Source organism: Flavobacterium sp. Sr18, from assembly GCF_011064265.1.
GTDB lineage: Bacteria > Bacteroidota > Bacteroidia > Flavobacteriales > Flavobacteriaceae > Flavobacterium > Flavobacterium petrolei.
The window spans coordinates 1-57,671 of sequence record NZ_CP049329.1 but is presented as its reverse complement, the minus strand read 5'-3'; the positions used below and the strand labels follow the sequence as shown (position 1 = coordinate 57,671).

60 protein-coding genes and 1 pseudogene are annotated in these 57,671 nt (G+C 34.0%); 15 read left to right on the top strand and 46 right to left on the bottom strand.

Annotated features, from left to right (window positions below; translation table 11 throughout):
* The first annotated feature begins 94 nt into the window (after positions 1-94).
* From G7A72_RS00310 to dnaN, 5 genes are all read left to right on the top strand, one after another.
* Positions 95-922 (top strand): S-adenosyl-l-methionine hydroxide adenosyltransferase family protein, encoded by an 828-nt coding sequence (locus G7A72_RS00310; protein ID WP_165150985.1) that lies wholly within the window; start codon positions 95-97, stop codon positions 920-922.
* A 50-nt stretch (positions 923-972) separates the two neighbouring features.
* Positions 973-1,269: a putative quinol monooxygenase gene (locus G7A72_RS00305; protein ID WP_165150984.1), complete on the top strand. Its 297-nt coding sequence runs from the start codon at positions 973-975 to the stop codon at positions 1,267-1,269.
* An 84-nt stretch (positions 1,270-1,353) separates the two neighbouring features.
* Positions 1,354-2,079: a gliding motility-associated ABC transporter permease subunit GldF gene (gene gldF / locus G7A72_RS00300; protein WP_165150983.1), complete on the top strand. Its 726-nt coding sequence runs from the start codon at positions 1,354-1,356 to the stop codon at positions 2,077-2,079.
* Positions 2,079-3,764, top strand: a complete 1,686-nt coding sequence (gldG, locus tag G7A72_RS00295; RefSeq protein ID WP_165150982.1) for a gliding motility-associated ABC transporter substrate-binding protein GldG — start codon at positions 2,079-2,081, stop codon at positions 3,762-3,764. Before gldF ends, gldG begins: the two co-directional genes overlap by 1 nt.
* A gap of 103 nt (positions 3,765-3,867) precedes the next feature.
* Positions 3,868-4,986, top strand: a complete 1,119-nt coding sequence (dnaN, locus tag G7A72_RS00290) for a DNA polymerase III subunit beta (RefSeq protein ID WP_114754212.1) — start codon at positions 3,868-3,870, stop codon at positions 4,984-4,986.
* A gap of 274 nt (positions 4,987-5,260) precedes the next feature.
* Here dnaN and G7A72_RS00285 read toward each other — a convergent pair whose 3' ends face one another.
* From G7A72_RS00285 to G7A72_RS00275, 3 genes are all read right to left on the bottom strand, one after another.
* A complete protein-coding gene (locus G7A72_RS00285) occupies positions 5,261-7,033 on the bottom strand; it encodes a DNA mismatch repair protein (protein WP_165150981.1) in 1,773 nt (590 codons plus the stop codon).
* 117 nt (positions 7,034-7,150) lie between these two features.
* On the bottom strand, positions 7,151-7,984 hold the full coding sequence (locus tag G7A72_RS00280; RefSeq protein WP_165150980.1) for a universal stress protein: 834 nt from the start codon (positions 7,982-7,984) through the stop codon (positions 7,151-7,153).
* Between the two features lie 74 nt (positions 7,985-8,058).
* Entirely contained in the window at positions 8,059-8,889 is an 831-nt protein-coding gene (locus G7A72_RS00275) for a universal stress protein (RefSeq protein ID WP_165150979.1), read from the bottom strand.
* A 177-nt stretch (positions 8,890-9,066) separates the two neighbouring features.
* Between G7A72_RS00275 and mnmE the strand changes: the two genes are divergently transcribed.
* The 3 genes from mnmE to G7A72_RS00260 all read left to right on the top strand — a co-directional run bounded on the left by mnmE (position 9,067) and on the right by G7A72_RS00260 (position 12,396).
* On the top strand, positions 9,067-10,455 hold the full coding sequence (gene mnmE, locus G7A72_RS00270) for a tRNA uridine-5-carboxymethylaminomethyl(34) synthesis GTPase MnmE (protein WP_165150978.1): 1,389 nt from the start codon (positions 9,067-9,069) through the stop codon (positions 10,453-10,455).
* Between the two features lie 230 nt (positions 10,456-10,685).
* On the top strand, positions 10,686-11,258 hold the full coding sequence (locus tag G7A72_RS00265) for a helix-turn-helix domain-containing protein (RefSeq protein WP_165150977.1): 573 nt from the start codon (positions 10,686-10,688) through the stop codon (positions 11,256-11,258).
* Positions 11,245-12,396, top strand: coding sequence for a site-specific integrase (locus G7A72_RS00260; protein ID WP_165150976.1), 1,152 nt, complete (start codon positions 11,245-11,247; stop codon positions 12,394-12,396). Before G7A72_RS00265 ends, G7A72_RS00260 begins: the two co-directional genes overlap by 14 nt.
* 11 nt (positions 12,397-12,407) lie before the next feature.
* On the opposite strand, the gene G7A72_RS00255 is transcribed toward G7A72_RS00260, so the two are convergent.
* From G7A72_RS00255 to G7A72_RS00165, 19 genes are all read right to left on the bottom strand, one after another.
* Positions 12,408-12,746 carry a helix-turn-helix domain-containing protein gene (locus tag G7A72_RS00255; RefSeq protein WP_165150975.1) on the bottom strand — a complete coding sequence of 113 codons (339 nt, stop codon included), beginning with the start codon at positions 12,744-12,746 and terminating at the stop codon, positions 12,408-12,410.
* Between the two features lie 334 nt (positions 12,747-13,080).
* Entirely contained in the window at positions 13,081-13,881 is an 801-nt protein-coding gene (locus tag G7A72_RS00250) for a hypothetical protein (RefSeq protein ID WP_165150974.1), read from the bottom strand.
* Between the two features lie 30 nt (positions 13,882-13,911).
* A complete protein-coding gene (gene traN, locus G7A72_RS00245) occupies positions 13,912-14,757 on the bottom strand; it encodes a conjugative transposon protein TraN (protein ID WP_165150973.1) in 846 nt (281 codons plus the stop codon).
* 19 nt (positions 14,758-14,776) lie between these two features.
* Positions 14,777-16,054, bottom strand: a complete 1,278-nt coding sequence (gene traM, locus G7A72_RS00240; protein WP_371807575.1) for a conjugative transposon protein TraM — start codon at positions 16,052-16,054, stop codon at positions 14,777-14,779.
* 31 nt (positions 16,055-16,085) lie between these two features.
* On the bottom strand, positions 16,086-16,586 hold the full coding sequence (locus G7A72_RS00235; protein ID WP_165150971.1) for a hypothetical protein: 501 nt from the start codon (positions 16,584-16,586) through the stop codon (positions 16,086-16,088).
* 13 nt (positions 16,587-16,599) lie between these two features.
* The gene (traK, locus tag G7A72_RS00230) at positions 16,600-17,220 is read right to left on the bottom strand and encodes a conjugative transposon protein TraK (RefSeq protein WP_165150970.1); all 621 of its coding nucleotides are present in this window, start codon (positions 17,218-17,220) and stop codon (positions 16,600-16,602) included.
* A 17-nt stretch (positions 17,221-17,237) separates the two neighbouring features.
* Positions 17,238-18,434, bottom strand: coding sequence for a conjugative transposon protein TraJ (traJ, locus tag G7A72_RS00225; RefSeq protein WP_165150969.1), 1,197 nt, complete (start codon positions 18,432-18,434; stop codon positions 17,238-17,240).
* A gap of 12 nt (positions 18,435-18,446) precedes the next feature.
* Positions 18,447-19,082, bottom strand: a complete 636-nt coding sequence (locus G7A72_RS00220) for a TerB family tellurite resistance protein (protein WP_165150968.1) — start codon at positions 19,080-19,082, stop codon at positions 18,447-18,449.
* Positions 19,079-19,708 (bottom strand): hypothetical protein, encoded by a 630-nt coding sequence (locus tag G7A72_RS00215; protein WP_165150967.1) that lies wholly within the window; start codon positions 19,706-19,708, stop codon positions 19,079-19,081. The genes G7A72_RS00220 and G7A72_RS00215 overlap by 4 nt, the downstream gene beginning before the upstream one ends.
* Before the next feature lie 12 nt (positions 19,709-19,720).
* Positions 19,721-20,413, bottom strand: a complete 693-nt coding sequence (locus tag G7A72_RS00210; RefSeq protein ID WP_165150966.1) for a conjugal transfer protein TraI — start codon at positions 20,411-20,413, stop codon at positions 19,721-19,723.
* Between the two features lie 55 nt (positions 20,414-20,468).
* Entirely contained in the window at positions 20,469-22,937 is a 2,469-nt protein-coding gene (locus G7A72_RS00205) for a TraG family conjugative transposon ATPase (RefSeq protein ID WP_165150965.1), read from the bottom strand.
* A 38-nt stretch (positions 22,938-22,975) separates the two neighbouring features.
* Positions 22,976-23,293 carry a DUF4133 domain-containing protein gene (locus tag G7A72_RS00200; protein WP_165150964.1) on the bottom strand — a complete coding sequence of 106 codons (318 nt, stop codon included), beginning with the start codon at positions 23,291-23,293 and terminating at the stop codon, positions 22,976-22,978.
* Between the two features lie 46 nt (positions 23,294-23,339).
* Positions 23,340-23,678 (bottom strand): DUF4134 domain-containing protein, encoded by a 339-nt coding sequence (locus tag G7A72_RS00195; protein ID WP_165150963.1) that lies wholly within the window; start codon positions 23,676-23,678, stop codon positions 23,340-23,342.
* A 138-nt stretch (positions 23,679-23,816) separates the two neighbouring features.
* Positions 23,817-24,284 carry a hypothetical protein gene (locus tag G7A72_RS00190; RefSeq protein ID WP_165150962.1) on the bottom strand — a complete coding sequence of 156 codons (468 nt, stop codon included), beginning with the start codon at positions 24,282-24,284 and terminating at the stop codon, positions 23,817-23,819.
* A gap of 256 nt (positions 24,285-24,540) precedes the next feature.
* A complete protein-coding gene (locus tag G7A72_RS00185; protein WP_165150961.1) occupies positions 24,541-24,732 on the bottom strand; it encodes a hypothetical protein in 192 nt (63 codons plus the stop codon).
* A 15-nt stretch (positions 24,733-24,747) separates the two neighbouring features.
* A complete protein-coding gene (locus G7A72_RS00180) occupies positions 24,748-25,089 on the bottom strand; it encodes a hypothetical protein (protein WP_165150960.1) in 342 nt (113 codons plus the stop codon).
* Between the two features lie 32 nt (positions 25,090-25,121).
* On the bottom strand, positions 25,122-26,327 hold the full coding sequence (locus tag G7A72_RS00175) for a hypothetical protein (protein ID WP_165150959.1): 1,206 nt from the start codon (positions 26,325-26,327) through the stop codon (positions 25,122-25,124).
* 89 nt (positions 26,328-26,416) lie between these two features.
* Positions 26,417-27,286 carry an AraC family transcriptional regulator gene (locus G7A72_RS00170; RefSeq protein WP_165150958.1) on the bottom strand — a complete coding sequence of 290 codons (870 nt, stop codon included), beginning with the start codon at positions 27,284-27,286 and terminating at the stop codon, positions 26,417-26,419.
* Between the two features lie 330 nt (positions 27,287-27,616).
* A complete protein-coding gene (locus tag G7A72_RS00165) occupies positions 27,617-28,390 on the bottom strand; it encodes a hypothetical protein (protein WP_165150957.1) in 774 nt (257 codons plus the stop codon).
* A gap of 349 nt (positions 28,391-28,739) precedes the next feature.
* Here G7A72_RS00165 and G7A72_RS00160 point away from each other — a divergent pair, with 349 nt between their 5' ends.
* Positions 28,740-30,413: a helix-turn-helix domain-containing protein gene (locus tag G7A72_RS00160; RefSeq protein ID WP_165150956.1), complete on the top strand. Its 1,674-nt coding sequence runs from the start codon at positions 28,740-28,742 to the stop codon at positions 30,411-30,413.
* Between the two features lie 63 nt (positions 30,414-30,476).
* Here the strand turns inward: G7A72_RS00160 and G7A72_RS00155 are convergent, their stop codons facing one another.
* The 4 genes from G7A72_RS00155 to G7A72_RS16715 form a co-directional block, all read right to left on the bottom strand.
* On the bottom strand, positions 30,477-34,301 hold the full coding sequence (locus tag G7A72_RS00155; RefSeq protein ID WP_165150955.1) for a T9SS type B sorting domain-containing protein: 3,825 nt from the start codon (positions 34,299-34,301) through the stop codon (positions 30,477-30,479).
* A 30-nt stretch (positions 34,302-34,331) separates the two neighbouring features.
* Positions 34,332-35,108 carry a hypothetical protein gene (locus G7A72_RS00150; RefSeq protein ID WP_165150954.1) on the bottom strand — a complete coding sequence of 259 codons (777 nt, stop codon included), beginning with the start codon at positions 35,106-35,108 and terminating at the stop codon, positions 34,332-34,334.
* Positions 35,109-35,342: 234 nt separating this feature from the next.
* Positions 35,343-35,678, bottom strand: a complete 336-nt coding sequence (gene imm40 / locus G7A72_RS00145; protein WP_165150953.1) for an Imm40 family immunity protein — start codon at positions 35,676-35,678, stop codon at positions 35,343-35,345.
* Between the two features lie 3 nt (positions 35,679-35,681).
* The gene (locus G7A72_RS16715; RefSeq protein WP_305793608.1) at positions 35,682-36,821 is read right to left on the bottom strand and encodes an RHS repeat-associated core domain-containing protein; all 1,140 of its coding nucleotides are present in this window, start codon (positions 36,819-36,821) and stop codon (positions 35,682-35,684) included.
* Positions 36,822-37,353: 532 nt separating this feature from the next.
* Here G7A72_RS16715 and G7A72_RS00130 point away from each other — a divergent pair.
* Positions 37,354-37,530, top strand: a complete 177-nt coding sequence (locus G7A72_RS00130; RefSeq protein WP_091173991.1) for a histone H1 — start codon at positions 37,354-37,356, stop codon at positions 37,528-37,530.
* A gap of 887 nt (positions 37,531-38,417) precedes the next feature.
* On the opposite strand, the gene G7A72_RS00125 is transcribed toward G7A72_RS00130, so the two are convergent.
* From G7A72_RS00125 to G7A72_RS00110, 4 genes are all read right to left on the bottom strand, one after another.
* Entirely contained in the window at positions 38,418-38,909 is a 492-nt protein-coding gene (locus G7A72_RS00125; RefSeq protein WP_241258549.1) for a hypothetical protein, read from the bottom strand.
* Between the two features lie 146 nt (positions 38,910-39,055).
* Complete coding sequence (locus tag G7A72_RS00120; RefSeq protein WP_165150952.1) at positions 39,056-39,304, bottom strand: hypothetical protein; 249 nt, start codon at positions 39,302-39,304, stop codon at positions 39,056-39,058.
* A gap of 346 nt (positions 39,305-39,650) precedes the next feature.
* The gene (locus G7A72_RS00115; RefSeq protein ID WP_165150951.1) at positions 39,651-40,163 is read right to left on the bottom strand and encodes a hypothetical protein; all 513 of its coding nucleotides are present in this window, start codon (positions 40,161-40,163) and stop codon (positions 39,651-39,653) included.
* A 552-nt stretch (positions 40,164-40,715) separates the two neighbouring features.
* Positions 40,716-41,576 (bottom strand): sulfurtransferase, encoded by an 861-nt coding sequence (locus tag G7A72_RS00110; RefSeq protein WP_165150950.1) that lies wholly within the window; start codon positions 41,574-41,576, stop codon positions 40,716-40,718.
* Between the two features lie 269 nt (positions 41,577-41,845).
* Here G7A72_RS00110 and G7A72_RS00105 point away from each other — a divergent pair.
* Positions 41,846-42,325: pseudogene (locus G7A72_RS00105) on the top strand (transposase); the annotation flags it as partial.
* 241 nt (positions 42,326-42,566) lie between these two features.
* On the opposite strand, the gene G7A72_RS00100 reads toward G7A72_RS00105, so the two are convergent.
* The gene (locus G7A72_RS00100) at positions 42,567-43,463 is read right to left on the bottom strand and encodes a hypothetical protein (protein ID WP_165150949.1); all 897 of its coding nucleotides are present in this window, start codon (positions 43,461-43,463) and stop codon (positions 42,567-42,569) included.
* A 206-nt stretch (positions 43,464-43,669) separates the two neighbouring features.
* Here G7A72_RS00100 and G7A72_RS00095 point away from each other — a divergent pair, with 206 nt between their 5' ends.
* Complete coding sequence (locus tag G7A72_RS00095) at positions 43,670-43,966, top strand: transposase (protein WP_241258548.1); 297 nt, start codon at positions 43,670-43,672, stop codon at positions 43,964-43,966.
* Between the two features lie 394 nt (positions 43,967-44,360).
* On the opposite strand, the gene G7A72_RS00090 is transcribed toward G7A72_RS00095, so the two are convergent.
* From G7A72_RS00090 to G7A72_RS00080, 3 genes are all read right to left on the bottom strand, one after another.
* Complete coding sequence (locus G7A72_RS00090) at positions 44,361-44,939, bottom strand: NAD(P)H-dependent oxidoreductase (RefSeq protein WP_165150948.1); 579 nt, start codon at positions 44,937-44,939, stop codon at positions 44,361-44,363.
* A gap of 7 nt (positions 44,940-44,946) precedes the next feature.
* Positions 44,947-45,966 carry a saccharopine dehydrogenase gene (locus G7A72_RS00085; RefSeq protein WP_165150947.1) on the bottom strand — a complete coding sequence of 340 codons (1,020 nt, stop codon included), beginning with the start codon at positions 45,964-45,966 and terminating at the stop codon, positions 44,947-44,949.
* Between the two features lie 65 nt (positions 45,967-46,031).
* On the bottom strand, positions 46,032-46,610 hold the full coding sequence (locus G7A72_RS00080; protein ID WP_165150946.1) for a Crp/Fnr family transcriptional regulator: 579 nt from the start codon (positions 46,608-46,610) through the stop codon (positions 46,032-46,034).
* 135 nt (positions 46,611-46,745) lie between these two features.
* Between G7A72_RS00080 and G7A72_RS00075 the strand changes: the two genes are divergently transcribed.
* On the top strand, positions 46,746-46,913 hold the full coding sequence (locus tag G7A72_RS00075; protein ID WP_165150945.1) for a hypothetical protein: 168 nt from the start codon (positions 46,746-46,748) through the stop codon (positions 46,911-46,913).
* A 247-nt stretch (positions 46,914-47,160) separates the two neighbouring features.
* Positions 47,161-47,427 carry a transposase gene (locus G7A72_RS16540; protein ID WP_371807574.1) on the top strand — a complete coding sequence of 89 codons (267 nt, stop codon included), beginning with the start codon at positions 47,161-47,163 and terminating at the stop codon, positions 47,425-47,427.
* A 216-nt stretch (positions 47,428-47,643) separates the two neighbouring features.
* On the opposite strand, the gene G7A72_RS00065 is transcribed toward G7A72_RS16540, so the two are convergent.
* The 4 genes from G7A72_RS00065 to G7A72_RS00050 all read right to left on the bottom strand — a co-directional run bounded on the left by G7A72_RS00065 (position 47,644) and on the right by G7A72_RS00050 (position 51,105).
* Positions 47,644-47,919: a DUF3781 domain-containing protein gene (locus G7A72_RS00065; protein WP_165150944.1), complete on the bottom strand. Its 276-nt coding sequence runs from the start codon at positions 47,917-47,919 to the stop codon at positions 47,644-47,646.
* A 16-nt stretch (positions 47,920-47,935) separates the two neighbouring features.
* A complete protein-coding gene (locus tag G7A72_RS00060; protein WP_165150943.1) occupies positions 47,936-48,415 on the bottom strand; it encodes a GyrI-like domain-containing protein in 480 nt (159 codons plus the stop codon).
* Positions 48,416-49,454: 1,039 nt separating this feature from the next.
* The gene (locus G7A72_RS00055; protein WP_256371160.1) at positions 49,455-49,760 is read right to left on the bottom strand and encodes an SdpI family protein; all 306 of its coding nucleotides are present in this window, start codon (positions 49,758-49,760) and stop codon (positions 49,455-49,457) included.
* 187 nt (positions 49,761-49,947) lie between these two features.
* The gene (locus G7A72_RS00050; protein WP_165150941.1) at positions 49,948-51,105 is read right to left on the bottom strand and encodes a hypothetical protein; all 1,158 of its coding nucleotides are present in this window, start codon (positions 51,103-51,105) and stop codon (positions 49,948-49,950) included.
* A 358-nt stretch (positions 51,106-51,463) separates the two neighbouring features.
* Between G7A72_RS00050 and G7A72_RS16720 the strand changes: the two genes are divergently transcribed.
* Positions 51,464-51,574, top strand: coding sequence for a transposase (locus G7A72_RS16720; RefSeq protein WP_371807573.1), 111 nt, complete (start codon positions 51,464-51,466; stop codon positions 51,572-51,574).
* A gap of 379 nt (positions 51,575-51,953) precedes the next feature.
* On the opposite strand, the gene G7A72_RS00040 is transcribed toward G7A72_RS16720, so the two are convergent.
* The 8 genes from G7A72_RS00040 to G7A72_RS00005 all read right to left on the bottom strand — a co-directional run bounded on the left by G7A72_RS00040 (position 51,954) and on the right by G7A72_RS00005 (position 57,483).
* On the bottom strand, positions 51,954-52,508 hold the full coding sequence (locus tag G7A72_RS00040; protein WP_165150940.1) for a toxin-antitoxin system YwqK family antitoxin: 555 nt from the start codon (positions 52,506-52,508) through the stop codon (positions 51,954-51,956).
* Between the two features lie 212 nt (positions 52,509-52,720).
* Positions 52,721-53,191 carry a DUF1905 domain-containing protein gene (locus G7A72_RS00035; RefSeq protein WP_165150939.1) on the bottom strand — a complete coding sequence of 157 codons (471 nt, stop codon included), beginning with the start codon at positions 53,189-53,191 and terminating at the stop codon, positions 52,721-52,723.
* A 158-nt stretch (positions 53,192-53,349) separates the two neighbouring features.
* Positions 53,350-53,811 carry a hypothetical protein gene (locus G7A72_RS00030; RefSeq protein WP_165150938.1) on the bottom strand — a complete coding sequence of 154 codons (462 nt, stop codon included), beginning with the start codon at positions 53,809-53,811 and terminating at the stop codon, positions 53,350-53,352.
* A gap of 37 nt (positions 53,812-53,848) precedes the next feature.
* Positions 53,849-54,124: a hypothetical protein gene (locus G7A72_RS00025; RefSeq protein ID WP_165150937.1), complete on the bottom strand. Its 276-nt coding sequence runs from the start codon at positions 54,122-54,124 to the stop codon at positions 53,849-53,851.
* A gap of 341 nt (positions 54,125-54,465) precedes the next feature.
* Positions 54,466-54,903 carry a DUF1569 domain-containing protein gene (locus G7A72_RS00020; RefSeq protein WP_165150936.1) on the bottom strand — a complete coding sequence of 146 codons (438 nt, stop codon included), beginning with the start codon at positions 54,901-54,903 and terminating at the stop codon, positions 54,466-54,468.
* Between the two features lie 1,059 nt (positions 54,904-55,962).
* The gene (locus G7A72_RS00015) at positions 55,963-56,481 is read right to left on the bottom strand and encodes a DinB family protein (protein ID WP_165150935.1); all 519 of its coding nucleotides are present in this window, start codon (positions 56,479-56,481) and stop codon (positions 55,963-55,965) included.
* 9 nt (positions 56,482-56,490) lie between these two features.
* A complete protein-coding gene (locus tag G7A72_RS00010; RefSeq protein WP_165150934.1) occupies positions 56,491-56,796 on the bottom strand; it encodes an NIPSNAP family protein in 306 nt (101 codons plus the stop codon).
* Positions 56,797-56,970: 174 nt separating this feature from the next.
* Positions 56,971-57,483, bottom strand: coding sequence for a hypothetical protein (locus tag G7A72_RS00005; RefSeq protein WP_165150933.1), 513 nt, complete (start codon positions 57,481-57,483; stop codon positions 56,971-56,973).
* Positions 57,484-57,671 lie beyond the last annotated feature (188 nt).

The window sequence follows — 57,671 nt, the reverse complement described above, 5'->3', positions numbered from 1 at the left end:
TTTTTGCTTTTTTGAATTTACTATTATTAGCTTTGCGTCTCTCAAATTTAATGAAAATTAGGTTTACAAAACACCAATAGTTATAAACAAATTTATGTCAATAATTACCCTTACTTCCGATTATGGCTTGAAAGACCACTTTGTAGGTGCGTTGAAAGGGAAAATTTTATCTGAGTATTCCGAAGCAAAAATCATTGACATTTCACATGAAATTGACCCATTCAACACGGTAGAAGCAAGTTACATTATTAGCGCTTCGTATTCAAGCTTCCCAAAAGGAACTGTTCACCTTATTGGGGTGGATATGGAACACAATAAGGAAAACCAACATATTGTGATGCAATGGAACGATCATTATTTTATTGCCGCCGATAATGGTATTTTAAGCATGCTTTCGCAAAAAATTGTCCCGCAAAAAATCGTGGCGATTAATATTCACGATCGTTTACCCAGTGATGCAGCGGATCTGGATGTGTTTGTAAAAGTAGCCTGCCATCTTGCCAAAGGTGGTTTAATGAACGTTATTGGTAAAGAAATAAACACGATTAAACAAGTCACCGACTTACAAGCTGTTCTTTCCGCTGATGGAAATTCGCTGAAAGGACACGTGATTTATATTGACCATTTTGGAAATGTAATTATTAATATTTCTAAAAAGTATTTTATCGAAGTTGCCAAAGGAAGACCGTATGAAATTGTTTTGAAAACCAAAAATATCAAAACAATTTTGCCCAACTATTCTGCCATTGCAAATTCTGATAAATATCCTATCAAATCATATGAGGGCGAAAAATTAGCGATTTTCAACGAAGCCGGTTTTCTTGAAATTGCTATTTTTAGAAGCAATCCTTCTAAAGTGGGTTCTGCAAATAGTTTACTGGGATTAAATTATAGGGATGTTATTATTATAAAATTCGTTTAAAGTTGAGTAGCTTTAAACGAATTAAACTTTAAACATTAAACAAAAAAACAATGTTTGTACGAATAGTAAAATTGAGTTTTCACGAGGAACATATTCCTTCATTTTTAGAAAACTTTGAGTTAATGAAAGATAAAATACGAAATGCGCCCGGAAATCGTTTTTTAGAATTGTATCAGGATAAAAATAACAAAAGTATTTTCTTCACTTACAGCTATTGGGAAACTGAAGCTGATTTAGAAAATTACAGGAATTCCGAGCTTTTTTACGACGTTTGGACATTCACCAAGAAATTATTCAACGACAAACCAGAAGCGTGGAGTGTGGATAAATTAGTAAGTTTAGAATAAAAAATAGTTTAAAGTTTAAGGTTTAAAGTTGTTGGATTGGGAACTTTAAACCTTAAACATTTGAAACTTTAAACAAAAAAATAAATGAAATCAATAGTATTACGAGAAATAAAATCCTTTTTCGGTTCGCCTATAGGTTACTTAGTAATTGCAATTTTTCTAATTATAAATGGACTGTTTCTTTGGGTTTTCGAAGGAGAATACAATATTTTGAATACTGGTTTTGCTGATTTGACTCCATTTTTTACCTTAGCACCCTGGATTTTGATATTCTTGATTCCCGCGGTAACAATGCGCAGTTTTTCGGATGAAAAAAAACAAGGAACATTAGAATTATTACTGACAAAACCACTGAGTATTTGGCAAATTGTAAACGGGAAATTCCTTGGTGCTTTGCTTTTGATTGTAATGGCAATTATTCCAACATTCATATATGTAGCTGTTATTTCCAATTTAGGAATGCCGGAAGGTAATCTCGATATGGGAAGCACGATTGGTTCCTATTTTGGATTATTATTCCTGATTGCAGCATATTCAGCCATCGGAATATTTACTTCAACGCTATCTGATAACCAGATTGTAGCTTTTATTGTTGCAGTATTTTTATGTTTCTTCTTCTATTTTGGGTTTGAAGGTTTAGCTTCTGTGATTCCAAATATTTCTTCTGTAATTGCATCATTAGGAATGCAAGATCATTTCAAAAGCATGAGCCGAGGCGTATTAGACACAAGAGATATCCTATATTTTACAAGCATAACCGTTGTCTTTCTTTCCTTTACTGTTTACAATCTAAAATCTTTCAAATCGTAATGACTACTTCTAAGAAAAATAACCTAAAATCAGTATTGATTATACTTGCTATTGTAGTGCTTGCGAATGTGATAGGAAGTTCCTTTTTTCATCGTTTTGATTTAACCAAAGATAAAAGATACACGCTTTCCCCTACTTCTTTGAATATCATCAAGCAAGTTCAAAACCCGTTGTCCATAAAAGTTTATATGCAAGGCGATTTACCTGCCGAATTCAAACGTTTACAGCAAGAAACGAAACAATTACTGGAAGAATTTCAGGCGTACAACAAAAATATCATTTTTGAATTCGTAGATCCTTTGGAAAACGAAGACGCCAGCATGGACAATATTAAAGAGTTGTATCGAAAAGGGCTTACGCCAATAAACATAACCGTTGACAACAAAGGAAAGCAATCACAAGCGATGGTTTTTCCTTGGGCGATTGCCGTTTATGACAACAAGGAAGTAAATATTCCATTGTTGAAAAATATTATGGGTGCGTCAACTACCCAAAAAGTAATTGGTTCCGTTCAGCATTTAGAATATTCAATTGCCGAAGCGTTGAATAAGATTACCAAAGCCAAACAAAAGAAAATCGCTGTCATTAAAGGAAACGGTGAATTGCAAGATATTTTGATGGCTAAATTTCTTTTGCAAGTGCGCGAAAGTTATTTTATTGGTCCATTTACTTTAGACTCTGTTGCCAAAAACCCTATTGGAAGTTTAGAAGCTTTAGAAAAATATGACTTGGCTGTTATCGCCAAACCTACCGAAACATTTACTGACGCTGAGAAACAAGTCTTAGATCAATTTATCATCAATGGCGGAAAAACATTGTGGTTGATTGACCAAGTTACGGCGGAAATGGATAGTTTATACGATTCATCTGGAGCCACTTTGGCCTATCCAAAAGATCTGAATTTGAATGATATGTTCTTTAAATACGGCATCCGAATCAATCCTGATTTAGTAAAAGACGAACAAGGAAGTCCTATAAAACTGGCCACAGGTGAACAAGGAAGTGCGACTCAATTTCAGGAATTCAATTGGAAGTTTGCACCTCAAGTGTATCCAAACAGTTTGCATCCGATTGTGAAAAATTTAGGTGGAATCAAATTTGATTTTGCGAATCCAATCGATACCTTGAAAAACGGAATTAAGAAAACCATTCTGTTGGAATCCTCACAATATTCGAAAAAAATAGGAACTCCGTCAGAGATAAATTTAAACATTGTTGCCGAAGAAACTTCACCTGCTGATTACTTGAACAAAGGGAAAATTCCACTTTCGGTTTTATTAGAAGGTTCATTTCATTCTATGTTTGAAAATAGAGTGCTACCATTCGAACAAAAAACATTTCAAGCCACAGGAAAAGAGAATAAAATGATTGTGATTTCAGATGGAGATTTGATAAAAAACCAATTGGATAAAAACTTTCAACCGGTAGAATTGGGTTATGACCAAAGGTCTGGTAATTTGTATGATAATAAAGATTTCCTGATAAACTGTGTCAATTATCTATTAGACGATACCGGACTTATTAACATTCGAAGTAAAGATCTTGATTTACCTTTACTTGATAAAGAAAAAGTTTATGAAAACTATACCCGAACACAAATCCTAACTATCGGGCTTCCAATTCTTATTTTAGGACTTTTTGGTGTTGTATTTACTTTCCTTCGAAAAAGAAAATACAGCAAATAGATGTTAATAAAAAAGTTTCCAAACTAGAATAGTTTACGATATATTTGTAAAATGTATCGTATTTCGGATTTAAAGAAATACCTTAAAAAATAAAACAAAACAGATGAAATTTATAGTATCGAGTTCGTACTTATTGAAGCAATTACAAGTTTTAGGTAACGTTATCAACAGCAGTAATACTTTGCCTATTTTAGATAACTTTTTATTTGATTTAGACCATAATGTACTAACGGTTTCTGCTTCTGATTTAGAGACAACAATGTCTGCTACATTAGGAATTGATTCAGAAAGTAAAGGAAGCGTTGCTGTCCCTGCAAAATTACTTTTGGAAATCCTTAAAACATTCCCAGAACAGCCTTTAACTTTTACTGTTGAAGAAAATAGTACGATAGAAATCAGTTCTAATTCTGGAAAATATGCTTTGGCTTATGCTCCTGGAGATGAATTTCCAAAATCGGTTAACTTAGACGATCCATCTGTAACACTTGTTCCTGCGGATGTTTTGGCAACAGCCATAAGCAAAACAATATTTGCCGCCGGAAATGATGATTTACGTCCGGTAATGTCTGGTGTATTTTTCCAGTTTTCGCCACAAGGATTGACTTTCGTAGCAACTGATGCGCACAAATTAGTGAAATATGCACGTACGGATGTAACGGCTTCTCAAGTGGCTGATTTTATTATGCCAAAGAAACCTTTGAACATTTTAAAAAATATTCTTGGTAGTTCAGACGCAGAAGTTAAAATTGAATACAACGATTCGAATGCTACTTTTTCTTTCGATAATTATGTTTTAATGTGTCGTTTGATTGACGGAAAATATCCAAATTACGAAGCAGTAATTCCTAAAGAAAATCCAAATAAATTAATGATTGACCGTTCTCAGTTTTTGAGTTCTGTTCGTCGTGTTGCTATCTTTTCGAATAAAACAACTCATCAAATTCGTTTGAAAATCGCGGGTGCTGAATTGAATGTTTCTGCTGAAGACATTGACTATTCTAACAAAGCAGAAGAAAGATTGACATGTGATTATCAAGGTGATGATATGCAAATAGGGTATAATTCTCGTTTCTTGACTGAAATGTTGACTAACTTGCAATCGGATATGATTATGCTTGAAATGTCATTACCAAACAGAGCCGGAATCCTTACTCCTGTTGATGGATTAGAAGAAGGTGAAACGGTTACGATGCTTGTAATGCCAGTAATGCTGAACAGTTAACATTATATTTTTAAATTGTTATATTTTGATTTTTAAAATTGAAATATAATACTTACTATTGCATAACAAATACGCTATTAACCAAACCATTTTTATATTAAAAAACCGTCCCGATTTATCGAGACGGTTTTTTGCTTTTATTCATTTCTCTTTTTGTCATTCCGACGAAGGATGAATCTCATAGTATTTCCCGTTTCGATAATTAATTATGATTGCTCATATTAGTGGGTTTGCTTGGTTCCTCGCAAAGACAAACTGAACACTGAATACTAATTTAAATCACTCCCATTTTTTTCATCAGGAACGTAGCACTTCTGTTTTTACAAATTCCGTCACGCAGTTTGTAATCAAAATGAAGTTCATTACTGATAATCTCAACTTCAAAACATTTGTTGGTTAATATATTTGGATAATCATTGGTAGTCAAGCAAACTTCAATGTCGTGCGTAGCAATAGCTCCAATGGCTTTTTTGCCAATCACTTTTTTGACCACTTCAATTGTTCCATTGCGTTTATCATCTGAATTGGTTCCGCGTAATATTTCGTCTAATAAAACAAATGCTGGTCTGTTTTCCAGTTCGTCCATAATTTGCTTTAAGCGCTTTATTTCGGCAAAGAAATATGATTCGCTATCAGACAACGAATCCGATAATCGCATGGAAACTAAAACTGTTAACGGATGCACATTAGCCTGACTTGCACAAACTGGCGAACCCATTCCTGATAAAACCATGTTGATTCCTAAACTTCTTAAAAAAGTACTTTTACCGGACATATTAGAACCCGTTAAAATCATAAATGATTCGGGATGAAAACGCACATCATTTCCTATTCTTGTCTTTTCATTTAATAAAGGATGACTTAAATCCGTGAAATCTATTTCAAAATTGGTGTTTAATGTTGGATATACAAACTCGGGATTGTTATACGAAAAATTGGCTAAACTGTTCAACATTTCGAATTCACCTATAACTTCAAGCCAATTTTCTAATGCTTCAGTATGATCTTCTTTCCATTGAATTAATGATTTTAAAACGTGTAAATTAAACAGAAAAGTTCCATTGAAAACGATAGCCGTTACGAAATTACTGATGCTATCCATATTCGAAAACAAACCTGCTAATTGTTTTAAATGAACGCTGGCATTTTCTTTTTTGAACATTAATTTTTGCTGTAAATCAATTAATTTTTGTGATTGAAAAGATTCGTTTTCAATTTTTTGCAAAAGCAAACTATATTGATGAATAGTTTTATCAATGTTTGTCGAATTAGCGACTTCAGCTTGGATCCGCTTCATAAAACGTCCCAAAATCATTAAATTAATAACAAACAAATACGACAAAACAGAAGCAAAAAAGGTATTAGAAGTCACTAAATAAACAATCAGAACTCCCAAAAAAAGGAGTGGCGAAAAATAGGAAATAAAAATACTTATTTTAGATAAAGGCGTACTATTGAATGTACTCCACTTAAGTAGCGTCTCATAATTTGATTGATTGTCGTTGCTTACTTTGGCGAAAGCCAAAAATTCCTGACGCCAATCTAATTTTTCGGATAATTCTTTTACCGCTTGATGATTTCTGGTAATTTCATCATTTGGCAGAAGTGTTAACAATTGGTTTGCGAATGTTTTTTTTCCAATAAAAGTAGCGGTTCTATTCAGGTTTTGAAACAAAGAATGTTCTCCAAAAACATCTAAATCATACGCATACGGATGGTGAAAATCATTAAATTCCTGTCCATTTTCGAAAGGAATTTTATTTCTTTCCAAATAGGAAATTTCATTTTCATTAATATCGAATAAGGCTTGATTGACTTGTTTTTCGAAAACTAATTTAGAATGAATTCGCATCAATATTACAAATAGTCCAAAAAGAAAAATGGCGGCAGCTATGAGAATAACTTCGCTATTTTTGATGTAATAATAAATAGAAACCAAAAAAAGTACAATAGTAAAAAGTCTTAAAATACTTATACTATTGTACTTTTTATTGATTGCAGTTAATGCCGTTGAAAAGCGAATCTTTTTTGCTTTGTATATTTCCATAATTCAATTTGATGAATTGCAAATATAACGAAATAGATTACTTTGAGGTCTAAATTAAAAGGCAATGGCGATGCCACACTAAATAGAAATCAAGATTTCAATTGAATCAACATGGAATCAATCAATATGAATCGCTAAAATTGGAATATCAAAATTTGTAGCTATTTTTTTCGTTAAGCTAGGTTTGAAAATCCCTTCAAAAAAACCTCTTTTATACGTAAGCATTGTCAGGACATCAACTTCTTTGTACATTATAAAGTCTAGAATAGTTTCTTTGACTTCGTCGCTGTTGATGACAAAAAACTCAATGGGTTCATTAATAAATTCGTCTTCCCATTTAGCAACTGTATCTTTAGAGACATCAGAATCACTGGTTTTTACATACAAGCACTTTACTTTTGCTTTCGTTTTTTTGGCAATATCCAACACCATTTTTAAGGCTTTTTTATCTTTGGTTCTAAAACGAGTTGTGAATCCGATAATTTCAATTTTCTTGAATTTTGCTTCTATTGGAACACACAACATAGGAACGTCTATTCCTGAAATTACAGAACCTGTATTGGTGCCCATAAAAAAAGCATCCCATCCCGTGGCTCCGGAAGTTCCCATTATGACAAAATCTATTTTATCTTCTTTGATACATTTTTTAATATTATGGAGCAAATCCCCATCCATGAGCCTATGAGACATCTTTATTTTATCTAAATGACGCTCTTCGGCTATAGCCCGCAATTTTGGGATTTCCTCTTTAAACATATCAAATTGTGCTAACTCTAATGAATCATAAATGACCGCGTAATTTTCAGGGAAAAACTGATTGTCATAAATTGGCAGTTCAAAAGTGTGCAATAAAACAAGTTCCCCGTGAACTATTTTTGCAAATTCTAAAGCATGTACAAAAGCATTTGTAGCTACTGTAGAAAAGTCGGTTGGAAATAAAATTTTTTTCATTTTATTATGCTTTTAAAGGATTCGTTTACTACTAAATATTGAGAATTTTTCGAATATTCAAATCGAAATTAATTTTATTCATGAATGGCCAGAATCGGCACATTGATGTGAAATGCTAATTTTTTTGAAAGACTAATTTCAAAAAGTTTCTCAAAGAAACTTCTGTGATACACATGCATTGCAATGAAATTAATTTTATGCAAATCGATAAAATTTAAAATAATTCCTTCCACATCTTCTCCTTTGATGGAGTGAAATGTAACTTCATTATTTTCTACTAATACCTTCCAATCTTCTCTGGTGTCGTCTTTAACTTCATGATGCGGAGACGTTACACGAAGGCAATCAATATGTGCTTGAAATATTTTGGCTAAAGAAAGAACTCTTACAAAAGAACCCGTATCCTCTGGTTTGTATTGCGTAATGAACAGTATTTTTTCGATAGGATGATATTTACAGTGTTCTGGTATTGCCAAAACTAATGCTTTAACATCATTCATTACTTTTGTGGCTGTAGTGCCGAAAAAAGTTTCTTTAAGACCCGTGGCGCCTTTGGTTCCCATAACTACGAAATCGAAATTTTCATTCTCGGTTATTTTTTTTATTTCTGGAACTAAATTTCCCAAAATCAAAACATGACTTATTTTAATATGGCCTAAATTGTTTGCTTCCGCAATTTTTCGTAAAATAGGAACTTCATCTTTGTAATTCTCAAAATTACTGAGTTCCGTTACATCATAAATTTCATGTAAATACTCCGCGACATTAACATAATTGGCTTGTGGCAATTGGTAAACATGCATCGTAACTATTTCAGCATTAATTGATTCTGCTAATTTCAATGCATAAATAAACGCATTTTTGGACACTTCTGAAAAGTCGGTAGGAAATAGAATTTTTTTCATAATAGAGTTAAATTACTGCCAATCAATTATTTATATAAATTTACAAAACAAAAAACAAAATAGAATGATAATTATCAGTTTGGCTAATTTTTAACAAAAAATAAAGTTAATGGTTTAATAATCGAGTCTTGAAGCCATGTCTATTTTGCTTACTTTTGCATCAAATTGAATTTAAATATGATACCTCAAGATTCCATAGTGGCACTAGCAACTCCTTCGGGAGCTGGTGCTATAGCCGTAATTAGGATTTCCGGCCAAGATGCCATTACTATTGGAAATTCTGTTTTTAAATCCATCAAAAACAAAGAATTAACAACCCAAAAAACGCATACCTTACATTTAGGGCATATTATGGATGGCTCCAAAACTTTGGATGAAGTTCTGGTATCTATTTTCAAAGGACCAAATTCCTATACCGGCGAAAACACGATTGAAATTTCGTGTCACGGTTCTACTTATATACAACAACAAATCATTCAATTGTTGCTTCGAAAAGGCTGTCGAATGGCTGATGCTGGCGAATTTACGTTGAGAGCATTTTTAAACGGAAAACTGGATTTATCCCAAGCAGAAGCAGTTGCCGATTTAATTTCATCCGATAATGAAGCTTCGCACCAAATTGCAATGCAACAAATGCGTGGTGGTTTCTCAAATGAAATAGCAAAATTAAGAGAAGAATTATTGAATTTTGCCTCATTGATTGAACTCGAATTAGATTTTGCGGAAGAAGATGTAGAATTTGCTGACCGAACACAATTTCATGAATTATTAAACAGAATCGAATTTGTCCTAAAACGATTAATCGATTCCTTTGCCGTAGGAAATGTGATTAAAAACGGAATTCCTGTGGCTATTGTGGGTGAACCTAATGTAGGGAAATCGACACTTTTGAATGCTTTCTTGAATGAGGAGCGCGCCATTGTTTCGGAAATTGCGGGAACCACGCGTGATACCATTGAAGATGAATTAGTGATTGGCGGAATCGGTTTTAGATTCATAGACACCGCCGGAATCCGCGAAACGGATGATGTGGTGGAAAGCATCGGGATTCGTAAGACTTTTGAAAAAATTGAACAAGCGCAGGTTGTCATTTTTCTGTTTGACAGTTCCGAGTTCAAAGTATCAGGTTTAAAGTTAAAAGTAGAACTGGAAAAAATTAAAAACCAATTTCCGTTGAAACCGCTTGTAATCATTGGTAACAAAGCAGACAAACTCGAGGAAAGTGAAATTGGAGATTTGAAATCAGAAATTCCAGAAATCTTACTAATTTCTGCAAAAGAAAAATTAGGTGTTGAGGAGTTAAAGCATCAATTACTTTCATTTGTCAATACAGGAGCATTACGAAACAATGAAACAATCGTAACTAATACCAGACATTACGATTCTTTATTAAAAGCTCTTAATGAAATTCAAAAAGTAAAATTTGGACTTGAAACGAACTTGTCCTCAGATTTAATGGCATTAGATATTAAGGAAGCTTTGTATCAGTTTGGAATGATTACTGGACAGGTAACTAATGATGAATTGCTGGGGAATATTTTCGCTAATTTCTGTATCGGAAAGTAGTAGAACAAAGCATCACAAAACAACAACAAACAAACGAGTTAAAGTATTGATAAACAATATTTTAACTCGTTTTTATTTATATTATCTTTTTGATATTATGTTTTATTTTGATTAGATTTGTACCTTATTTGTACCTCAAAATCTGAGGTACAAAAAATATTTTTTTTTGGCCAATTTATGGCACACAGAGACACACATAGTCACAGTGGGACACCTAAAGTCACATTACTATGAGTACAAACATTAAGATTACGCGCATTTGTGAATTCTGCAAAAATGAATTTACGGCACGCACAACAAGAACGCGCTACTGCTCATTAGGCTGCAATAGCAAAGGTTACAAATCGATCATAAGGCAGTCGAAGATCAAACAAAGTAATAAGCAGACCGAGAGTGCCAAAAATCCTGAACTTGAGATAGTACGAGTTAAAGATTTCCTTAGCATAAGCCAAGCGAGCATTTTATTTGGAATTAGTCGAAGAACATTCTACAGAATTATTTCTAGAGGAGAACTTGATGTAGCAAAATTTGGTACCAGAACAGTCATTAGAAGGTGCGATATTGATTCATTTTTTTCGCTTCCGCTGGATCAATCTGTTCTTCGCCCAACTCAAGAATTTCCTGGTTTGGAGAATTGCTATACAATAACGCAAATACAGCAAAAATATGGAATTTCTTCTGGTACATTGTACATGCTTATTCAAAGACAAGGTATAGTAAAGTATGCAGTAGGCAAATATAATTATGTAGCCAAGAATGATATAGATATAATATTTAATACAAAAAGCCATGGAAAAGAGTAATGTAACGTTGAGGCAAAAAGATATTTCAAACGAAAGAATATCCCTTTATTTGGATTTTTATCCCCCAATCTTGAATAACAATAACAGGTATACTAGACGCGAGTTTTTGAAAATATATCTTTTCAAAAAGCCAAAAAATCAACTTCAAAAAAATTCAAATATTGAAAACCGCCATATAGCAGAATTAATTCAGATGAAACGACAAAATGAGATAAGTAAAAAAAACATATATACTTCATTTGAAAAAGACCAATTACATATTCAGGCTATTGGTCGCGAGTCATTTCTCGAATATTTCAATAAACTGGCACAAAAGAAAATCGGCAATAATCGAAGTATTTGGAAATCTGCAATTACACATTTTGAGTCTTTCTTGGAAGGAAAAGATATTTGTTTTAAGGATATTTCTATTTCTTTAATGGAAGATTACAAAGAATACTTGCTAAATGCAAAAAGTTTAAGAGATACAGGGAAAAAGTTATCTAGAAATACAGGCTTATCATATCAAAACAAACTCAGAACCACATTGAAAAAAGCGTATAAAGAAGGTAAACTAAAAATTGATATTAATGCTGGTATAGATTCTATTAAAGAACAAGAAGCTCACCGCAACTTTCTTACGCTTGAAGAGGCAAAAAAACTATTCTATACTCCATGCTCTAATGACCTCGTATATCAGATTTCCATGTTTTCAATTTTAACAGGTGTTCGATATTCTGATATTGCAAAACTTTTGTGGTCAGAAATAGAATACATCGAAAATGATGGTTATTATATCCGATTTAAGCAAAAGAAAACTGGAGGAATGGAAACACTTCCAATACCTAATGAAGCTTTTGAACTTTTGAGACCTAATGTAAATGAAAATGATAAAGTTTTTGCAGGTTTGAAGAAATGGGATGTAGATAGGATACTACCAGTTTGGATTGCAAAATCAGGTATAAAGAAGCACATAACTTTTCATTGCTTCAGACATACTTATGCGACCCTTCAGTTATCCTCCGGAACAGATATTTATACTATCTCAAAAATGCTAGGGCACAAAAATGTTAAAACAACCCAAATATACGCGAAAGTTATTGATTCAAAAAAGAGGGAAACAACTGCTAAGATAAGTTTAAAAAGACTTAGCGTTTAGAAAAAAAGATATTACTTATATTTAGTGGAATTGAATTTCAATTCCACTTCTTGTTGAATTTCTACGGTAGTTTTAATTCTTCCTGATTTAATCCAATCCAATAGTTCTGCTCTATAAAAATAAAGCCGCTTGCCTTGCTTGTTGACTGGGATTTCATTTTTACAAACTTTAGTATATATAGTAGCAACTGATAATTTTAAAAGTTCAGCGGCACCTTCTATCGTTAACAGCTCTTCATTATTATCTGAATCATTTATTTTTCGTTCTTTGAGAAGCTTTTCTATCTTATCAAGCTTAACAAACAATTTTCCAATAATATTCGGTAAGTCTTCAAAAGTAAACTGTTTCATAATGCTACTATTTAGAGTAAAAAGGAAGACGACATATAAGTTACTGATCGACGAAAAAGATAGTACTCCCTTGATTTCGCTTGCGGGTGGACTTGTAAATAATATAACCATACTCGTTGAGTTCCCGCATGCATTTGTAATATGTTTTTGGCGAAGCAATCTTCGCTAGATCCATAATTTCATATCGGTACGCTTGTATTGGATTACCAAAACCCTTACCCGCTCTAAACTGCAATAGTGCGACATAAATACCGATATGCGTAATGCTAATACGGTAGTCATTCTCTATTGCATTGAAGAAATCGGATAAGGGTTTTAATAGTTCCATCAGAATCTACATTGAATTAGACTGCTTTTTTTTTCTCTTTTTGGCTTCTTGGGGAACAGCAGGCCCATCATCATCACTTTGACTTTGTTTTTTATTGTCCTGCTTCTGTGAGGTATTTTGTCCTTCTGATTGCTTTTCCTCTTTGGTCTGACGGTTGTCTATACGTTTTAGATTTCCATCATATACATTGATGGTTTTGAATTGAGGATTAGCTTCAATATAATGTTTGACTTCTTTACCGTCTTTCATAAAAGTGGCCGATTGTAAGTTTCCTTTTTTCAAGGAATCCATCAAATCTTCTTTAAATTTAACTGTACCCAGTTCCTTGATTGGATGTTTGGCTAGCGCTGCCTCTAAATCATACCCATAATTTTGATGGTACTGGTTGAGCTTGAAATTGCCACCGTTATCCACTTCCTTAAAATCCATTTGTACCCATGAATTATAAACCTGGCCTTCTTTACTGGTCAAATCCTTATTTACTGCTCTTCCCTCCATAAGGTTGTAGGCTTCCTTCATGGTAATATTACTACCCTTATTGATATAAAAAGTCTGCTCCAACGCTTCTTTTGAATTGTCTTTTTGCAAGTCCACTTTATAGGAATTAAAGAAATACATATCACTCTGATCTGATTTCTTAAAATTCAATGTTGCCGTCGCACTGTCGTTGCCATATTGAGCATTGTGGGTCAAAGTGAAACTCGGGGTTTGCTGTTGCATTTTTTCCTTTAATTCACTTTCTAGTCCTTCACCGAAACCGGTGTACTTTACCTGATCGCGTAGGTATTCAAAATTTTTATCGTTCATGACTATTTAATTTAAATGATTAATAATTAGTTACAGTTTGGGCAGTACAGTAACCTGCACCAATTTTTTGTTTTTTACCTGAATTGTTAAGTGTCTGCCGCCATTCTTTTCCATAAGCTGTACGACTAAATATTTCTTCTCCGGAATCGTGAATTTTGGCAACGCAAATACAAATGTATTTTCAGATTCTTCGTCAATTGTCTCACTGTTATTAAGAATATACAGAGGTGTAATTTCAATTTCCTGAGAGGCGGTTCGTTTTACTTTTTTACTATCTCGAATAAAAAATCGAAACTGGTCAACATCATACTTTATTTTGGAGTGGTTCGCTACTACTATCCTGTAATACATCACATCATTTTGGATAAAAATTCCATTGAGGTGTAATTTCACACCATATCTGCTCTCTTTACCACCTTCAATCTTACTTTTATCATACAAGGCCAGCTTGGAATAAAGCTGTAATTGCTGTTCGTTGCCACTTTCAGCGGAGAATAAACCGTCCCGTTTGTGAGGTTCAGTTGTATTCACTGAGAGATTCAAATATGGTGTTTGCTCATCATATCTTAGAATAAAAGAATACAGTTTTCCATCGGATGTCACCACCGTTAGATTGGTAGGGATAAAGTCCACTTTTGCGGCCTTAATCTGCAATATATTTTCAAGGCCTTTGGCTTTTTGAACCAATATATCCGCGCTACCCCGATCCACACTTTTAATAGCGTAAGGGAATACAATATTGGTCGTTTTGGAATATCCAATTGCCAAAGAATCTGGCGTAATCTCCGATAGACTGTTTTTACTGTTTTGCTGGGCAAAAGCTCCGATGGTAAAGAGTGCTGCACACACCATCACCACTACATTGATCTTTTTCATAGTTAATAATTTTTAGTTTTTAATTGGATTCGTTTTGTTTTTGTTTTTCGTCTCGAAGCAATACCTGATAGCCTGCTTTCACCACTACTTTGACAAGCTTGGCTTTTTTACTGAATAGGGTCTTCGCTGCCTCAACACCAACACCAGCGGCTTGTGCTCCCCAAGAATCGTCGAGAGATGCAACACCCAGAGTTTGAACAGAGCGGTCTGCTGATGCTTTAGCGACCTCTCGGTTAATAGCTCCGGGCATGTAAATGCCGTGAAGTCCATCCAAATCGTAGACAGTAAGATCAACTGGAAATAAAGCGTTCTTATACCGAATACTATTGATTTTTATTACAAGCCTTTCTCCTTGTAATGAGGCTATTCCGAACAAGAAATTATTCTTTGGAATTTCTACTCCATTAACATACACAGCAGTATTCAGCCTTAATTTTACTGTTGAACCATTTACTATTGTTTGTGTTTCATGGATTACCGCCGCTACTGCATTTTGAAGGGGCTCCACAACTGCTGGTTCATCCAAAGAATAAAATGAATTTTCTTTATGCCTCCCATTAGATGCTGTACTGCCAGGTGGGGTAACTTGCAACGAAGAAATACTAGTGTCCCCTTCCGAGCTGGCAATTGAAAATACCTGTCCTCTTTCGGATTCAGAAACCTTCCTCAATTTTTGCTGAACTCTGTCAGGATGTTGTATATCCAGTATACTTTCCAGCATGCCACTAAGTTGTTTCAATTCAGGATCTGGTTCATTATTTTGAGTATTCATCGACTGCATCATTTCTTCCAACTTGTTAACGTCTTCGGAATGCAATCCACTTCCGCTACTTTCAGGGTAAGTGGACGTATATCTTCGAGGTGTTGGAGCTGCAGGCGTATTTATAGCTCTTTGAAGTGCCTCCAGCTTTTCATGTACTTTTACTTCGTTGGGATCACGGTACAGTAGAGCATTTAGCCCTTTAGAGCCATTTCCGGAAGGCATACGATTATAAGATGTGCCGCTAGACGCTACAGAATCTTCAAAAAAAGTTCTGCTGAGATAATTGGGATCTTTGCTAATAAGCGCTTCCAGCTTTGTGGAATCAAGTGCTGCCTGATCGTAGTAATGCATTTTATCCAAGTCTAGACCTTCCTTCAAATTTGCATCAGGAAGCTTGATATTAAAGCCTTTTTTTTCGGTGACTGAGGAGTTCGCAGCGTCCATTTTGCCACCTCCCAAAACCCAAAATATAATAGTGAGAAAAGGCAGTACTAGTAGCGGCATGACTAAAAGTATTTTGCGCAGTCTTAACATTTTTGGTGATTTCGTTTTTGCTTCCATGATATTATTTTTTAAATTGTGAATGGTAATACTTTTCTACTAGTGTCAGGCTGTCTAGTAATCCTGGACGATTTTGATTGATACTGTCCTTTATTTTTTTTCCTGTTGGGCTGCGCCCTAAACTGTCCATATGCCTGCGAAATCGAACTAGTTTTTCATATTCACCTTTACTAATTGCTACTTTTAACCGATCCATTTTTTCATGGGTTTGTAAAGTATTTGTTGGTTTGACAAATGGTGTAATTGGTATGGAACTGACTCTAGGTTTAGAAAAACTATCTACCATCACATAAATACTACAGCCACTAGTCGCTAGTGTAAAAATGACTAAAATAAACATCCAATTTTTACGCGACCAATTCGCTGTCTTGCTTTCCAGCCAATGTGCACATTTGTATTGTAGCCGAAGATTGACTTCATCAAACTGTTGCAATAGTTTGCTTGTAATACGATCCTTTTTTTCAGCAGGCTCTTTTGTGATGCCATTTTTAAATGTGAAGCGCATAGCAGTTGATTTTTTATTTACGGTTCTCGGTACTCAAATCACGATTCTCGACAGTTTTCCATCGCTCGACTAAAAAGCCATGCGGATTGTTGTCACTTCGGGAAACATTCCGAAGATTGCCCTCTGTTATAAGGCTACGTTGAGCAATACTAGTCGTTCTGATGATTTTCTGTGTGGCATAACATCGGAAATGATACGGATATTTATTGATGTCAATGGCAACACTATCCACTTCTAACGTTTGGCTGATATTTCCGGAAATGATACCGGAATAATACCCATTCTCTTTCAAATCATCATAAATCCGTTTTGCACTGTCATCTGCTAGGTACAATGCCTTCGTTACATTGGTTTTTATAACCTTATCATCGGGGTCAAGAGTGAAAAATAATTTATGAAAAGTCATCACATGATCTCTTGCCTCAACCGGAATATTATCTTTTCTGTCTGAAGCATACGCTTCTAATGCTTTACCATTAGCCAGTATATAAACTTTATCCTGCATCTGCGCAACTAAACTGAAACTCTTATAGAGAGCAAAGCAGCTCATTATAATACTTCCGACAACCACGACGATCGTAAAGCCTCGAACATGCCTAAAGGCTGTGTCAATATTTTTTATTTTGCTAAACATAATCCGTTTTTTAGAGGTTAGGAATTGCCTTTTAATTTATCGCCCATGTAACTGTCTTTATCTTTGAAGTACGGAGAGGAACCACTAGATCCCGATAGGCTTTGAGACATTCGTCCAGCACTATTGCCCATAGCGTCCGCTACCATTCCCGCACCTAAAGACGCGCTGTTAAACGCAGAATTTGCAGAGTTGTTGAACATACTGGTCACTTTTTGACCCAATGCCCCTCCACCACCTGCATGCACTATATAATTAGCGACGGAGGGAACGGTGAAATACCCGATGATGCCAATAATCATAAACACCAGATACGCCATATCTGTTTTACTAAAAAAAGTATCTCCGTACTCGCTCGCTTGTGCGATATCCAGTTGAAGCATCTTTTCTTGAATTTTTCCTATGATACTGCCAAAAATATTCGCTACGGGAAGCCACAAATAGATATTTATGTAGCGGGCCAGCCAAACCGTTAATGTGTGCTGAAAACCATCAAAAACGGATATACCAAAAACTAACGGTCCTAAAATAGAGAGTACCACAAGCTGAAACGTCCTAAGGGTATCAATACAAAGGGAAGCCGCTTCAAATAGCACCATTAATACTTCACTCATCCATTCTTTTACTGAATTACGAAAATTGAACGAGGCCTTGGACATTGCAAATTTTACATCATTTCCGATTCCTTCCATAATTCCTTCCTCAGAAGGATTGGCATCATCATGCGTGTACTTATACCATGTGTCTCGGTCGCCACTTCCATCTGCTCCCACATACATTTTCCATGAGTCCGTCTCTTTAATCGCTTCTTCTTTTTTTCTAAGCAGCAGCCCAATAGCCTTATTAGAGCCTTCCACCATAGATGCCGTGGCCGTAACAGTGGGTTTCATCACTCCATTAATTAGATCGAGCACCGAAGGAAAAACCATTATGCAGAATCCGATCGCAAATGGACGGAAAAGCGGATAAAAATCGATGGGTTCAGCGCTTGCAATATGCCTCCAAACCCGAAAGGCGATGTACCAGATGGCTCCAAATCCTGCGATTCCCTGCCCAACTCCGATAAGGTTGCTACACAGAGGCATCATTTCGTCATACAATTGGTCCAGTACACTATGCAAGCTGTTCATATCATTCGCCATTCCTTGTGCATGGCTGGTTACAGGCAACACCATCCCTGCGGCTACACATAGTATAGCCTTGCTCCTTTTCATCATAGCAATTTGTATTTAATTATTTACTTGGTAGATGCTACGCATTACATTGATGTCATTGCGTTCTTTAATTCGCTGAATGCCCAATACGGACGTATTGTTGTTAAAATTTCGAAGAAAAGAGAGCTTATTCTGCATATCAGCATACACTTTGTCAATAGCGAAAAGTCTTTCATCATCTGACATTCGCAGGGTATTGGCAGAAATCACCAAGGTCAACTCATCTAGATTTCTTATGCTTTCTTTGAATAGCTTGGAATACACCTTTTCGAGATAGGCAATTTCTTCCGAATTGAAATTGCCGCTATTCTTGAAGCGGTTAAATGCTCCTTTGTATTCTTTTACTAACAGTACTTGATAGTGAATGATATCCCCCACCCGCTTATACTTTCGAACGGTTGGACTGACCTGCATTAGCGCGTCAAGGAATGTTTCATGCAAACTGAAGTTTCCTTTCGACAAATCTTTAACAACATTATAGCCTCCGTTCAGAATTTGATAGCCTTTTTTCATATCAGTCAGAATCTGTTTGAATTGAGCCAGCTTTTCGATGTTCAGAATTAGCTGTTGCATTTCTTGAGATTGAGCAACAACCCGACTGGGAAACAACAGTCCCACCAGCATAATAAGTACAATCAGTTGTCGTTTCATGGTATATTGTCTTTTAAGCCCTGCAACGCATGGCTGGTTTTTACATCTTCAGCTTCAGCGCTCCTTGAGAAACCCATCATTCTGGTTTGATTGCTGAAATCTTCAAAAAAACTTTGACTCTCCAGCATATTTTGATAGAGCGCATCAATTCGTTCTAATCGTTCATCATCTTTCAGCTCCAACTTACCTTGTGTAAGTACTGCCGTAAGTTCATCTATTCTCGCATCACACTCTTTAAGCAGTCGATCCAATACCCTCTTAACATACGCCACTTCGTCACCATGAAATAAATCGTTTTGATTCATATAGCTCATGGTGCGACTATAACCTTTCAGAATCTTTACTTGAAGTGTAATGATCTGAGCGACTCTGATGTAGTTTTTTATCTTTGGATTAATAGTGTTCAGAGAGTTGAAATAATCAATATGAAGATCCAATTCCCCTCGTTTAAAATCACCTATGACGTTAAGCCCTTTCTTTGTGATGGAATATCCTTTTTGAGCATATCCGATATACACTTTAAAGGCTGCAATTTGCTTTAAGAGTTCTTCTCTTTGTTTTGCCTGCGCCTGCATGTTTCCATTGAAAAGTCCCATAAGGAGTATCAAAACTGCTATCTTTTTCATGACTTTAGTTTTTTAATTGTGAATACCGTAGAATTTCTTAATGGCATTCACATCGTTAATTGATTTTGCTCTTTGAAGACTCAATTGTATGTTTTGCCCGTTAAACCGAGAAAGATCATCATAAGTAGCGTCAATTTGATCGGCTGCAGTATTGATGATTTCAAGCCGTTTAGCATCACTCATTTGCAAGGTAAAGGAGTCTACGACTGAAAATATTTGATCAATATTATTCATACTTTCATTTAATATCCCAGAATATACTTTTTGCATGTATACCAATTCATCGGCCTTAAAATGGTCGTCCCGCTGAAACAGTTTCCAAGCTCTTTCATATTCAGCAACAAGCCGAATTTGCTTTTGGGTGATATCCCTTATTCGCTGATAGTAAGTTATAATGGATTTGACCTTTGCGAGTTCATCATAGTATCCTTTATACAACTCTTTTTGTTTTTGTGTCCAGTTGGATATCTCATCCAGTTTCACTTTGGACAAGACATTTTCCAATTTCTTTTGGGCATTCTGCAACCAAATCGTCTTGTTTTGCAAGCGCTGGATGCGGAGATCAATTGCTTTTATAACCTTGGCTACAGCATCTTTTATCAATCCAATTATAGGAACTGCTACCTCTGTTGTGGCTGGTCTGGCAGGGGTACTAAGGAGCAAGAGACAAAGTAAACCCAACATCATATTTTTCTTTGCTTTCATAAGTAGTAATTTTAGTGTTTGTCAAATATTTAAAACTGTAACTTCTTTTTTACTTTCATTGTTTTTGACGCAAATCATTCGCCAGTGCCGCAATCCCTTTTCTAATATCACCATCGAATTTCTTGGCGTAAGCCTGCACTTTCATTTTTTCTGTTTCTTCAGTTGTATACGCTAAATACTCTTCAAGGGATACTTCTGTGCGATAGACCTTAGAGAGCATGCCTCCCAAGGAAATAAAAACTTCTTTGTATTTTTTATCTGGATCATTTGCTTTATTTACCGATAGCACCAATGCTTTTTCCTTTTCCGTAAGCCCTAGCAATTCTTGAATTTGGTCAAATTTGTTTTGGTATTTACTTTGGTCCAGCAATATTTTGCAATCGCTATTATTGATGATTGCCTGCTTGACCACGGGTGATGATATAATGTCCTCTACTTCCTGTGTGACCACTATGGCTTCTCCGTAAAATTTTCGAACAGTCTTAAATAAATACTTTATATATTCAGCCATACCTTCCTTAGCAATAGCTTTCCATGCTTCCTCTATTAATATCATTTTTCGGATTCCCTTAAGCTTGCGCATTTTACTGATAAATACCTCCATGATAATAATGGTGACCACTGGAAATAGTATCGGATGGTCCTTAATGTTATCTAATTCGAACACAATAAAACGCTCTTTCATGAGCTCCAAATTTTCAGTCGCATTGAGCAGGTAGTCAAATTCTCCGCCTTTGTAATATGGGCGCAAAACGTAGAGAAAATTAGTTACGTCAAAATCCTTTTCCTTCACCTTATCTCCTTCAAGCACCTTGACAAAATCAGTTTTTAAGAATTCGTAAAAACTATCAAAACAGGGAAACAGCGATTTATCTGCCGCCAATTTTTCATAATACAATTGTAACGCATTGGATAATGCTACATACTCACTTCGGTTGAAGGTTTCATTATCTTTTTTCCACAGCGCCAGCAGTAAGGTTTTAATACTTTCCTTTTTCTCTGTATCCAGTGTATCGCCTTCACTGATGTAAAAAGGATTGAAGCGGATTGGATTCTTTTCATCATAAGTAAAATAATACCCACCCACCATGTCACACAACCCCTTATAACTGTGTCCGACATCTACGATCACAATATGGGTTCCTTGTTCGTAATAACTTCGTACCATATGGTTGGTGAAAAATGATTTTCCACTTCCCGAAGGTCCGAGTATAAACTTGTTCCGATTGGTACAGATTCCCTTTTGTATTGGCTCATCACTGATATCAACATGCACCGGCTTCCCAGTTAAGCGATCGCCCAAGCGTATTCCAGTAGGGCTGAGTGAGGAACGGTATCCTGTTTCCATGTTCAGGAAGCACACCGCCTGTTCCGCAAACGTATCGAATGTGTCATTCATTGGAAAATCAGCTGCATTGCCCGGAATTCCTGCCCAATATATTTGAGCGGCACCAACGGTTTCTTGCTTTGCGGCTGCGTCCATTTGCGCCAATGCTGATGAAATCTTATTTTTTATAGTCTTCAGCTCTTCTTTATCCGTTGTCCATGCCAGCACATTAAAGTGAGCCTTAACGGGTAAACGTTGCTGACCAATTGCTTCATTTAGAAAATCATTGGTCGCATCGCGAGCAATAAGATTTTCCCTGCTGTACGCCGATAAGGACTGCAAGCGCAATCGTTTACTCTCCAGCTTTTGAAGTGTTTTTTGAGCATCTTCAATGAAAATATACTGGTTGTAAATATGATTGCAGGAAAGCAGTTGTCCTAAAGTGGATGCGAAACCTATACTGAATTTAGTCTTGTAGGTTGAATATCGATCAAAATTAATTCTGGAACCGCAAAGAGCCGGAAGATCCGCTGCATCACCCAGCGCATAAATTTGGCAGTGCTTATCCCCCACCTGTAAGCCATCGTTGAAAGCAATATCTTGATACATAAAAGAATCTTCTTTTTCAGAAAGGGAACAGTAACGCTCTATAATTCCTATCTTTCGACTTTGACTTCTCAGTTCATCATTTCTTAAGCGAGTTAACTTTACAAAACCGCTATCTTCCATAATTCGTCTAAACTGACCCGTACTGTCTATAAATTCCTGTTGCAGTTGTACTTGTACTGCTTCTTCTGGAACTATTGAACTCCGAAGTAGATTTGAAAACAAGGAACTTGATTTTTTCCTGCCGCTTGGTTTTTTGGTTAACAAAATGTAGCACGAATGATCCAAAAAAGGACGCTCGTTAAAAAACCGTTCACTGCTGCGGGTTAGGAAACTGGTATCCTCATTACTGAAATCAGCTTCAAACTTGCTGTCAATAAACCAATCCTGTTTGTGGAACACAGTAAACTTAGGAAGTAATTTTATAGCCTTGAGCCACGCTTGGTGGAACGCTTCATATTCCTGATCTGACAACGTAAATATTTCCGGCAGTTCGGCCTTGAATACTACAGTCACATCACCTTGTTTCGAGAGAATACAATCATGCTCCACATCCATAATCGGTAAAATATCATCTATCATCTTTTCCATCTTCTTCGCTTTTACCTGTTTATATTTTTTGGAGATTGCTATTTTTCCATTTTGAAAATCTGACGGCTGTGAATTCTTATGGCTTCAGGAACTTGTCTTTTCGCCAAAGCTTTCATCATGCCATGTTCCCCATATTTATGACTCGTCTTATATACTTTCACAACTAATATAGTTCCTAATCCACCGACCACTCCAATGCAAACCAGTGATGGCAAACCAATGATATATAGTGCTGAAAATATGAATAGAAGAACTATAACGCCACCACCTAAATACCAGATATATTGTGCTTTAAGACCCTTAAATTCAATACTCTGATTAATACCTTTATTGATCTGATATACACTATTTGCCATGGATACTATTTTAACTTTAAATATTAAAAACTGTAACATAACACATTTAAACCCCAAAGAAAGATTTAATCACCGTAGCCACCACCACTAAAAAAACACAACTACCAAACCAAGCCGCGGCTACTTTTCCGGTGTCAGGATCTCCAGCATTCCATTTTTGATAGACCTTTACAGCACCTATCAAGCCCAGTAGTGCTCCGACCGCATACATCAGTTCTGTACCTGCATCAAAATAACTTCTTACCTTTTGATTGGCCTCGTTAATACCAGCAACCCCGTCTTGAGCATAAGCCGTGAGATAGCAAACAAACAACAGCAGTACAACTAAAACAAATCGTATTTTTGCTACTTTAAACTTCTTTAATACCCTACCTCGATTTTTCATAATACATCATTTTTAAAGTTTTATTTTAAGTACTAAAAAGCAGAGGAATACCGCTATTACTAAACTCTTTTTCCTGTCACATAATGCCATACCGCATAAGAGCAAATAGGGATAATTCCTCCGCAATAGAATAGTATTTTATGTATCCCATAACACATCCACTTCCTGTTGCGTTACATGAATCAGTTCAAGTTTGTCACATTCAGAGACTACTAATTCGCAGATTGAAGATCGAAAAGGCGAGTTTTTTACAGTCGGAAATTCATGGAGAACCAAACACATATAATACATAAATTCCTTTTTGGGCAGTTTTCTTTGCAATGCATCTGCAACAATATTTTTTAGTTTTTCTACCAGATCCTCTACATCTTGAAACGTTTGGTCCGTTTCTGTTGCACTGAGTGATGATGGAATACCATCAGGAGCCTCGCGATAATCTAACTTTGATTGAACTTGCGGAAAACTTCCGAACTGAAATTTCCTCTTGCCTGTTGCGATATCCTTAAGGTCTGCAAAGTAAAATCGGACACCAACAAATAAATACCAACTTGCTACTAGCAGGACAACTACAACTATGTAATTGTCCCATGAAATGTTTGTTAACATACGCTCTTCATTTTTTTATCGTTCTACATTAGTTCGTCCAACACGGATGATTGAAATAGATTTCAAATCCGGTATCTTCATCATTACAGGGCAAAGAAACGATAGCGTGCTAACGTCCACAAGTCCAGATTTTTGCTGTACCCCAGTTGTTCCCTTTGTACCCCTAGGAAAATCGATAAAAAAAAGATAAAAAAAGATAAAAAAACCTCAAAAAAATACAAAAATCTCCAAAGTAGCGGTCCTGTAAAAGATACAATTAAAGGAATAACAAATCAATATCCGACATCTTTACAATCTGCCATCCGCTTTCTGTTAGTATAAAATAACCCTTATATGGCTTTGTCGTAGAAGTAGCTTTTCTCAACAAGGTTCCAAAAATAGTTTTATTTCGCATTGTAGTATAGGAAACAATTGCCTTATCACCCGAATTTAAAATTTTGATTTCCATAATAGCACCAAATTCTTAATCAGCAATTTTCACTTTTTGAATGTTACTTTTTTTATCATCTTCAGAAGTGGGTAAGAAATAAGGTTTAGCATTAGCTGTAAAGCGGATTAAAGGGGTTCCGATGTCCTTTAATTTTTGTGTGCGCTTCACAGTGACCAATCCCATCTCTTCCAATCCGGACTTTAGTACCATTTTGGCATGTTCCGGATCACTGCAATAAATATCATAATCTAAAACCTGAGGATATTGATATTCTTTAATAAGGAGTTCCATAGCCATTTTCTGGTCTAAAGGCTCGATAGTACAACTATTCATGGTAATGATTACAACCGTCAAAATATAGGTCAGTCTTTTCATATTGGTCTATTTTTAAATGTTTTTTTATTTTTCTAATACTCTTCTATCTGTTTAATTATACGTCCTAATGTTTCTATTACGATTTTCTTGTCTCTATCTTCTGCAACGTACGATTTGCTCCGCATGGAATCATAAGAGAGATTAACTTTATTAGGCGTAGATAGGAATGGGACTATTGTTTTAAATACATGATTCATTGATTTTGCGACGATAATTTTTAATTCATCAGAGGCTCGCAGTATTAATGCAGTCTGGTCTGTAGAGAGTTTGCATAAAACTTTGTCACTAATTGCATCAATTACCATGGTTTGATTTGATCTCTTGTCTGAACTTCGCACTGGTACAACTGAAATATGCAGCTTCTTCTCCAGATATATCATCTCATGTTTGAACCAATCGCTTAAAATTATTTTTAAATCTTGGTGATTCGGATTTAGGACAACCCCATCTTTACTATGAATCTGATTGAATTCTTTATAACACAGTAAAAGATTTTCCATTTTGTCTGTTGGACTCTCCCCACTATTTATTTTATCTGTCACACACTCTTTAAAATAGTTTATGAATGACCTGCTATTAAAGTTCATATAGATTAAAATCTCATTTAATGGGCAACTGTGTAGCTCTTCATCGTCTAATAATCCTAACAATTCGAGTTCCTTAATCAATTGCTTCCTGTACAGTACTTGCCGAAAGGTGATTTTTTTGCTCCGTTTGGAATTGACAAAAGAATACAAATTATTGAAAAGTATAGCGGTAGATCTTTTATCATTGACCGCAAAAGTTGAACTATCTTTCAATTTATCAATTTTCAATTTGAGTTTCTTTTTTGATACAACCAAATAAGTCGACGGTACTCGCATATCCAAGGTTAAGTAGTTGGAAAATCGCGTCTCTATGAAAGTAAGTAATTCATCAAAGCACATAATCAACTTGTTCATAACCTCTTTTAAATCAGGTCGCTCAAATTCAACATCATGACTCCTTTCGATTACATTATCTAAGAAAATTATTAAAGAAGAATGATAATTCCCAACGATAATCTTAATTTTTTTTTCCTTGTTAAGTGAAAAGACTTTGATCTTGATTTGGGATTGAATAAATAATGTTTGCTCTATTGTCTTTTCAATAATCGCCTTCGACTGGACTGTTGTTAATTCATTAACATTAGTTTTGCTTGGATTTAGGGTGAAAGTTACCAGTAAATCCAGCCATTCTAAAAGATAGGTCTGATTCATACTTCTTACTTTTATTTACTAAATAGCACCTGCAACTTTATATCACCAGCACTCTAATTAATACAATACCACTACTACTAACTTTTAATTTAAACCACTGAATTGATATTGAATTTAAAGCGATATACCGAAGGTGACACGGCAGTGAATTTTTTAAAAAAATTACTAAAAAATGAAGCATTGCTAAATCGCAACTCCTCCACTATTTCCAGAATTGTCAAATGCTCATTTTGAAGTAAGATCTTAGCCTCCAGAATTAGTGCTTCTTCAATAAACTGTTTAGTGCTTTTTTGCGTCACTTCCTTTACTGTTTTGGTGAGGTGACCTGTTGTAATAAACAAAGCATCAGCATAAAACTTTACACCATGTTGTCTTTTACAATTGATTTCTAAAATGCTGAAAAATTGCATTACTATTGTTTCTTTCCTACTATGTCTTACTTTGATGTTCACTGCGTAGCGATTGTAAATCTCGGCTAACTCATATAGCAACAGATTGAAGCTAAAGAGCATCACTTCATTTTTAAATATATGCTTTTTTGAAATCCTTATTTTGCTATTTATTAATTTAAATAAACCAATTAACAGCGCTAAGTCTTTACTTCTAAGTGAAATTTTAGTAGGGACTTTTGTTACGAAAAATTCAAAATATCCAGCATACGGTCTCTTTATACTATTTTCAAAAATAAATGCTGAGCTAAATGAGACTAAAGAAATCCGAAATTGATTACTCATGCCAAAAATTTGACAAAAAGCCATTTTTGGAAGTACTACAAGTTCATTTGCAGACAAATGGATTTTTGAATCTTTTACTTGAATAGTAAAAGATCCTGAGTGCACAACCAACAGAGAAAAGTACGTTCCTACAAATAGACGCTCAAGTGAAACGATGGAAGTCAGCTTTACATCAATATGCACTTCCAATCCTAAACAGTTATATTGTGACTTTTTATTTATCAAAACAATCTCATTTTTAGAAGTTTAATTATAAACTGAACGAATGAATTTTTCTTCATTTTGGTCAGAATGTGTTGGTAGGATTCTTAGAAAGTAATCTGGCCATCAGTGTAACCGAAACAAATATTAAATTTGAAACTATGGTTCCGAAACACATAAATGCAAAATTCCGGGGATTAAAACTTTTTATCTCCCCATTTATGAGATAACCAATAATTTCATCGTAGCTAAATAGGTCTACGATGAAATAAAGGGTAACTAGATTAAAGAGGATCAAAAACACTGTAAACAAGTATATTATTTCCTTTTCAATCACTAGGATTTTGTGCATCATCAGTGAGTTACAAGATTGTTTATCGTAATCCCCGTAATAAGCGATCTGATAATTGCTATAAATGAATTATCGAGAGCGCCACTAACCGCTCCAACTCGGTTACCAACATTTGAGTCCCAGTCCTCATCTTTGCGTTTCTTCTCGTAGTAGATTGAATATCGAGCTATAGACGATGTGGTGAGAATAACTCTCTTATCCTCATCGTTAAATTCAGTACTATCCATCACAGCCGATTCGTATGAGATTATGGATTGATAGATTATTTCATAATCCTCATCTTCCCATAAAAGTGTAGCGTTCATAAAACTGTAAAGACTAATTTTTGCAGCATCTGTCATTGACGAGTTTGCAAGTAAATTATCCAGTTTGCCCTCTGGATTATCTATAATCTCTTGTATTTCTTCAAGATTAGCAGGTATGCTGGTAGCAGAATTTAAAGCAGATACATTGGTAGCAGAATTTAAAAGTGCCACATCCTCATTTTCAGCTGCGATGGCTTGAACTTGTTCACTAATTTGTAGAATTGTACTGTATTGATAGTTCCCTGCCAAATAAACATCTAGGAGTTCATTGTGTAACTTACCGGCGTAGTCATAAACGTTTGCAGGATTTTCAGGTAGCAAGTTTTGCCCTACACCTGCTGATTTTTCAGATTTCTTGGCACTAACTTTACTATCAAGAGTGCCAATACTGTCATCATTGTCAATGCGTTCAGTGGTACAAGAAATAATTAGCAATGGTAAAATCACTAATCCTAATGAAATATTTTTCATGATTAAAATGTGTTAAATGTTACTGAGTACTTTATTCGTCAGTTCATTTCACCCGGGTAAGCAGAACTTTAATCTGGCACGATGCCAAATGTCTTTGCTTTTGAATTCAAAGCAAAACTAGAAGTAGAATGTCGACCTTGCAAGACATTACCTATGGATTTCCAAGAATTACGGTATCGATTTTCAGCAAATCCACACATCTTTTTTATTTAAAAACAAATCATTATCAATTGTTTAGCCTATATTTGAGGTAATTTCTCGCAAAAAACCTAAGATGTTTCTGTAAAGTCTTGCCCTGCCTTCAAAATGATTTCGTAAAAAAAATAGTTTCCCATTTCTTATTTAACCTATGAACAAAAAATATCTATTTTCATTATTTCTATGTACAGGATACCTAGCTTGTGCACAAGAACGTGTATTTAAAATCCCCGATACTCTTCGAAGTAAGCATTATGATTATTTATTTGAGCACATAAAAGTTTTAGAAGACGGCAGTGCAAAACAATCCTTGTATCTTCAATCCTTTTTACAAAAAGCTAAATCAGAAAAAAATTCAGAGGAGATCGTAAACGGATATAAAAATTATCTCCACCATTCTCCCGAAAATTTAAAACTGATTTATGCAGACAGCATGATTTATGTGGCAAAAAAATCAATGGATAATGCTTTAATCGGATCCTCCTATCTTTCAAAAGGAATTGTCTACTATGCCCAAAAAAAACATAATTATGCATTAGATAACTATCTCATAGCAAATAATTTTATTTCTAAAACGAATGACAAGTACCTAATCTATAAAGTGAAATATAGTATTGCCCATATAAAATACTATTTGGGATTTTACAATGAAGCAATTTCATTATTCACGGAATGCATCACTTATTTTAAAAATGAAAATGTCAAAGCATACCTGAATTCAATTCATTTATCAGGGCTTTGTTATAACAAAATAGGCAACTACGGATTGTGCTCAGAAGCAAATGAAAAAGGCCTTGCAGAAGGAAAAAGATTAGATAATATTGAAATGGAATCCTATTTTATTCACTCAGAAGGGGTGAATCAATATTTCAAAAACAATTATGCAACGGCTATTAAAAAAATAACCTATTCCCTACCTGTTATACGGGAGAACGAAGATTTCGCAAATGAATCTGTAGCCTATTTTTATATTGGAAAAAGTTATTGGGCTCTTAAGAAACCTACAGTGGCCCTAGCGTATTTCAGAAAAGTAGATAAAATTTTTGATGCTAAAAATTATATCCGTCCTGACCTCATGGAGAACTACGAATTAATAATACACTATTATAAGAGCCAGAATAATCTGAAAGCGCAACTTCATTATACTAGAAAACTACTCAAAGCAGACCGTATTTTGGACATTAACTACAAATACTTATCCAGCAGGATTACTAAAGAATATAACACTCAAGAAATTCTTTCCGATAAAAAAAATATTGAAAACCAACTTGACACAAGAAAGTACAATGACTACATATTTATAACTGTCATCTTCTTTTTATTTACGTCTCTACTTTTCCTTGCCTACAGATATATCAGGAACAAGAATATATACAGACAAAAGTTTGAGGCTCTAATGAAAAAAAGTGAGGCTACCACTAAAATTGAAGAAAAAAAAATAACTAATGGAATAGCTGAGATACATCAAAATACTGTTGCTGTAGTTTTAAAACAATTGGAAAAATTTGAAAGTGATAAAAAATTTTTAGAAAAAGATTTAACGTTAGGAAAACTCAGCACTGCTTTCGACTCTAATAGTAAATATCTGTCGCAGATCATTTACCATTACAGAAAGAAAAAATTCACAAAGTACATTAATGATTTAAAGATCGAATATCTAATTTCGTTATTGAAAACGAATAAAATGTTGCAAAAATATACTAATACAGCACTTGCCGAAGAAGCAGGTTTCAGCAGTACACAACGATTTACCAATGCTTTTCTTGCAAGAGCTGGGATGCCCCCCTCCTTTTTTATTGAGGAAATCAAGAAAGAGCAGCACTAAACTAGGGTTCAAATTAAATAATTACAAACAGCATAGAATGCTATTAAACGGAGCACTAATGAACTAACGTTTCAAAGCAAAATGCCCTTTGATAATTCTACCATCTTCTAATTGTATTGAATACCAATAATCCGTTGCTGGCATTTGTTGCCCATTAAATGTTCCATTCCAGCCTTCGCCTACCGGACTGATTTGTTTAATTAATTTTCCATAGCGGTCAAAAATTTGGATGATCGTTTTTAGATTGAGTGTTTCATTTGCGCCTTTAAGATTCCAAGTATCATTGAAACCGTCGCCGTTTGGCGTGAAATAATTTGGTATTCCCAATACGGCTACTTCTTTTGGAACTACACCACAACCGTTCAAATCCTTAACAAAAACCGTATGGATTCCTGCAGGAACATTGCCGAAAGTGTTTTCCGTTTGGTACATGCTAAATTCCTCATCCAGCGCATAGACATAATCTCCGGCACCCGACACCGAAATAGTGATACTATTGGAATCTGCTAAATCTACAATGTTAATTTCTGTTATTTTGGCTATATCTGAGGCCATAACCGTAATGGTTCTTGTTCTGGAACAACCTTGTGCATTGGAAACTTCCACCGTATATATACCTGCTTTATTGACGGTTAGGGTGTAATTATTCTCGCCTGCAATGGGATTTCCATTAAAGAACCAAGCATAGCTATAATTAGCAATCGGGCTACCATCCTGAATTCCTGCATCAATTACTTTTGTAAATGTAGATAGGTTGCTGCACACCAATTCGTCTCCCAGTAAATTAATGTTGGGAACAGGATTTACAACAAATGGAAGTATTACTGCTGCAGCACAAGAATTGTTTAATTGATTTATTACTTCTACTCGTATATTTTGTGTTTCCGTAACAAATGGATTAGGTAACGGGCTGGAAAGCAGATTGCTATTTCCGTCAAAATAATGAACCGTCATTCCGGTTTGCCCATTTAGTATCGTGTTTTGGAAGGTTGAAGTGTCAAAAGCATATTTTCCATCCTGCAAATTAGGATCTGTTTCATCATCGCAGATCGTAGTCAACGATGTTGGAACTGGAAAAGCTTCCGGCAAATCGGAAACTATAAATTGTATTGTTGAATCAAAAGAACAGGCTTTTGAGGTGCTATTCGTTACGACCACTTTTAACGTTTGCGAAGCCGTTGTAAACGGATTCGGTAAAGGGCTGGGTAATGAATTATTGTTTTGGTCAAAATAAGCAACGGTAACATTGGTTAATCCGTTTAACAATTTAGTTTGTAGTCCTGAAGTGTCAAAAGCATACACCCCATCCTGATTGTCGTCACAACGACTTTCAATAACAGGCTTTACAACTGGAATTGCTTCTACGTTGAGTGTGATATGACTTCCTAAGCCCAAACAATCATTATTCAATCTGCTATCTACACGAATGTATACGTTTTGGGTATTTGGATAACCGATGTTTCTATAATTTGAAATATCGGAGATGGCATCTTTTTCGGCGAGAGCATCGACTAAATTTCTATAATAAGTAATGTCTAATTGCTGTCCAATGGGGAAAATATTCTGAATTTGATTGGTCAAATTACTAAAATCAAATGAACTGATTCCATCGGTATTCGTGCCCGAAATTGCATCATCGCATTGCGTAAAAGTTCGTGTGAAATTTAAAGGAATTTGCGTGGTCGAAACAATTAGATTCAGTTGGGCAATTCTATAACAACCATTGCTGTTGGCAACTCTTACATACACTTTGTCGCTACTAACAATTTGATTGGTGTAGTCTGTTGCATTCGATATCGGATTGGTATTGTTTTGAGCGTCTGTTTGCGTTTTATAAAATGAAATGGTTTCTGATGACGCATTATTTGTTATTTTAGAAATCCCTTCTTCTAAGTTAAAAACACTAAAACCATCACTATTATCATCACATTGTTTTAAATCGACACCATTGGTAATTATCGGCAAAGCCAACACCTGAATTGTAAACGATGTTGTTGCCGAACAACTCCCATTGTCTTTATTAACCATTTTCACGTATATCGTTTCTGTGGGATTCGTATTTTCATAGGCCTCCGGTGTTGCAATATTTTGGGTTAATGCTACATCTTTAAAGTAAGAAAGTGAAAATTGGGTAGCCGATTGTCCGTTTAAAACTGTGGATGCTCTTTGTGTTAAATCGAAAATTACACGTCCATCGGTATCTGTACCAACACTTGTATTGTCACAAACAGTGAGATTCAGAATGTTTATGGGTAAACTCGGCAATGGCGAATCAAAAACATCAATACTAAAGCTTGTGGTTCTTTTGCAAGTTGTATTCACCTTGTTAGAAACTTCAGCAATAATGGTTTGTTGCTGATAGGGAATTGTGTTTATGTAATTACCGGGAGCCGCAATAGCTACATTATTGGTGTAATCCGTAGTATTGGCAAAATAGTTTATACTATATGAATTTGGATCCTGACCGTTTAGAATTGCCGGGTTTTGAGTTGTTAAATCAAAAATATATAAACCATCATTATTATCGTCGCAAATTAACATGTTTTGAGGAGCTGTTGCTGTGGGAACTTGTGAAATAACAATACTTCTGTTTTTTGTACTTGTACCAGCAGTACTAGTCGCTAAAACTGAAACGGTATATGTTCCTGCAGTTGCGTAGGTATGTGTTGGATTTAAATCATTTGATGTATTCCCATCTCCAAAATTCCAAGTGGCGGATGTTACGGTTTGGTTGGTATTTAGTGTGAACTGCGTAGTTTGTGCCAGACACGAATTATTAAATTCTATAGCTGAATTAAAGAAGAAAGACGACACAAAAGGCGGTAAACCCATACCACAGATTCGGCCAGCTAAATCAACTGCGTTCATTTGAAGATCGCATGCTGCACCTAAACTATTTGGATTATTAATAACTCCTAATTTCTGTTTACCATATTCAGCTATATAAATCTTACCATTAGGTCCCAATTGTAGTGCGCATGGAAAAATACTTGGGATTAAAGTCGTAAATGCGCTACCAACAATATCACTTGAAGTTAAATCATATTGTATTACTTTATAAGGCGATGGATTGGTTACTGAAAGATATAAAATTTCACTATTTGGTGAAAATTCAACCCCATACATACCATCTCCAGTTCTTAAAACTATAGGATTTGAAACCAATCCAGTGGCATTATCAAAATCTAATAATTCACAATTTTTTATAGCATGACAAATTGCTAATTTAGAACCATCAGGGGCTATCTTCATATATCCCCAAACATTATCTGTTGAACCAGACACCACCATACCAGCATCTGACGATACAGGAGTAGCACTCAAACCGGATGAAGTAAGCAGATAACTATAAAAAGTATTGCTGTTCCAACCATGCGTAACTACCCAATAATCGGTATTATTAGCATGCTTTACTATAGATAACTTTTCATCTGAAGGTGTATAAATTAACACATTTTTTTCGGATGTAACTGCTCCAAGGCCCCCATTAAGGCTACTATCAACAATAGAATATCTAAAACCGTTTGGATGTACTTCATAGTCTAATGTAAAAACATAATATAAATTTGTGGATCCCGGTTTTGGAACTATTGTTGCTGATTGTGTACTTGACCAATTCCCCATTAGACCAGTTCCATTTTGCATTACTTGATGGTTCTTGTTGTAAACAGTTGTACCATCCGTATAAAATAATAAATTACCATTGCTATCTGCTAAAGTTGCACAACCCTCATTAGTATCCAACTGGCCATCGGTTAAGGCAGCAACGCTTCCGTCAGCCTGGAATTTAAGTCCTGCATTTTTCCCAAAATACCAAACACTCGTTTCCTGTTGCGAGAAAGCGAGTGAGGTGTAAAGTGTCATTAAAAGAAATAGTTTGAATTTCATGGGTTTATTCTATCCTACTAAAAATTAATCTTATGGCCATTGCACCGATACTATAAACTCTAGATTTATTTCCGGGAAGGAGTAGGTTATCGTGCTGGGTTTGGTAGCAAGATAGGAAGAAAAACTAATTGTCTTATAATCCGGTGGACCATTTAGTAAATCTTGTCCCAATTGACCATCTATATCGGCCAATCCATATCGCAACGAAGCATTTGGGTTGATGAATAAATTTAAGGATGACAAATCCCAGGTTAAATCGCCCTGATTTTCTTTGACGGTGGAACGACACCAAGAATTATTATTAAAATAGTCGCTAGAAAAAGGATTACTTTGTTGTTGTTTAACCAAACCAAATGACACATCTGCCAGGCGGTTACTGTCCGTTGCAGCATATTCCGGATCCCAAGCAGTATTCATCTTGTAAAACGATTTCACTTGCAAGCCAGTAATCTTAATGGCATTGCCTCTGGTTACCGTAACCAAAACTGTTTTTGTCGTCTCTTCCTCTTTTTCATTTTTGACTTTTATCTTGATTGTTTTGGTACCCACAGTGTCAAAATTAAAATACAGTTCTTTTGAAGTTCCAAAATTTAAATCACTAAAATCAACCGGGTCGGAGCCATCTTTTGTTACCGCCATCCACTTCATTGTTTCATTGCTTGTAACCGTAACGGTAAAAGGTTCGTCGATAGTAACCGTTGTTTTTGATGATGCTGTTGCTACGCTGAAAGTGCTTTGGTTTGTAGTATCGTCTGATGACGTGCACATGCAAAAAAGCAACGGAAGTAGATAGAGTATTCGTTTCATGTTTTTATGTTTAATTCTTTTCTGGTTATTATTAATTAATTTAAGTCTATTGAGCCTCCAGTTGCTGACATTCTAGTTTTTCCCATAATTTTTGAATCATTTTATGTTTTTACTCAATTTAAATAATATTTGTTTGCTTTACGAGCGAGGAAAAAATTTGAGCGGTACCGAACCGAATACATATTTGAACTATCTGGGTTACTATTTCATCTTGTGAGAATTTGTTTTACTTTTTTATTCGAGCACAAAACAGAAAAGTATTTTACTAACATCATTTATATAATATTTTTTGATATATTCTCTTGCCACTATAATACTTCTCCTTGCAAATTCAATGTCTGTTTCATCTGGCAATTTATTGCAATACCAATTATCATAATTATGTTGAATATTACCATTTATTAATTCTAGAACGTCACCCCCTAAAATAGTGACTTGCAACTCTTCAAAGCGATCTAAAATATTTAAAGCGCTTTCTTTAGAAAATGCCCAATTATTTACTCCTATACCATCAAGTGAAAGTCCTCTTTTTAATAGTTTATTAATTTGTTTTAATGTTTTGTTATTCATATACTATTGATTTGGACGAAACAATCTATGGTTTATTGTTCCATCTAGTTCTTTAATAAATTCAAAAAATCCTCTTTTACCTCCATATTCTCCTGGTATTTTTAACATTTGCCTAAAAATACCGTCGCCCCCTTTAATTGTTGATATAGTTCCATTTAATTCAAATGCCTCTACTGATTTTGGAAATGCATGAAAATCGCCAGTTTTTATTTGACCTAAAACTTTATCAGTGTATTTAGTATTATCAAAAAATGATTCACCTATCTTATCCACATATCTAAACTGCGGATCTTTAGAAAGATCAATAAAACCAGTTTCTTTATTAATAACCGTAGCGGTATGAGCTTGCGTTGTTGGTGTTGCACTGGGCTTTGCTGTATTGGCTATTTTAACATCTGTTTTTATTTCAGCATTTCCTGTTTTTGCTAAACCAGTTGGGTGAATAGAAATTGGTTGTACTTTTGGAGTAACATCAACACCTTTCCAAAATGTATTTCCGTTAATTTTAGCGCTAACACCATTAATTGTTCCTCCTAATGCTGCACCAAGAGCAACTCCAATAATAAACTGTTTCGGTGTCATTAAAGGATCACCAAATGCAATATGATTCCCAACGCTTAAAACCATTTGAGAAGCAGCAGATCCTGCTGCTCCTGCTCCTGCACCAGCAATAAAACCTCCAGCTCCTGCTGCTCCACCTCCGGCCCAACCAAAAGCTGCGGGGCCAACAATTCCTGCCAAAGCACCTGCTGCTGCACCTATACCAAAAGCGGTTAATCCTCTCGCATTAAATTGTGCCCCATGAGCAACCCAGTTTGCAACCCCACCAATAATTGCTCCAACTAATATCCAAATCCATTCTCCGCTTGGATCTGTATATTTAAACGGATTATTCCAACAATACCCGTATCTATTATAATTCTGGGTATTAAATGGGTCTTGCACATAGTTATCGGGTTGCAGGAACCGGTGTAACTTAGGGTCATACAATCGCCCATTCATGTGTATCAATCCTACACTTTGCAAATGCTCATGGCCCGTGTAGCCTCTGTCAAGAATAGTAAGTCCATTCAGATTATTCCCTGTTCCGTCCTGTACTTTTGCAATATTACCCCAAGCGTCAAAGAGGCGTTTTTCTAACACTTGTCCAGTGTCGTTGGTTATAGCTAGAATACTGCCTTGGTAATCGCGGTGTAAATATAAATAATTTTGGGTTGTACCGTTACTTTTTTATACAATTGGGGCAGAGTAGCCGTCGCCGCCTATGCAAGTGACAAATTCAAAGATCCCCGTAATCCTATCCTCCTTTACCTCCATGGAGCCGTCAGCAGGTATGGCTAGTCAAGTTTCCTTTTTGCGGGTCAAAAACGGTATTAATCCTCAAAAAGTAAAATATGGAATAGGGTTAAAAAACATTAAAGACAGCACAAAAATAGTACAGGGTGAATTAAAAATTACTTCAAGTTCAGAAATTGGCACTACTATAGAAATAGTATATTAATAAGCTATCATTATTAAACAACATTCCAATTTATAAATTTCCCTCAAAGTTCCCTCAATTTTTTTTGCTAACTGCACGGTTACCATGAAAAACACTACTAATTTTAACAGCAAATTAGTTATATCTAACAGGCAAAATTCTATTTTTGCGTCCTAATTTTAATAAAGCACTATCATGAAAGATTTAATCGAAAAAATCAACGCTGAATTCGAAACATTCAAAACAGAATCTGAATCACTAACGGATAAAGGTGTTAAAGCTGCTGGAGCGAGAGCTCGTAAATCAACTTTGGAGCTGGAAAAACTATTAAAAGAGTTTAGAAAAGTGTCAATAGAAGAATCAAAAAAATAAGTTCTTATTCAATGATTAGCCCTCTGGATTTCTGGAGGGTTTTTATTATCGGCTACTTTACCTAGCCAACATATTGCAGCAAACCCTACTCTGTTGAAATGTAAAGATACTCCCTACTCCAGAATCTATTCTATAATGGCTCTTTCTTAGTTCTATTTTTTACGATGATTTGCCTCTATTATTCAACCGCTCTCCTTGCGGCTACGATTAATTTTGGATTAGTAAACTCGTAACCTATGCAATAGCTAAAGTCAGAAATTAACTATTTCTGCCAATCGTAAAACTACAGGTTAAAAAATAGTTAATTTACTTATTATCAATAACTTAATATCCAATTAGTTGTACCTTTGAGTGTGGTTTTGATTAATCACTTGAGTAAAACTATCTGAAAGGAAAAGCTAATTCAAATAGTCATTTCATACTGAACGGTATGAGTTGATAAATGGTAAATCAGAATCTACAATCGGAGGCCCTTTAAAAAGGCCTCCTTTTTTTGTTCTATATTGCAGAAATTATTTTTTATTTGAAACATCAAGTACATCTCGCAGTTTAACAGACATACCTTTGCTATAACTACAAATTCCAATCGAAAGCACTAGCAAAATGTTAGTCAATAAAAGCGAGATCTGCGCAACATTATTCCAAAATCCTAAATAAAAGTAATTGATAAAATAGAATTATTAAAATCTAAAATAGGTAATTTTAAACCGAATATCGAAATCTTAAATGGAGCGGGATTATAATAGTTCAAACTTATAGCAATCAATTGTCGTAATCAAAATAATGATTGTATATACTAAACTAGCTATAATAAGGTAATACATATTTAATAAACCAATGTGGTGGATTTTCAGTTTTTAATTCCATAGCACCATTATACAACTCCGCTACCAACTCCTGACTCTTACCTGAATTATCAAATAGATACGCTCTGTAACATAAAGGCAATGCTTGATGCAAATATTCAAGTGTCCTATAATACCTGTTCTCAATTTTGTCTTCAGCGACAAAATGCCCCCTTTATCCACCCTGTTGGAAACTCTGGAAATATTCACTTCAGGGCTGTCAATACAAACAAAGTATAAATAAGCATGATAGCCAGAGGCAACAATAGCTTTTATTTCATTAATCTTCGACTTATGACTCATTACGGTTTCAAAACTGAAAGATTTGCTTTGTTTCATCAATAAATCCCTGATAAATGATGCTGTAAAGGAGCCTTCATAGCTGTGAGTGACTTTAGAGGTATCAACAATAAAATTTTCTTTGATAAAAACATCGATGTTGCGACCTTCAAGATCTGCTTTTTGAATAAGAGATTGTGAAGATGCTAATAATTTAAAATGGTCTAAATCTTCTTGGGTGGCAGAAAGTCCCATTTCTTTTAAATCTATCAAACCAGATGCCGAAAGCTTTTGTTCGAGTTCATCGGCATTGATAAAAAAGCCTGAGTTATAGTTCTTGGAAAATTCTTTAAATAACGTGCTTTTACCTGAACCATTAGGTCCCGCAAATATTCTTTTTTTTATTTCTTGGCATGCAATACCATTCCTTTAGTTAAAGTAAATGGAGACTCTTTAACAGTTGTTCTCGTTTCTATAATTATTTTAGTGCCATCAGGTAGTTCTTCATAAAGCACCCCATTCTCAATAAAAGATACTGTCAAACCCAAAGCTCTAGAGGCACGAAGGGCATTTGTAGCACTTACCTTGCCTGCTTTCACAAGAGATTTTGTTTGCAAAACATCTTTTCTAAAAGCGCTCTTTCTACTCATAATAATGAAATTTATTTGATAACAAAGATAGTGAAAATCTCGATTCATTTCAGAACTTTCTATTTAACTATGATACTCTAATAAAATATTTTCATATTTAAATATTTCTTGCAAAACACAAAACATATTTTCTCCTATAAGCTTAAAATATAGCTCTATAAAAAGAAACAGTGTTCAATTCCGGAATTGAACACTTCAAATTCAGGCTTAAACCAGTTCAAATTAAAAGCTTTCCAAGCTTTTATCTTTTTTTGTAAAAATCAAATAGCACCGTGTGTAATTCGCGAATTACACACGGTGCTATTTACATAAACATAACTACTATTAACTGGTAGTATTACAGTACTTATTTTTTCCTTTCTTCGTTCACAATTAGTTTTAAAGAATTGATGTAATCTGTATCAAATTCAATCACTCTTATTTTATTTGGTTTGAAACTCATCTCCCCTTCAAATTGTCCCTCGGTTCCCAAAAAATCGATGACCAGTTCTTCTTCATTTAATTCTATCAATTTGCCTAAATAAACCGCTTTGTCAGACTTGGTTGCAATCTGAAAAATCTCATATTTATTGGCTAGAAAATTTATAATGGAAGACAAATCCTGTAGCGGAATTATTTCATCGGCACTTGTTTTTAACCCTTTCAGTTTAATAACCCTTTCTGTGAATTCATGATCTTTGTCCTGAATGATGGCCTTTACATTTTTGTTTTTCAAGATTGTATAGCCATCAATAATAAAATCGACCGGGTTATTTTTGAGTAAAATCCAATCTTCTGTCCAGTCAATAAGAAAACCACTAAAAATTTCTTTTTTGTCTTCAAATTCAATTGTAATTAATTGGCGTATGTATTTTTCCATTATTTATTTTTGTTTGAAGTACATTCTACTTCCAGCTTGATTTCACTCCAGTCATGGGGATAAAAACTTTAAACGAACTTTATTTTGGTAACTAGAAAGTAAAGGTATGCACTTTGAACTATAATTCAAACTCTTTCGAATGCTTCCGATTACAGATGGGCACGTATCTACTACCATAAGCTATCGAAATGTAGCATACCATTTTCTGTCATTAATCACGTTACATACACAACTATTTACCCAGTAATTTAAGTAGATAATCGATGCCTTCAAGCACCAAAGAAAGTGATAAACAAGCGCCCGTTGAAACAATTTATCTTTCAATTTTCTTATCGTCTTTACCTAATTATATTTCGATTTCTCTTTTATCGAATTGCTTGTATTTTTATTGTAGAATGAAATTTCAAGAATTCAGATTTAGTTTGGGTTTAACTATAGAGAACGATAGATCCTTTCCTACTAATAGGATCTGAAATTGGTTCCGTTCAGCACGCGTTTCATTATTGGTGCTACGCACGCAAAGAAACCCTAACTGTTAGCAGTTCGGTTTTTTTATTTAGTATCAGTTTTCGTTTCAATTATTTTACTATTTCTGCTCCATTCACTCCACGAACCAACATAAAGTTTTGGAATTTCCAATTCCGCATATGCGATTGCTAAAAGGGAATGGCAAGCCGTAACGCCAGAACCACAATGAACAATTATATTTTCGGATTTAAAGTTTCCAAATATTTTTTCATACTTCATTTTTAGTAAGTTCGGTGATAAAAACAAACCGTTTTCGTCTAAATTTTCAGTAAAAGGAACATTTATCGCTCCAGGAATATGTCCTGCAATTAAATCGATTTGTTCAGTTTCGCCATTATAACGTTCAACATCACGAATATCAATTACAATATGATTTGCGGTTCTTGAAACTTTTTCAACCTCGGCAATTTCGGCAATTTTTAGTTTCCAATTGTCAACGTTATATAATTCTGTTTTATTAATACTTTCTGTATTTGAGCTTATTGGAAAGTTGTTTCTTTCGGCTTCTTGAATTCCGCCACTAAGAACTTGAACTTTTTCGTGGCCAATAGATTTCAGCATCCACCAAAATCTAGCTGACGCATTCGAACCATTTCTGTCATCGTAAATTATTACGTAACTTTTTGATGAAATACCAAGGTTTGATAATGTTCTTGCAAAATTTTCAATTTTTGGCAACGGATGTCTTCCGCCAATTGATAAATCGTCTTTAATTTCGGCAAGTTGAGTATTTAAATCTACAAATATTGCTCCTTCTAAATGTTTAGCGTTATAATTTGATTTTGCGTTTTTCCCATTACTAACATCTACAATAACTAAATTTTCAATTTTATATAACTTCAGCAATTCTGAAGCTTGAATAATTGGAAAAATATTTAAACTCATTTTCTTTTTTTCGTTTGGATAAAATGATGAACAACGTCAGTTTGTCTAAAAACCTCAAACGAACATTATTTGGTTAATTATTGAGTAGATATATATGATTTAAACTACAATTAAAACTCTTCTTGGTAAAAGTCGCTTTATGATAATAAAAATAAAACAAAGCGTAAAAAGCTTTGAAAATCGCTTTTAGATTCCCAAAAGGTAAAGCCAATACTTTTAGATAATGTTGTAGTATATTGTGGTCATTTTGGTTGAAAATCCGGTAAGAATTATGGCAGAAACCATGGGTGGTATTTGCTAAGAAACCTTTAGGAAGTCTTAAATCGGTGGTGGAATATTTGGGAAGATATACCCATAAAATCGCCATTAGCAACCAACGAGTCAATAGTATCGACGAGCAAAACGTGACTTTTGCTTATAAGGATTACCGCGTAGTGGTCGTATAAAAACAAATATCACTGACGCATCAGGAATTTATCAGGCGTTTTGCGTTAAATATTTTGCCAAAAAGATTAGTCAAGATCCGCCATTACGTTTTTTTGAGCAGTACACGGAAACGAGCAAAGTTGCAACTTTTACAAGAAAAACTGCAAGTGAAGGTATTACAAAAAGCAGAAAAAAAGCCTTTTTTACATAAATGTCCGTGTTGTAAAACAGGCAATTTACATCGGATAGCAGTTTTTGACCAGCGCGGTCCGCCTTCGTGGTTTCTTGGCGGTAGCCAAAGTTCTTATTCCTGTGAAAGTTAATTTTATGGGTAAGGTTAATTGTACCGAATAGTTAAGGAAAACACGAGGAAACCAAGCTCAAACTTCTACCTAAAAAGAGGACACTAAATCCTCTTGACATTTTTTCTTAAAACTTTACGAAAACTCCATAGTACCTGCCAGTGAACGGTTCTACCGAAAAAGCGGTACAGGCTGTTCAACAGGAATTTCATTGTTCGTGCTGCGAACGCAACGAAATTCTAGCTGTTGTATGCCGTATTTTTCATGTTTTATCAAGAAAATTACTCTTCGTTTCTATTATTTTAGGATTTATAATTATTGTTATAAGCATTCCCGTTATAATGAGTAGAAATATAAATTGTGTTAAATCAAATTCTCTTTTTGCTAGTACTACTTCTAAAAAATATATTACAAAAGTTGCTACTACATAGGGAAGTCTCGCTCGTTCCACATTATACCATTTATATAATTGTATTGAAAGTAGGTAAATTCCAAACTGACTAATTGCGTATAAAACGAATATCCAAGAATCTTTTAAGTCAAAGTTAAGTTTTTCTCCATTTATAAAGAATAATGATAAACCAAAAATTAAATTACTCAAACTAAAGACATTACTTAGTACAATAATATTCTCTTTTCCGGCTGAGTTTTTCATAAAAACATAACCTAACGCTATTAAAATAATACTAGTAAATGCATAGAAATAACCTAATGATTTTTCATTATGAATGTTACCCGAAAATGTTACAAAACTCACTATTATGATAGTCCAAACAGATAACCAAAATTGCAGACTTGATTTTTTATTTTCGTTTTGATTTGAAAATAATGCGACTAAAATTAATAAAAAAGCAATATCTAATCTTCCTAATAATGCAATTGTTGAAGCATTTAAAAAAGTAAATGAAGTTGTATAAAAATAAGATGCAAAACCACTTGAAAAAAATCTAATAATTTGGGTTTTCTTATTTTGAGGAATAATTTTATATCCTTTTACTTTTGACACCACTATTCCAATAAATAAACAAAGAAATCCTCTATAAATCATGTTTTCAGAAGTTGAGTAATTTCTGTTGGACATTTCTTTTATAGTATAAATATAAGTTGAAGTTGAAAGAATTGCTAACAGAAAAATTCCCCATTTTAAGATATTTTTCATTTACATTTAATCATTTTGAGGAAATTTTTTATTTAAATTTTACTTTACTCATTATTAATCAGTATTTTGAGTAATATGGCACACAACGTCAGTCTTTGAAAAAACCTCCGTTGTATTATCATCAAATATAATAAAATACTAGTATAAAAAGAAGATTTTTCGTATTTTTAAGAATGCAACACATCACAGGTATTTCCCGTTAACAAATGCGTTTTTCAAGTTTAGAAGATAATATACGTCCCGATAATCAGGTACGATTTATAGATGCCGTTATCGAATATATTCTCCTCTCTAAACTAGATTTTGCTGTAAAAACGCTCAAGAACGTAGGTCGCACGACTTTCAATAGTAAATTGTTTCTAAAGATGTATTTATACGGTTATCTCAACGGAATCAGAAGTGGTCGAGATCTAGAAAAGGAATGTTTCAGAAACATTGAAATGCAATGGCTTTTAGAAGACATTCGTCCCAATTACCAAAGCATTACCGATTTCAGAAAATAACCCAATCGCATCAAAGAACACTTTCAAACTATTTGTTTCGTTCTTGAAAGAAGCTGATTTGATAAGTGGCGAAACCATAGCTATCGATGTTTTTTTGGCGGTGGCCAAAACACAATTCCCTCTAAAAGCGAATTTTACGGGTAAGGACAGGTATACCGAAAAGTGAAGGAAAACACGAGGAAACCAAGCCTAAAATTAAGCCTAAAACCACTCCAAAAAAGAGGACACTAAATCCTCTTGATATTCTCTCTCAAAACTTTACGAAAACTACATAGTACCTGCCATTGACCGGTTCTCCCGAAAAAGCAGGACAGGCTGTTCAACAGGAATTTCACTGCTGCTGGTGCTGCGCACGCAACGAAATTCTAGCTTGTAGGCTTTCGCCTTTATTTATTTATTTATTTTGTTTCCCCAATTTTTCAACCGCTAAAATCCATTTTTGTCTTGTTGTATCTTTTGAGTTTTTAATGATGCCAAAGTATGAAACTTTAACTGGATTAATTCCACAAAATTCTAATGTTGATTTTTTTAATTGATTGACACTTGGCCTGCCGTATATCAACCAATAATACCAACTCGGTTGGTCAAGTGTCGTAATAATATGAGCTGTTTTACCTTTTAATAATTTGTCCCACAGTATTGAGTTTTCTTTGTACTGAAATGCAAAACCTGGCAAAAAAAGTCTGTCAATAAATCCTTTCATAATCGCAGGAAGTCCGCCCCACCAAACAGGGTGAATCCAAACTAAATGGTCTGCCCATTTAATTTTTTCCCAAGCATTCAAAAGGTCTGGCTCTAATTCTGTTCTTTTTTGATACCCAAATTGCAGATTTGGATTGAAATTGAGGTCTGCAATTATTATTTCTTTGACTTCTGCCCCTGAATTTGTAGCACCTTTATTATAGGCTTTTGCAAATGCAAAGCTCAAACTTTCTTTGTTTGGATGACCATTTATAATTACTATTTTTTTCATAAATTCTTTAATGTATCGATATTGAGCTATTTGAAGTTAATGAAACTGTAAAATCTTTTGGGTTGTGTAGTTGATGGCTAAAATAAACACTGTTCTGAAAACTGTTTTCAAGTATTTTTTCAACATGTAGTACAGTGGAAAAAGAGGTCAATTCCGATTGACCTTTTTGACATTTTAAAACAACTTTTTCTTGTTTAGAATTACTGTGTGAGACAAAAATTTCAAACGTTGAAACATCTCCACTACCGCTTCCTCCAAATATTAATTTTCGTTCTTTAAAATTTAAAATTTTAAAGAAATTTATTTTTTGCATGATGCCTAAAGCAGAAGTAATGAGTTTAGAATCAAAGGTCAGTTTGGCTGAAACAGTTGGTATCTTTTCTATTTGATTAAAAATATATAAATCTGGAATATCAAAATCATAAACTTTCCTGTTTTTACCGTCAAAATTAAAAACATGATACTTTGAATTTAAAAAATGCTTGGTATTAACCTTAGTATTATTTTTATAGAAATTAAATGGTTTGCTTACATTTTCAGCCATAAAATCTGCCGAACTTTTCCCAGCTTTATCTTTAGTAGAATAATAAACCAAAATTTCAACATTTTTGACATCATTTGCTAAAACACCTTTTGAATATAATAGCAATGGTGCAATACCACCCATCCATCCGGAACTAAATACAATTTTACTTTCAATGGTTCTTTTCTCAGTAAAATCTAAAGATTTTACTAGTTCACTTGTCGGTTTTGTAATATCGATATAATCAATTTTAGATTTTATTGCATAATCTAAAGCATTATTATCGGGGTCTTTTGTACAAAGTATGATTAGATTGATTGAATGCTTGTATAATGATTCAAAAGAGTTTTTGTCATTTATATCAATTTGAACATGATTTGGATTGGTACCCTTATTTCTTGTTCCGATTAAAATTTTTAAAGCTGGGTTTCTGCTCGAAAGCATTTCATAAATAGTTTTTCCAATCAAACCAGTGCCACCTATAATTAAAATTGTTTTGCTCATCTCTTTAGTTTAAGTTTAGATGTGCAAAGCTAAATCCTATCAAACTTTGAAAATAGGACAAATGTCTAAAAAGAAAATTCTTTTCGTATTCTGCTTAAATGTCGTTGTGAAATACCTAAGTAAGAGGCTAAATATTGTAAAGGAATTTTTTGAACATACTCTGGATGATTTTTCATTAAGTCTGCATATCGTTTAGTGGCATCGCTTTTTTGCAATTGAAATATTCTTTTTTCTAATTCAATGTATTGTTGTTCTGCTATTGTTTTTAAGAAATAGACCCAATTAGGTTTTTGTTGTACTAATTTATCAAACTTGTCCTTAGGAATGATTAATAATTCAGTTTTTGTAATAGCTTGTATGTTTTCCATTGTCGGCTGTGAAGTCACAAATGAAGAATAAGCAGTCATTAAACTGTTTGGAAAAGTGATACAATAAGTAACTTCTTCCTCTTTGTCGGACGTATAATAAGAACGCAGGCTGCCTGTTAAAACAAATGCTACTTGTTTGCAAGTTTCGCCTTCTTTAATAAAATACTCCGCCTTTTTGAAGATTTTATAAGTTAAAAGTTGCAGGAAATCGTCAATTTCAATATCTGTCAATATATTGAAGGACTGCAAAAAGTGTCTTAAGCTATCGTTTTTCATTTTTAGTTTTCTGTTCCTTCGAAGCGGTTGTGACAAGGCGACGCATAGCGTCAGTCTGTGAAAAAACCTCCGTTGTATTATCATCAAATGTAACAAAATACTAGTATAAAAAGAAGATTTTTCGTATTTTTAAGAATGCGCCACATCACAGGTATTTCCCGTCAACAAATGCGTTTTTCAAGTTTAGAAGATACTATAAGTCCCGATAATCAGGTGCGATTTATAGATGCCTTTGTCGAATATATTGACCTCTCTAAACTCGATTTTGTTGTAAAAACGCTCAAGACTGAAGGTCGGGCATAAAAAAAGCTGTTCAAAGGAGAGTTATGAATTTAAAAATACCTAACCTAAAAATGCAAAGAATGCCCTGTAAAACATTTATGTGCTAGTCGAGCGGCAGGAAGAGAGATGAGCCGGATCCCATATGCCGACGCTGTAGAAGAAAACAACAAACGCTACCCTGAAAATCCACAGCTCTACCGCAGACGACAAGAATTGAAGCGTAGCGGAAATCACGAAAACAAATAAAAAGACAATAAAAATTGAGTAAATCAACGAGCACATCTTTGGCACCATCAAGCGGCAATGGGGCTACAATCATACTAATTTAACAGGATTAGAAAAAGTAAATGGAGAACACTGCCTGATTATGCTAGTGTATAACATCAAACGCAGCATCAATATACTCGGCGTTCCCGATCTGACTGCCAAACTCAAAAAATGGAATTCACCCTACAAGGCAAAAGTCTTGGTTTTACTAAAAACGAGTTATTTAAAGCTGAATTTAGAATACTATTTCTATCAAACCAAAATATAGCCTAAAAATAACGACTCGTTAAATGGCTTCTATTTGAGTTCTTGAGTAGAATTATCTGAAGTTTTTGAAAGTAAAAGAGGTTTTTTCACAGCCTGACGTTCTCGCGCTACAAGCAGTTTGGGACTAAATTAAGCCCTATTTTCGGATTTGCCTAATCTTCCAAATACAAAACCAACTTCAAATTAAGCCTAAAACCCAAATTGCTTGTAGAGTGTATTAGCGGTTCGTTGTTTTTCTGTTTAGTTTATCGGCTGTAATTATTCTGTTTGTATAGGAATTAATTGTCAGCCTAATATTTCTTTTGTTGTTTGTAATGTAAATATTTTTTCCTGTCTTTTGAAATTCTGTTTCTTCAGTTTCGTTGATAATTGCAAAAATCATCTCTTCAATTTTGTTGTTTGAAAGTTCTATGTTTAGTTTATTATTTATTCTGCCATAAACAAGTTCTGTGTAACAAATTTTATCTAAAATGTCTTTCTTATAGTTTTCCATTACTGTTTATTCAGTATTATTTGTTTGTATTTAATGGTAAATAAATATCAATTATTGATGTCTGCTTATTCCATTTAAAACGATAGTCATATTTTTCAAAATGTAAAAATCCTGTCCTATTATTGTCTTCAATTTTCAAATTGGTTTTAGGTAAAATAACTTTATAAATCTCAAAAATTGTTTGTTTTATATTTTCCATTTTTCCTTTATGGCTAAATATTTCATATTCGCCTTTTGGAATTTCTAAACTTGTAAAATGATCAGGAAACAAATTATTATTTGTCGGAATTGCCGTCAAGTAAAAATATTTTTCAACTTTCTTAAATGTTATTCCATATTTAGTCCAATTTCCGCCGTTTTGATTTAATTTCCACTTTTTTAGTTCAGCATTAAAAGTTGTCCAATGTTTTTGTATAATTTCAAAATTCTCATTTTGAGGTTTTGTCAATTCTGTCACAAGACCACAAGTTTGAATATTTTGTTCTATCGTTGTCATTCGGTTTCCGTTCTTACAATGACCGCTAACGTCAGTCTGTGAAAAAATCTCTGTTGTATTATGATCAAATATAACAAAATACTTGTATAAAAAGAAGATTTTTCGTATTTTTAAGAATGCAACATATCACAGTTATTTCCCGTCAGCAAATGCGTTTTTCAAGTTTAGAAGAAACAATACTACCGATAATCAGGTGCGATTTATAGATGCCTTTGTAGCGCTTATTGACCTCATTAAGCTAGATTTTGCTGTAAAAACGCTCAAGACTGAAGGTCGGGCATAAAAAAAGCTGTTCAAAGGAGAGTTATGAATTTAAAATACCGAACCCCAAAATGTAAAGAATGCCCTGTAAAACATTTATGTACTAGTCGAGCAGCAGGAAGAGAGATTAGCCGGATCCAATATGCCGACGCTATAGAAGAAAACAACAAACGCTGCCATAAAAATCCACAGCTCTACCGCAGACGACAAGAATTGAGGCGTAGCGCAAATCACGAAAATAAATAAAAAACCAATAAAAATTGAGTAAATCAACAAGCATATCTTTGGGGCCATCAAGCAGCAATGAGGCTACAAACATACTAATCAGTAAACGGAGAACATAGCTTGATTATGCTGGTGTATAACATCAAACGCAGTGTCAATATCCTGGGCGTTCCCGATTTGATTGCCAAACTCAAAAAATGGAACTCACCCTACAAGGCGAAACTCTTGTTTTTGCTAAAAACGAGTTATTTAAAGCTGAATTTAGAATACTATTTCTATCCAATTAAAATTGCAGTCTAAAAAAAGAGCCTTCTTAAAAAGGCTTTATTTAAATTGTAGAACAGGAAAATTTAAAGTTTTTATTAGAAAAAGGTTTTTTTTTCGCAGCCTGACGTTTCCTCGCTAGAGCTCGTGGCGGTTTATGGAAAGCTTTTTTCCATAACTGACCGAGCGAAGTTATGAAAAGTAAACTAACAATCTACCGAAAAACTAGTCATGAGTTTTAGCAAGTATTACCAAAAGTGGCAATATGTAATATTTCATACTACTACTTCTAAACTTCATTTTGTTTAATTTTATTTTCAGTCAAATAAATTGTTATCGCAAATGACAAGATTAATAAACCTTTAAGCCAATTTTCAGCATCAAAGTTTATTAAATCAAAAAAATAAGAAACAAATAAAAGGAACAACATTGAGGTCAACATTAAATTTGAAGAATACTTATTTGCTAAATTCCAATTTTCAGTATTTTTCATTGATCTTGATGTTCTATATCCATATAAAAAATTAATCTTTCTCGGAGGAAAAAATTTGAATATAAAAGCAACAACTGATAAGAGTAAAAATGCAATCGTCATAGTTTATATAAATTTAAATCTTTTGTTTTTCAATTATGTATTTCTTTTTGCGATTTCAGGAACAATTTCTGGTAACATTTCGCCACTTTGTAATGGCTGGAAGTTCGTAACCTTACAGTTTTAGGCTTAACGAAAATTTGATGCGAAACAATGATTTCACTAAATACCAGCTAACTCAAAATGGCCGTTAGTGGCTAGCTTTTAATTTGGCATTATCAAATTTATTTTCCGTCGATATTTTTTCTATTTTCTGCCTTATAATTTTGTTTAAATCTCCTTTTTTCACTTTCAATTCTTTTTCAATAAATGACAGGAATTCCTCTTCATTTTTGCTCTTACTTAGAAATTGCTTTAACATATTAATCCCTCCTTTTTCAAATGCGATATCGCATATTATTGCACCAATAACATATTGAGGGTTTGTTTCTTCATCTATTTTCCAAAAATCATTCGGTTTATTTAAATCAATTTCGGGGTGGCTTTTTAAATATTCATTTACTATTTTAACACTATATTTTAGCGGCTTACCTTTGTGCGCATTTTCTTCACCCCAATATGCAGATAATCCGGTTAATAATAATTCGTTTGCATTTGGAAAATAATTATTTATTAAATGAGTAATTTCGTGTTGATGGTTTTCACCTGCAATTGCAGTGGCATAAATTATATTATTGAAATTATCGAAAAAACCACATTCTTTTGCATTTCCCATAGACAATACATAATCAAAGCCTTTAATTCTAAAAACATCTTCGCAATCACGACAGATAAAATAATTTATTCTTTGTGGTTTTAATTCAAATGCTGAACAAATATTCATCAAATAATTATTTGCTTGTTTTGCTTTTGTTTCATTAAAATTATATTCAGGAAAATAATTGTAAGTAATATTTCCAACTGTTTTTCTTTTCCATTCTTTTGTTAATTTTGGCTGATAATTAGTCAGGTAAAATTCATCATTTATTTTTGTCGCAACAATATTTGTTATTGCATAAATATCAAAAGCTTCTTTGTCGTAAAATGCTGATTTTATGACGTAATCACTTTCTAGCTTTGATATTGATAAAATTTTATTATTTAGTTGGAAGTAATAAAGAGAAGGGCTTAAGAAACCTTCGCTTTTCAACAAATCATAGCTTTTATATTTTAATTTATCATTTTCGGACCAATATGGATTGTTATTTATTTCATTTGGATTTGACTTTAAATAATTACTCCAAAGTTTTATAATTTTATTTCTCTCTAAACTTAAAGTATCTAAACCAATGTTGGTAGAAATTTCTTGGGCAGTTATATAAAAACTGTTAGTAAGTATAAATAATAATGTAAAATATAGTAGTTTCATTTTCTCTTTTAATGGTATTTTATTAAGTTTTCTGCGGAAAGCTTGCCTCTAACATCAGTCTGTGAAAAAACCTCCGTTGTATTATCATCAAATATAACAAAATACTAGTATAAAAAGAAGATTTTTCGTATTATCAAGGATGCAACACATCACAGGTATTTCCCGTCAACAAATGCGTTTATTAAGTTAAGAAGATACTATAAGTCCCAATAATCAGGTCCGTTTTATTAATGCCTTTGTAGAGCATATAGACCTCTCCAAGCTCGATTTTGCTGTGAAAACGCTCAAGACCCAAGGTCGCCCGAGTTTCAATAGTAAAGTATTTCTAAAGATCTATTTATAAGGTTATCTCAACGGAATCAGAAGTGGCCGTGATCTAGAAAAGGAATGTTTCAGAAACATTGAAATGCAATGGCTTTTAGAAGACATTCGTCCCAATTACCAAAGCATTACCGATTTTAGAAAATAACCCAATCGCATCAAAGAACACTCTCAAACTATTTGTTTCGTTATTGAAAGAAGCTGATTTGATAAGTAGCGAAACCATAGCTATCGATGTTTTTTTGGCGGTGACCAAAACACAATTCCCTCTAAAAGCGAATTTTACGGATAAGGACAGGTATACCGAAAAGTGAAGGAAAACACGAGGAAACCAAGCCTAAAATTAAGCCTAAAACCATTCCAAAAAAGAGGACACTAAATCCTCTTGATATTCTCTCTCTAAACTTTTCGATGGCTCCATAGTAACTGCCAGTGACCGGTTCGCCCGAAAAAGCGGGACTGCTGTTCAATCGGAGTTTCATTGATCGTGCTGCGCAAGCAGCGAAACTCAAGCTATTGGCAGATCGTTATTTTAGATACTCCCCATCTTTAAAGTTTTGAACTTCTATTAAATTCCCATCTATGTCAAATAAATTTAGTGTTCCATTTCCGTCTTTTAAAGTGCCTTTATCTAATTGCTTTCCATTTCCATCAAAACAACTAATTATAGTTATTAGTTTTCCATTAGAATATAATCTTTCTGTATGGATTTTTTCGTTAGTATGAAACCAATCCCATTGACCAATTAACTTTCCATTATTTAGTGTTCCAATTCCTTCTTTATTTCCATTTTCGTGATAAAACTTCCATTCGCCGTCTTGTTTACCATTATTAAATTTACCGATCTGGTGCAATTTGCCATTTTCGTGAAAAATTTTCCAAATACCAATTTCTTTTCCATCACGATATTTACCTTTTTGAAATATCTCTCCTTTTTTATGATAAAATTTCCAATTTCCAGTTTTTAAACCGTTTGAAGTTTTTCCGATTTTTTTTAATTCACCACTGTGATACGTTTCTTTTGTCAGTTTACAAGAAACAAGTAATAAAGTCGTAATAATTACGATAATAATTTTTTTCATAATTTAATATTAATTTTTCTACGTTTCGTTTTATTATGTTGCCACTAACTTTCTGGCGCTATAGTGGCTTTGGTACTAAATTAAGCCCATTCTTCGGATTTGCCACCCGTGTGATGGCGAATAGGCGAAGCAAATCATCCCAAATACAAAACCAACTTTCAATTAAGCCTAATGCTCAAATCTCTTGTAGTGGCGGTTTGCAGTGGTGTTTTTTATTTCTGTTGTTCAAGTTTTGCAATAAATTTTACAATTTTTTCAACTTTCTGATTTTCTGTTGCGACTGAATTTATGTTTTCAATTATTTCGTTTTGCTCCTCAATTTTTAATTTTTCGAATATTTTCAGCACTTCTGCGTCTTTAAAACATTCAAAAATCATTTCGTTTTCGTTCTTTTTTTCAAGGTTCGGATTTACGAGATAGAGAGTAACGTTTACAAATTCGCCACCGCTTTTTCCAATAAAATTTCTGATTTCAGAATTTAAGGACATTTTTTTGTCGGAATTTTTTAAAGGTCCTAAATTCTTATTTTCTATTTGGTAGTCATCAATTTTTCCGGATACTTTTAAATCGCCCCATTTTCCCTTAATGTCTTTAGTATTTGGTATTATGAGTTGATAAGTCCAAGCTCCATTTCCTGGAATATATTGAATTTCTAATTTTTCATTTTCAACTATGTACTTCATTTATTACAATTAAAATCGTTTTAGATTCATTATTTCTCCAATTCTCCCTTCATCGTTAAGGTTGCCACCAACTTTCTGTTACTAAAGTGGGTTTGGAACTAAATTAATCCCTATTTTCGGATTTGACAAATCATCCCAAATATAAGACCAGCTTTCCATTACGTCAAATACCCAAATCCGTTGCAGTGGCTTTTATTTCTTTCCATTTCGGTGATTTCTTTTTCAACTGGCTTTTCGTATTTGGTAGTTGCTATTTCTCCTAAACTCATTTTCTTATGCGTAAAAATTATTTTGCCGTTCTTAACTTCAATTTTGTCAACTAAATAAAATATGTCTTCATAAAAATATAAATCTTTAGTCGTTGTTTTTTGAGTTTTATTTACTTTGTCAAAATACTTTACAACAATTTTTGACAAGGTTTTTTTCGGATTAATCATGTAACCAATTTCAATTTTATAGGAATTGGTTTCTTTGATTTTGTAAGCGATTTCAATTTCCGTTTCAAATTTATTTACCAAATTTTCGAGTTCAATTATTTTACCAATTTTTTCTTCGTCTTTTTCGTAAGGTAAAATTAAAAATTTGAAAGTAACGTCTATAACTAATTGATTTTTTTTCAAATTCTGTTAGTGAATTAAATGATTTTGGCTCAATTCCTTAATCAACATATTTTATACGTTTATCTAGAAACTTTTCGCTTTCAACTAATTTTCCATGTTTTATATTTCCGGTAAAGTTTATATAAATATGGTCAAATTCTCCTGAAATAAATTGCAGCTCGTTAAGTTTTCTAGCAATTCGTTGACCGATTGAATTTGTGTCTTCAGTAATATGGTAAACATTACCAATAATTCCGTTAAAATCCCCTGTGAAATCTTTTTGTTTTATTTTGTAAAAACGAATATCTTTTATTACTCTTTCTCTTGATTTCATTCGGTTGATTTCATTCGGTTTTTTTGTATAGTAGCCACTAACGTCAGTCTGTCTAAAAACCTTAAAAAGCTCGCTGATAATCACATATTTGAAAATTTTAAAAATATGAGTCCGAATACTAAAACTTAAATTTGAGGTTATTAGACAGTCTAACATTTCGGCGTTTGGTGAGCTTGCGGATTAAGAAAGCCTAAATTTTCGGTTAAATACTGACTTTGCAAGTACAAAACCAACTTTAAATTAAGCAAAACCAGCCATTTTGCAAAATGCTGTTGGTGGCTGCTGCTGCTTGTCTTATTAAATTTTAATTTCTATCTTTTTTGTTAATTTTAAGCATCAAATTATCTTAAATGATGGTCAAAATGTTTCCATTGTGCAATCGCCCATGCATTTGGTGTCAAGTAACCAAAAAATGGATGAGGCAGTCCCGTGCATTTTGTAGGTCCGCTTTCATAAAATTGTCTAACAAGTTGAAGGGCTTTACTTTTTTCTTTTTCAAAATTCTGTAGGTCAGTGAAAATATAATTTTTCCCTGTTGGACGATTTTTGGAAAATTGTTTTTCACTTACATAACGTGTTTTAAATAAACCACCCAAAATTCGTCCAATTAACATTCTTTTTTGGGGATCTAAATTTAGTGCAGTTTCGAGAAAAGCGTTTAGATGAGCTAACATTTGAGCCACGTCCATTTTTCCCCATTGTCTAACTGCATTTGGTTGAAGATTGTCTAATCTTTTTAATATTCCGTTAAAGTCAGTTTGGTTATATAAATTGTTCATTTAATGGTCTGTTAGTTTAGTCGATTACGGTTCTGATACACTTGCCACCAAGGTCAGTCTGTGAAAAAGCGTCCGTTGTATTTATGATCAAATATAACAAAATACTTGTATAAAAAGAAGATTTTTCGTGATATCAAAGATGCAACACATCACAGGTATTTCCCGTCAACAAATGCGTTTTTCAAGTTTAGAAGACACTATAAGTCCCGATAATCAGGTGCTATTTATAAATGCCTTTGTCGAATATATTTACCTCTCTAAGATCGATTTGCTATAAAAACGCTCAAGACTGAAGGTCGGGCATAAAAAAGTAGTTCAAAGAAGAGTTACGAATTTAAAAAATACCGAACCCAAAAATGTAAAGAATGCACTGTAAAACATTTATGTGCTAGTCGAGCAGCAGGAAGAGAGATTAACCGGAGCCAATATGCCGACGCTGTAGAAGAAAACAACAAACGCTACCACGAAAATCCACAGTTCTACCGCAAACGACAGGAATTGAAGCGTAGCGGAAATCACGAAAACAAATAAAAAGACAATAAAAATTGAATAAATCAACGAGCACATCTTTGGCACCATCAAGCGGCAATGGGGCTACAATCATACTAATTTAACAGGATTAGAAAAAGTAAATGGATAACACCGCCTGAGTATGCTGGTGTATAACATCAAACGCAGCATCAATATCCTTGGGCGCTCCCGATTTGATTGCCAAACTCAAAAAATGGAACTCACGCTACAAGACAAAAGTCTTGTTTTTGCTAAAAACGAGTTATTTAAAGCTGAATTTAGAACACTATTTCTCTCAAACTAAAATTGCAGCCTAAACATAACGACCCGTTAAATACCTTATATTTGAATTCTTGAGTTGGATTATCTGAAGTTTTTGAAAGTAAAATAGGTTTTTTCACAGCCTGACGTTCCCGAACGACACGCAGTTTGGGACTAAATTAAGCCCATTATTCGGATTTGCCAAATCTTCCAAATATAAAACCAATTTCAAATTAAGCCTAATACCCAAATTGCTTGTAGCGTGGCGTGTGTTGGGCGTTTGTGCTTTTATTTTTGCAAGTACCTTTCGCTAATTATATTTATATGATGCTTAACGTGTCCTATACTAATGTACCCTAATGCTCTTGCAGATATTTTATAAGTTATACCGTTACCTAAAAACATACTTTGCTTGTCTGAAAGATTTTCAAATAACGCCTTTGAATTATTCCTAACGGCAATAAATTCGTCAATCAAACTTTCGATAGTTCTGTCGGTAACATTAATATTTGCAGCGTACAGATTTTCGTCCATTCCGTGTAATGGCGTGTCTGCATCTCCTCTTGCACAAACAAAGGCTCTAAACGCAAAGGCTCTTTCAGTGTCAATAATATGCATTAAGACTTCTTTAACCGTCCATTTATCTTCTGCATACTTGTGATTTAATAACTCTTTTGGAACATTATTGAAAAATTCTATTAAGAATTTTGCGTTTTCATCCAAAACGTCAAAAAAATTACCTTTATCAACTAGGTCAATATAGTACTGAAAATAAGATTTATATTCTGAAATTTCTGGTCTTTGCATTGTTTATTTTTAATTTAAAACAGGTCTTAAAAACGTACCTTCATAACTTAATATACACTTAGATTGTTCTAAAAGTTTAAAGTCCTCGATACACTCCTTGTCTGTCAATATTGATTTTCTATAACTTTCATATTCGGCTAAACTAGGAAACGAAAATAAGGCATACGGAATATTGTTAGCTCCTTCGCTTGGTAAAAAATAACCATGATGTTGTCCAATGAAACGATTTACTAAATCTATCCAAAGTTTACCATATTGTTCAAATAGTGGAACTTGGTAAGGGTCAATAGTGTATTTTAAATGACAAGTTATCATAATTGTTTATTATTTGGTTAAACTCGATGGTCTTTTTAGCATAACGCCCAACGTTTGCGGCTTTGAGATGGTGGGGATTTCGTAACCTTTCAACTTTCGGTTTTGCAGAATTATGATGCGAAATGGTAATTCCACTAAAACCCCGCTATATCAAAACCGATGTTACCAGAAGCCTTAATTATTCTCCAACAACTTTTTTATTGGATTTAAATAAGATTCTTCAAACCTATTTTTTAGTTGTTGATTTTCGTCATATGAAAAATCACGATTTATATCTTTCCAATTCCCAATTCTTAAACCGTTATTAATAGATGCGAATTCTAAAGTAGAATTGGTTTCATTGCCTCTTATTGCAATATTTAAAATTTTATTTTCGTTCGAATCGTAAAGATAAGCGACGAACCATAATCCATTTTCGGATCTAGAATCTTCCAATATAAATGAATTGTTAGAGGAAATTGAAACTTCAGGGACTTTATATTTCGGATTTTTCTCTTTAAATTTTTCGATGGCTTTTATTACGCTCGCCTCAGAGTAGGGAAGATCATAAGATTCTGAAAACGCATAACTTCCTGCAGAAATCATATTCATTCTTTTCGCAAGTTCATATCGTGCAGTATTACTAAATATTAGTATTGCAGAAACTACTAAAATGACAGTCGCTATAGGAATTAGATATTTTCTCATCTGTTTTTCAAAGGTTTCTGGTAACTTGTATATATATCTGATAGCGTCCGACATATCTACTCAAAATTGGGTTGCTATGTCTGACAAACGTCAGTATTTATTGTTTTGCTAATGTATAGTTTTTTTATTACAAATTATCAAAACAAATAAATACACCTATCTCAGCATCTTTCTACCTCTTCCTCCTA

What these genes read in the sequence shown, in the direction of transcription:
- G7A72_RS00310 (WP_165150985.1), top strand. Translation starts at nt 95, where the DNA reads ATGTCAATAATTACCCTTACTTCCGATTATGGCTTGAAAGACCACTTT.
- G7A72_RS00305 (WP_165150984.1), top strand. Translation starts at nt 973, where the DNA reads ATGTTTGTACGAATAGTAAAATTGAGTTTTCACGAGGAACATATTCCT.
- gldF (WP_165150983.1), top strand. Translation starts at nt 1,354, where the DNA reads ATGAAATCAATAGTATTACGAGAAATAAAATCCTTTTTCGGTTCGCCT.
- gldG (WP_165150982.1), top strand. Translation starts at nt 2,079, where the DNA reads ATGACTACTTCTAAGAAAAATAACCTAAAATCAGTATTGATTATACTT.
- dnaN (WP_114754212.1), top strand. Translation starts at nt 3,868, where the DNA reads ATGAAATTTATAGTATCGAGTTCGTACTTATTGAAGCAATTACAAGTT.
- G7A72_RS00285 (WP_165150981.1), bottom strand. Translation starts at nt 7,033, where the DNA reads ATGGAAATATACAAAGCAAAAAAGATTCGCTTTTCAACGGCATTAACT.
- G7A72_RS00280 (WP_165150980.1), bottom strand. Translation starts at nt 7,984, where the DNA reads ATGAAAAAAATTTTATTTCCAACCGACTTTTCTACAGTAGCTACAAAT.
- G7A72_RS00275 (WP_165150979.1), bottom strand. Translation starts at nt 8,889, where the DNA reads ATGAAAAAAATTCTATTTCCTACCGACTTTTCAGAAGTGTCCAAAAAT.
- mnmE (WP_165150978.1), top strand. Translation starts at nt 9,067, where the DNA reads ATGATACCTCAAGATTCCATAGTGGCACTAGCAACTCCTTCGGGAGCT.
- G7A72_RS00265 (WP_165150977.1), top strand. Translation starts at nt 10,686, where the DNA reads ATGAGTACAAACATTAAGATTACGCGCATTTGTGAATTCTGCAAAAAT.
- G7A72_RS00260 (WP_165150976.1), top strand. Translation starts at nt 11,245, where the DNA reads ATGGAAAAGAGTAATGTAACGTTGAGGCAAAAAGATATTTCAAACGAA.
- G7A72_RS00255 (WP_165150975.1), bottom strand. Translation starts at nt 12,746, where the DNA reads ATGAAACAGTTTACTTTTGAAGACTTACCGAATATTATTGGAAAATTG.
- G7A72_RS00250 (WP_165150974.1), bottom strand. Translation starts at nt 13,881, where the DNA reads ATGAACGATAAAAATTTTGAATACCTACGCGATCAGGTAAAGTACACC.
- traN (WP_165150973.1), bottom strand. Translation starts at nt 14,757, where the DNA reads ATGAAAAAGATCAATGTAGTGGTGATGGTGTGTGCAGCACTCTTTACC.
- traM (WP_371807575.1), bottom strand. Translation starts at nt 16,054, where the DNA reads ATGTTAAGACTGCGCAAAATACTTTTAGTCATGCCGCTACTAGTACTG.
- G7A72_RS00235 (WP_165150971.1), bottom strand. Translation starts at nt 16,586, where the DNA reads ATGCGCTTCACATTTAAAAATGGCATCACAAAAGAGCCTGCTGAAAAA.
- traK (WP_165150970.1), bottom strand. Translation starts at nt 17,220, where the DNA reads ATGTTTAGCAAAATAAAAAATATTGACACAGCCTTTAGGCATGTTCGA.
- traJ (WP_165150969.1), bottom strand. Translation starts at nt 18,434, where the DNA reads ATGATGAAAAGGAGCAAGGCTATACTATGTGTAGCCGCAGGGATGGTG.
- G7A72_RS00220 (WP_165150968.1), bottom strand. Translation starts at nt 19,082, where the DNA reads ATGAAACGACAACTGATTGTACTTATTATGCTGGTGGGACTGTTGTTT.
- G7A72_RS00215 (WP_165150967.1), bottom strand. Translation starts at nt 19,708, where the DNA reads ATGAAAAAGATAGCAGTTTTGATACTCCTTATGGGACTTTTCAATGGA.
- G7A72_RS00210 (WP_165150966.1), bottom strand. Translation starts at nt 20,413, where the DNA reads ATGAAAGCAAAGAAAAATATGATGTTGGGTTTACTTTGTCTCTTGCTC.
- G7A72_RS00205 (WP_165150965.1), bottom strand. Translation starts at nt 22,937, where the DNA reads ATGGAAAAGATGATAGATGATATTTTACCGATTATGGATGTGGAGCAT.
- G7A72_RS00200 (WP_165150964.1), bottom strand. Translation starts at nt 23,293, where the DNA reads ATGGCAAATAGTGTATATCAGATCAATAAAGGTATTAATCAGAGTATT.
- G7A72_RS00195 (WP_165150963.1), bottom strand. Translation starts at nt 23,678, where the DNA reads ATGAAAAATCGAGGTAGGGTATTAAAGAAGTTTAAAGTAGCAAAAATA.
- G7A72_RS00190 (WP_165150962.1), bottom strand. Translation starts at nt 24,284, where the DNA reads ATGTTAACAAACATTTCATGGGACAATTACATAGTTGTAGTTGTCCTG.
- G7A72_RS00185 (WP_165150961.1), bottom strand. Translation starts at nt 24,732, where the DNA reads ATGGAAATCAAAATTTTAAATTCGGGTGATAAGGCAATTGTTTCCTAT.
- G7A72_RS00180 (WP_165150960.1), bottom strand. Translation starts at nt 25,089, where the DNA reads ATGAAAAGACTGACCTATATTTTGACGGTTGTAATCATTACCATGAAT.
- G7A72_RS00175 (WP_165150959.1), bottom strand. Translation starts at nt 26,327, where the DNA reads ATGAATCAGACCTATCTTTTAGAATGGCTGGATTTACTGGTAACTTTC.
- G7A72_RS00165 (WP_165150957.1), bottom strand. Translation starts at nt 28,390, where the DNA reads ATGAAAAATATTTCATTAGGATTAGTGATTTTACCATTGCTAATTATT.
- G7A72_RS00160 (WP_165150956.1), top strand. Translation starts at nt 28,740, where the DNA reads ATGAACAAAAAATATCTATTTTCATTATTTCTATGTACAGGATACCTA.
- G7A72_RS00155 (WP_165150955.1), bottom strand. Translation starts at nt 34,301, where the DNA reads ATGAAATTCAAACTATTTCTTTTAATGACACTTTACACCTCACTCGCT.
- G7A72_RS00150 (WP_165150954.1), bottom strand. Translation starts at nt 35,108, where the DNA reads ATGAAACGAATACTCTATCTACTTCCGTTGCTTTTTTGCATGTGCACG.
- imm40 (WP_165150953.1), bottom strand. Translation starts at nt 35,678, where the DNA reads ATGAATAACAAAACATTAAAACAAATTAATAAACTATTAAAAAGAGGA.
- G7A72_RS00130 (WP_091173991.1), top strand. Translation starts at nt 37,354, where the DNA reads ATGAAAGATTTAATCGAAAAAATCAACGCTGAATTCGAAACATTCAAA.
- G7A72_RS00125 (WP_241258549.1), bottom strand. Translation starts at nt 38,909, where the DNA reads ATGGGACTTTCTGCCACCCAAGAAGATTTAGACCATTTTAAATTATTA.
- G7A72_RS00120 (WP_165150952.1), bottom strand. Translation starts at nt 39,304, where the DNA reads ATGAGTAGAAAGAGCGCTTTTAGAAAAGATGTTTTGCAAACAAAATCT.
- G7A72_RS00115 (WP_165150951.1), bottom strand. Translation starts at nt 40,163, where the DNA reads ATGGAAAAATACATACGCCAATTAATTACAATTGAATTTGAAGACAAA.
- G7A72_RS00110 (WP_165150950.1), bottom strand. Translation starts at nt 41,576, where the DNA reads ATGAGTTTAAATATTTTTCCAATTATTCAAGCTTCAGAATTGCTGAAG.
- G7A72_RS00100 (WP_165150949.1), bottom strand. Translation starts at nt 43,463, where the DNA reads ATGAAAAATATCTTAAAATGGGGAATTTTTCTGTTAGCAATTCTTTCA.
- G7A72_RS00095 (WP_241258548.1), top strand. Translation starts at nt 43,670, where the DNA reads ATGCGTTTTTCAAGTTTAGAAGATAATATACGTCCCGATAATCAGGTA.
- G7A72_RS00090 (WP_165150948.1), bottom strand. Translation starts at nt 44,939, where the DNA reads ATGAAAAAAATAGTAATTATAAATGGTCATCCAAACAAAGAAAGTTTG.
- G7A72_RS00085 (WP_165150947.1), bottom strand. Translation starts at nt 45,966, where the DNA reads ATGAGCAAAACAATTTTAATTATAGGTGGCACTGGTTTGATTGGAAAA.
- G7A72_RS00080 (WP_165150946.1), bottom strand. Translation starts at nt 46,610, where the DNA reads ATGAAAAACGATAGCTTAAGACACTTTTTGCAGTCCTTCAATATATTG.
- G7A72_RS00075 (WP_165150945.1), top strand. Translation starts at nt 46,746, where the DNA reads ATGCGCCACATCACAGGTATTTCCCGTCAACAAATGCGTTTTTCAAGT.
- G7A72_RS00065 (WP_165150944.1), bottom strand. Translation starts at nt 47,919, where the DNA reads ATGGAAAACTATAAGAAAGACATTTTAGATAAAATTTGTTACACAGAA.
- G7A72_RS00060 (WP_165150943.1), bottom strand. Translation starts at nt 48,415, where the DNA reads ATGACAACGATAGAACAAAATATTCAAACTTGTGGTCTTGTGACAGAA.
- G7A72_RS00055 (WP_256371160.1), bottom strand. Translation starts at nt 49,760, where the DNA reads ATGACGATTGCATTTTTACTCTTATCAGTTGTTGCTTTTATATTCAAA.
- G7A72_RS00050 (WP_165150941.1), bottom strand. Translation starts at nt 51,105, where the DNA reads ATGAAACTACTATATTTTACATTATTATTTATACTTACTAACAGTTTT.
- G7A72_RS00040 (WP_165150940.1), bottom strand. Translation starts at nt 52,508, where the DNA reads ATGAAAAAAATTATTATCGTAATTATTACGACTTTATTACTTGTTTCT.
- G7A72_RS00035 (WP_165150939.1), bottom strand. Translation starts at nt 53,191, where the DNA reads ATGAAGTACATAGTTGAAAATGAAAAATTAGAAATTCAATATATTCCA.
- G7A72_RS00025 (WP_165150937.1), bottom strand. Translation starts at nt 54,124, where the DNA reads ATGAAATCAAGAGAAAGAGTAATAAAAGATATTCGTTTTTACAAAATA.
- G7A72_RS00020 (WP_165150936.1), bottom strand. Translation starts at nt 54,903, where the DNA reads ATGAACAATTTATATAACCAAACTGACTTTAACGGAATATTAAAAAGA.
- G7A72_RS00015 (WP_165150935.1), bottom strand. Translation starts at nt 56,481, where the DNA reads ATGCAAAGACCAGAAATTTCAGAATATAAATCTTATTTTCAGTACTAT.
- G7A72_RS00010 (WP_165150934.1), bottom strand. Translation starts at nt 56,796, where the DNA reads ATGATAACTTGTCATTTAAAATACACTATTGACCCTTACCAAGTTCCA.
- G7A72_RS00005 (WP_165150933.1), bottom strand. Translation starts at nt 57,483, where the DNA reads ATGAGAAAATATCTAATTCCTATAGCGACTGTCATTTTAGTAGTTTCT.